Source organism: Salinactinospora qingdaonensis, assembly GCF_039539445.1.
GTDB classification, from domain to species: domain Bacteria; phylum Actinomycetota; class Actinomycetes; order Streptosporangiales; family Streptosporangiaceae; genus Salinactinospora; species Salinactinospora qingdaonensis.
This window is the reverse complement of sequence record NZ_BAABDD010000003.1, coordinates 286,478-338,281: the sequence shown is the minus strand read 5'-3', so window position 1 is coordinate 338,281 and position 51,804 is coordinate 286,478. Positions and strand designations below refer to the sequence as shown.

At 69.6% G+C, this 51,804-nt stretch carries 46 protein-coding genes and 3 pseudogenes; 28 read left to right on the top strand and 21 right to left on the bottom strand.

What is annotated here, in order from left to right; all coding sequences use genetic code 11:
• From ABD848_RS05450 to ABD848_RS05425, 6 genes are all read left to right on the top strand, one after another.
• A partial coding sequence (locus ABD848_RS05450; RefSeq protein ID WP_344967943.1) for a deaminase domain-containing protein occupies window positions 1–1,275 on the top strand: 1,275 nt, incomplete at its 5' end.
• A gap of 7 nt (window positions 1,276–1,282) precedes the next feature.
• Window positions 1,283–1,771, top strand: a complete 489-nt coding sequence (locus ABD848_RS05445) for an SMI1/KNR4 family protein (RefSeq protein ID WP_344967941.1) — start codon at window positions 1,283–1,285, stop codon at window positions 1,769–1,771.
• 220 nt (window positions 1,772–1,991) lie between these two features.
• Window positions 1,992–5,984, top strand: a complete 3,993-nt coding sequence (gene eccCa, locus ABD848_RS05440; protein ID WP_344967939.1) for a type VII secretion protein EccCa — start codon at window positions 1,992–1,994, stop codon at window positions 5,982–5,984.
• On the top strand, window positions 5,981–6,388 hold the full coding sequence (locus tag ABD848_RS05435; RefSeq protein WP_344967937.1) for a hypothetical protein: 408 nt from the start codon (window positions 5,981–5,983) through the stop codon (window positions 6,386–6,388). The genes eccCa and ABD848_RS05435 overlap by 4 nt, the downstream gene beginning before the upstream one ends.
• Window positions 6,385–7,404 (top strand): DUF6177 family protein, encoded by a 1,020-nt coding sequence (locus tag ABD848_RS05430; protein ID WP_344967935.1) that lies wholly within the window; start codon window positions 6,385–6,387, stop codon window positions 7,402–7,404. The genes ABD848_RS05435 and ABD848_RS05430 overlap by 4 nt, the downstream gene beginning before the upstream one ends.
• A gap of 602 nt (window positions 7,405–8,006) precedes the next feature.
• Window positions 8,007–9,494 (top strand): SulP family inorganic anion transporter, encoded by a 1,488-nt coding sequence (locus tag ABD848_RS05425; RefSeq protein WP_344967933.1) that lies wholly within the window; start codon window positions 8,007–8,009, stop codon window positions 9,492–9,494.
• A 110-nt stretch (window positions 9,495–9,604) separates the two neighbouring features.
• On the opposite strand, the pseudogene ABD848_RS05420 reads toward ABD848_RS05425, so the two are convergent.
• Window positions 9,605–9,910: pseudogene (locus ABD848_RS05420) on the bottom strand (dihydrofolate reductase family protein); the annotation flags it as partial.
• Window positions 9,911–10,123: 213 nt separating this feature from the next.
• On the opposite strand from ABD848_RS05420, the gene ABD848_RS05415 reads away from it, so the two are divergent.
• The gene (locus tag ABD848_RS05415) at window positions 10,124–11,776 is read left to right on the top strand and encodes an AMP-binding protein (protein ID WP_425567437.1); all 1,653 of its coding nucleotides are present in this window, start codon (window positions 10,124–10,126) and stop codon (window positions 11,774–11,776) included.
• Between the two features lie 654 nt (window positions 11,777–12,430).
• On the opposite strand, the gene ABD848_RS05410 is transcribed toward ABD848_RS05415, so the two are convergent.
• The gene (locus ABD848_RS05410; protein WP_344967931.1) at window positions 12,431–13,153 is read right to left on the bottom strand and encodes a spermidine synthase family protein; all 723 of its coding nucleotides are present in this window, start codon (window positions 13,151–13,153) and stop codon (window positions 12,431–12,433) included.
• A gap of 347 nt (window positions 13,154–13,500) precedes the next feature.
• Between ABD848_RS05410 and ABD848_RS05405 the strand changes: the two genes are divergently transcribed.
• A complete protein-coding gene (locus ABD848_RS05405) occupies window positions 13,501–15,108 on the top strand; it encodes a radical SAM protein (RefSeq protein ID WP_344967929.1) in 1,608 nt (535 codons plus the stop codon).
• A complete protein-coding gene (locus tag ABD848_RS05400; protein WP_344967927.1) occupies window positions 15,105–15,917 on the top strand; it encodes a class I SAM-dependent methyltransferase in 813 nt (270 codons plus the stop codon). Before ABD848_RS05405 ends, ABD848_RS05400 begins: the two co-directional genes overlap by 4 nt.
• Before the next feature lie 49 nt (window positions 15,918–15,966).
• On the opposite strand, the gene ABD848_RS05395 is transcribed toward ABD848_RS05400, so the two are convergent.
• The gene (locus ABD848_RS05395; protein WP_344967924.1) at window positions 15,967–17,367 is read right to left on the bottom strand and encodes a dihydrolipoyl dehydrogenase family protein; all 1,401 of its coding nucleotides are present in this window, start codon (window positions 17,365–17,367) and stop codon (window positions 15,967–15,969) included.
• Window positions 17,364–17,759 carry a hypothetical protein gene (locus ABD848_RS05390; RefSeq protein ID WP_344967922.1) on the bottom strand — a complete coding sequence of 132 codons (396 nt, stop codon included), beginning with the start codon at window positions 17,757–17,759 and terminating at the stop codon, window positions 17,364–17,366. The genes ABD848_RS05395 and ABD848_RS05390 overlap by 4 nt, the downstream gene beginning before the upstream one ends.
• A 413-nt stretch (window positions 17,760–18,172) precedes the next feature.
• Here ABD848_RS05390 and ABD848_RS05385 point away from each other — a divergent pair, with 413 nt between their 5' ends.
• Window positions 18,173–18,607, top strand: coding sequence for a hypothetical protein (locus tag ABD848_RS05385; protein WP_344967920.1), 435 nt, complete (start codon window positions 18,173–18,175; stop codon window positions 18,605–18,607).
• Between the two features lie 55 nt (window positions 18,608–18,662).
• Here ABD848_RS05385 and ABD848_RS05380 read toward each other — a convergent pair whose 3' ends face one another.
• The 3 genes from ABD848_RS05380 to ABD848_RS05370 all read right to left on the bottom strand — a co-directional run bounded on the left by ABD848_RS05380 (window position 18,663) and on the right by ABD848_RS05370 (window position 21,949).
• Entirely contained in the window at window positions 18,663–19,418 is a 756-nt protein-coding gene (locus ABD848_RS05380) for a class I SAM-dependent methyltransferase (protein ID WP_344967918.1), read from the bottom strand.
• 58 nt (window positions 19,419–19,476) lie between these two features.
• A complete protein-coding gene (locus ABD848_RS05375) occupies window positions 19,477–20,181 on the bottom strand; it encodes a Crp/Fnr family transcriptional regulator (RefSeq protein WP_344967916.1) in 705 nt (234 codons plus the stop codon).
• A gap of 778 nt (window positions 20,182–20,959) precedes the next feature.
• Window positions 20,960–21,949 (bottom strand): LacI family DNA-binding transcriptional regulator, encoded by a 990-nt coding sequence (locus ABD848_RS05370; RefSeq protein ID WP_344967914.1) that lies wholly within the window; start codon window positions 21,947–21,949, stop codon window positions 20,960–20,962.
• Between the two features lie 572 nt (window positions 21,950–22,521).
• Here ABD848_RS05370 and ABD848_RS05365 point away from each other — a divergent pair.
• From ABD848_RS05365 to ABD848_RS05350, 4 genes are all read left to right on the top strand, one after another.
• Window positions 22,522–23,580, top strand: a complete 1,059-nt coding sequence (locus ABD848_RS05365) for a class I mannose-6-phosphate isomerase (RefSeq protein WP_344967912.1) — start codon at window positions 22,522–22,524, stop codon at window positions 23,578–23,580.
• An 85-nt stretch (window positions 23,581–23,665) separates the two neighbouring features.
• Window positions 23,666–24,625 (top strand): ABC transporter substrate-binding protein, encoded by a 960-nt coding sequence (locus ABD848_RS05360; RefSeq protein ID WP_344967910.1) that lies wholly within the window; start codon window positions 23,666–23,668, stop codon window positions 24,623–24,625.
• Window position 24,626: 1 nt separating this feature from the next.
• A complete protein-coding gene (locus ABD848_RS05355; RefSeq protein ID WP_344967908.1) occupies window positions 24,627–26,201 on the top strand; it encodes a sugar ABC transporter ATP-binding protein in 1,575 nt (524 codons plus the stop codon).
• Window positions 26,198–27,226 (top strand): ABC transporter permease, encoded by a 1,029-nt coding sequence (locus tag ABD848_RS05350; RefSeq protein ID WP_344967906.1) that lies wholly within the window; start codon window positions 26,198–26,200, stop codon window positions 27,224–27,226. Before ABD848_RS05355 ends, ABD848_RS05350 begins: the two co-directional genes overlap by 4 nt.
• Window positions 27,227–27,330: 104 nt before the next feature.
• Here the strand turns inward: ABD848_RS05350 and ABD848_RS05345 are convergent, their stop codons facing one another.
• Window positions 27,331–27,978 carry a class I SAM-dependent methyltransferase gene (locus tag ABD848_RS05345; RefSeq protein WP_344967904.1) on the bottom strand — a complete coding sequence of 216 codons (648 nt, stop codon included), beginning with the start codon at window positions 27,976–27,978 and terminating at the stop codon, window positions 27,331–27,333.
• 104 nt (window positions 27,979–28,082) lie between these two features.
• Here ABD848_RS05345 and ABD848_RS05340 point away from each other — a divergent pair, with 104 nt between their 5' ends.
• Complete coding sequence (locus ABD848_RS05340; protein ID WP_344967902.1) at window positions 28,083–28,682, top strand: MarR family winged helix-turn-helix transcriptional regulator; 600 nt, start codon at window positions 28,083–28,085, stop codon at window positions 28,680–28,682.
• Between the two features lie 695 nt (window positions 28,683–29,377).
• On the opposite strand, the gene ABD848_RS05335 is transcribed toward ABD848_RS05340, so the two are convergent.
• From ABD848_RS05335 to ABD848_RS05315, 5 genes are all read right to left on the bottom strand, one after another.
• Window positions 29,378–30,451 (bottom strand): TRM11 family SAM-dependent methyltransferase, encoded by a 1,074-nt coding sequence (locus tag ABD848_RS05335; protein ID WP_344967900.1) that lies wholly within the window; start codon window positions 30,449–30,451, stop codon window positions 29,378–29,380.
• A 370-nt stretch (window positions 30,452–30,821) separates the two neighbouring features.
• Window positions 30,822–31,532 (bottom strand): 2-oxo acid dehydrogenase subunit E2, encoded by a 711-nt coding sequence (locus tag ABD848_RS05330; protein WP_344967898.1) that lies wholly within the window; start codon window positions 31,530–31,532, stop codon window positions 30,822–30,824.
• Entirely contained in the window at window positions 31,532–31,777 is a 246-nt protein-coding gene (locus ABD848_RS05325) for a biotin/lipoyl-containing protein (RefSeq protein WP_344967897.1), read from the bottom strand. Before ABD848_RS05325 ends, ABD848_RS05330 begins: the two co-directional genes overlap by 1 nt.
• 12 nt (window positions 31,778–31,789) lie before the next feature.
• Entirely contained in the window at window positions 31,790–32,809 is a 1,020-nt protein-coding gene (locus ABD848_RS05320; protein ID WP_344967895.1) for an alpha-ketoacid dehydrogenase subunit beta, read from the bottom strand.
• A complete protein-coding gene (locus ABD848_RS05315) occupies window positions 32,806–33,849 on the bottom strand; it encodes a thiamine pyrophosphate-dependent dehydrogenase E1 component subunit alpha (RefSeq protein ID WP_344967893.1) in 1,044 nt (347 codons plus the stop codon). Before ABD848_RS05315 ends, ABD848_RS05320 begins: the two co-directional genes overlap by 4 nt.
• Before the next feature lie 424 nt (window positions 33,850–34,273).
• On the opposite strand from ABD848_RS05315, the gene ABD848_RS05310 reads away from it, so the two are divergent.
• From ABD848_RS05310 to ABD848_RS05275, 8 genes are all read left to right on the top strand, one after another.
• A complete protein-coding gene (locus ABD848_RS05310; protein WP_344967891.1) occupies window positions 34,274–34,810 on the top strand; it encodes a flavin reductase family protein in 537 nt (178 codons plus the stop codon).
• Between the two features lie 18 nt (window positions 34,811–34,828).
• Window positions 34,829–35,896, top strand: coding sequence for an LLM class flavin-dependent oxidoreductase (locus ABD848_RS05305; protein ID WP_344967888.1), 1,068 nt, complete (start codon window positions 34,829–34,831; stop codon window positions 35,894–35,896).
• Window positions 35,893–36,795: an SMP-30/gluconolactonase/LRE family protein gene (locus tag ABD848_RS05300; protein ID WP_344967886.1), complete on the top strand. Its 903-nt coding sequence runs from the start codon at window positions 35,893–35,895 to the stop codon at window positions 36,793–36,795. The genes ABD848_RS05305 and ABD848_RS05300 overlap by 4 nt, the downstream gene beginning before the upstream one ends.
• Complete coding sequence (locus tag ABD848_RS05295) at window positions 36,795–37,880, top strand: LLM class flavin-dependent oxidoreductase (protein WP_344967884.1); 1,086 nt, start codon at window positions 36,795–36,797, stop codon at window positions 37,878–37,880. Before ABD848_RS05300 ends, ABD848_RS05295 begins: the two co-directional genes overlap by 1 nt.
• Before the next feature lie 43 nt (window positions 37,881–37,923).
• Complete coding sequence (locus ABD848_RS05290; RefSeq protein ID WP_344967882.1) at window positions 37,924–39,477, top strand: class I adenylate-forming enzyme family protein; 1,554 nt, start codon at window positions 37,924–37,926, stop codon at window positions 39,475–39,477.
• A gap of 149 nt (window positions 39,478–39,626) precedes the next feature.
• Window positions 39,627–40,325 (top strand): TetR/AcrR family transcriptional regulator, encoded by a 699-nt coding sequence (locus tag ABD848_RS05285; protein ID WP_344967880.1) that lies wholly within the window; start codon window positions 39,627–39,629, stop codon window positions 40,323–40,325.
• 111 nt (window positions 40,326–40,436) lie between these two features.
• Complete coding sequence (locus ABD848_RS05280) at window positions 40,437–41,252, top strand: SDR family NAD(P)-dependent oxidoreductase (RefSeq protein ID WP_344967878.1); 816 nt, start codon at window positions 40,437–40,439, stop codon at window positions 41,250–41,252.
• Window positions 41,249–42,193 carry an SDR family NAD(P)-dependent oxidoreductase gene (locus ABD848_RS05275; protein WP_344967876.1) on the top strand — a complete coding sequence of 315 codons (945 nt, stop codon included), beginning with the start codon at window positions 41,249–41,251 and terminating at the stop codon, window positions 42,191–42,193. Before ABD848_RS05280 ends, ABD848_RS05275 begins: the two co-directional genes overlap by 4 nt.
• A 98-nt stretch (window positions 42,194–42,291) precedes the next feature.
• On the opposite strand, the pseudogene ABD848_RS05270 reads toward ABD848_RS05275, so the two are convergent.
• The 4 genes and pseudogenes from ABD848_RS05270 to ABD848_RS05255 all read right to left on the bottom strand — a co-directional run.
• Window positions 42,292–42,627 (bottom strand): annotated as a pseudogene (locus ABD848_RS05270) (MBL fold metallo-hydrolase); the annotation flags it as partial.
• A 435-nt stretch (window positions 42,628–43,062) separates the two neighbouring features.
• Window positions 43,063–43,419, bottom strand: coding sequence for a hypothetical protein (locus ABD848_RS05265; protein ID WP_344967874.1), 357 nt, complete (start codon window positions 43,417–43,419; stop codon window positions 43,063–43,065).
• Window positions 43,416–43,706: a hypothetical protein gene (locus ABD848_RS05260; protein WP_344967873.1), complete on the bottom strand. Its 291-nt coding sequence runs from the start codon at window positions 43,704–43,706 to the stop codon at window positions 43,416–43,418. The genes ABD848_RS05265 and ABD848_RS05260 overlap by 4 nt, the downstream gene beginning before the upstream one ends.
• Entirely contained in the window at window positions 43,703–44,116 is a 414-nt protein-coding gene (locus ABD848_RS05255; RefSeq protein WP_344967872.1) for a hypothetical protein, read from the bottom strand. The genes ABD848_RS05260 and ABD848_RS05255 overlap by 4 nt, the downstream gene beginning before the upstream one ends.
• A 386-nt stretch (window positions 44,117–44,502) precedes the next feature.
• Between ABD848_RS05255 and ABD848_RS05250 the strand changes: the two genes are divergently transcribed.
• From ABD848_RS05250 to ABD848_RS05240, 3 genes are all read left to right on the top strand, one after another.
• Complete coding sequence (locus ABD848_RS05250) at window positions 44,503–45,354, top strand: helix-turn-helix domain-containing protein (protein WP_344967870.1); 852 nt, start codon at window positions 44,503–44,505, stop codon at window positions 45,352–45,354.
• 2 nt (window positions 45,355–45,356) lie between these two features.
• Window positions 45,357–45,539, top strand: a complete 183-nt coding sequence (locus ABD848_RS05245) for a DUF397 domain-containing protein (RefSeq protein ID WP_344967868.1) — start codon at window positions 45,357–45,359, stop codon at window positions 45,537–45,539.
• A gap of 303 nt (window positions 45,540–45,842) precedes the next feature.
• Window positions 45,843–46,655 carry a UTRA domain-containing protein gene (locus ABD848_RS05240; RefSeq protein WP_344967866.1) on the top strand — a complete coding sequence of 271 codons (813 nt, stop codon included), beginning with the start codon at window positions 45,843–45,845 and terminating at the stop codon, window positions 46,653–46,655.
• A 105-nt stretch (window positions 46,656–46,760) separates the two neighbouring features.
• Here ABD848_RS05240 and ABD848_RS05235 read toward each other — a convergent pair whose 3' ends face one another.
• The 4 genes from ABD848_RS05235 to ABD848_RS05220 all read right to left on the bottom strand — a co-directional run bounded on the left by ABD848_RS05235 (window position 46,761) and on the right by ABD848_RS05220 (window position 50,163).
• The gene (locus tag ABD848_RS05235; protein WP_344967864.1) at window positions 46,761–47,177 is read right to left on the bottom strand and encodes a TIGR03668 family PPOX class F420-dependent oxidoreductase; all 417 of its coding nucleotides are present in this window, start codon (window positions 47,175–47,177) and stop codon (window positions 46,761–46,763) included.
• A 201-nt stretch (window positions 47,178–47,378) separates the two neighbouring features.
• On the bottom strand, window positions 47,379–48,551 hold the full coding sequence (locus tag ABD848_RS05230) for a methyltransferase domain-containing protein (protein ID WP_344967862.1): 1,173 nt from the start codon (window positions 48,549–48,551) through the stop codon (window positions 47,379–47,381).
• Window positions 48,548–48,691, bottom strand: coding sequence for a hypothetical protein (locus ABD848_RS05225; RefSeq protein ID WP_344967860.1), 144 nt, complete (start codon window positions 48,689–48,691; stop codon window positions 48,548–48,550). The genes ABD848_RS05230 and ABD848_RS05225 overlap by 4 nt, the downstream gene beginning before the upstream one ends.
• Window positions 48,692–48,954: 263 nt before the next feature.
• Window positions 48,955–50,163 carry a CaiB/BaiF CoA transferase family protein gene (locus tag ABD848_RS05220; RefSeq protein WP_344967858.1) on the bottom strand — a complete coding sequence of 403 codons (1,209 nt, stop codon included), beginning with the start codon at window positions 50,161–50,163 and terminating at the stop codon, window positions 48,955–48,957.
• A gap of 79 nt (window positions 50,164–50,242) precedes the next feature.
• Here ABD848_RS05220 and ABD848_RS05215 point away from each other — a divergent pair, with 79 nt between their 5' ends.
• Window positions 50,243–51,175, top strand: a complete 933-nt coding sequence (locus ABD848_RS05215) for a hydroxymethylglutaryl-CoA lyase (protein ID WP_344967856.1) — start codon at window positions 50,243–50,245, stop codon at window positions 51,173–51,175.
• Window positions 51,172–51,804: pseudogene (locus ABD848_RS05210) on the top strand (hypothetical protein); the annotation flags it as partial. The gene ABD848_RS05215 and the pseudogene ABD848_RS05210, both read left to right, overlap by 4 nt.

Sequence of the window (51,804 nt, the reverse complement as noted above, 5' to 3'; positions counted from 1 at the left end):
ATCCGCTCCACCGAGATCGGTATGGCGGCCGCCCTCGACGAGGCCGCCGAGCTGGCCCACCGCCACCCCGCCACCATCGGCGCCCCCCACCACCCCGACATCACCGCCAACACCAACGACCCCGCCAACACCAGCAGTCCCGACGCCCCTGACACTTCTCCTTCGGCCTCCGCCCCCACCACCGGCCCGCCCAGCCCAGAGTCCAGCGCCCCCACGACCGGTAGTTCCCCGGCCATCCACGGGCCGGGCGGGCACAGCACGCACCCCAGCGGCCCGGCCACCGGCCCCGGTGGAGCCGGCGGCTCCCACACCCCCAGCGCCCCCAGCACCGGGGACGGCAAGACACCCGAAGCCCCCAGCGGACCCGCCCCTGAGTTCACAGACGGCAAGGGCGACGACAGTGTCCCCGCGCCGCCGGCCTCCACAGAGGACCGTCCCGGCCCCACTCCCAACGGGGAGACGGCATCTGCCGAGGCTCCTACCAGCCCCGCTCCGGACGGTGGCCAGGCCGAGCCACCTGCTCGGGAGACGCCATCCGGTGAAACCGGGCAGGATGAGGGCACGGCCCCGCCGCACTCAGCCGAGGCCACAACCCCAGAGACAGACCAGACGCCCGAAGCGCAGCAGGCCCCTGAAACGGTCGACTCCGCCGAGGCCGCGGGACAGGCCCGCATCGAGGAACTCGCGGCCGACATCCGCGAGGGCGCCGCACCGCCCCCCAACTCCCTGGGGGTCGAAGCCCTTCGAGAAGCATTGGACGCACCAGAGTTGAAAGGCACCAACAAGATCCCGGCCAAGAGCAACGCCGCGATCATGAGAGCCGACATCGAAGGAATGGAGGTACAAACCGAAGCGGCCAGCAGCGGAACAAAAGAAAAGAACAACGGGCTGGTCAAATTTAAAGAAAACCCGATTTTTGAAGCGGAGGGCGGAGTGAAAAGTCGTCGCTATGACTCGGAGGTGAAGCTCCTGGAAGAACTTGCTTCGCGACTCTCAGGGGATGCAAGGGGAGATATTGAAATATACACGGAACGTCCTCCCTGTCGCTCGTGCCGAGGAGTGATGGAGCAGTTCCGCGAAAGGTACCCCGATGTCCAACTCAAGGTGACGTGGGGTGAGAAAAACATAGTGGCTCTGGATACTAAACAAAGATATGAAGATCCCAACACATACAAGTATGACTCTTCGGACCCCCTTGACAAGGGATGGATCATTGAACGACTTCCCAAGAGTGCGCGTGAACATGACATGAAAATCTGGAAGAAGAACAGGTAGGAGAAAAATGAACAGCAAATATAGCGAGATCGATCAAATGATCGCTGAACTGGTAGACGCAGGTTTGGCTGACGCTGACGCAGTGTCAGGATGCACCGAGGAGCAAATATCCGAACTCCAGGCTATGCAGAGCAATGTTCAGCTTCCGGATGATTATCTTTACTTTCTCAGGGTTGCGGGCGCAAATCCACTCAAATACCTAAGCGTCGAAATAGACATTAGGTCGGCGATCTGCGCGTTCGATATTGCCGAAGAAATGCTTGAAGAGGCGCCTGATTTTGATCTTTCCGGGAAGATTTTCATTGGAAATTATCATTTTGATTATGTCTATTTTTTTAAAATGAATGACCCTGGAGTCTATGTTTTCGACGAAGTGGAAGAAAGGAGGGTGTGTGGATCGTTTGTTGAATTTCTTCGTTGGGAGGTGAATGCTTCAAGGAAAGATTGGGAGGCTGCTAAAAGGTTCTCTCAGAAAATCAGGGAAGGCAGGACTTGAGGCATGGCGAGGTGGCCTCCTCCTGATCTTGGCTTTCCCGGTCGGCTGCTTCCGGTTATCCACAGGGTTGAGGAAACGTTGTGCTTTGAGGCTCGATGGTGTGAAGGATGGTGGGCGTAGGAACGGCACCCGGCTGTGGGGTGGTCTGTGTACGCGGGAGGAACGGGCTGTAACGCACGGCCACTAGGATTCTGGTTCGTCCGTTGTGAGAGGAGCGTTGGTGACGACGCGAGTGGTCCATCGGCCGGCCAGAACGGTGTATCCACCGCAGCGGCAAGAACCCCACGAAGTCGAGGCGCCTCCCACGCTTCCCGAGGGAAACCCCCAGGGCAACCAGCTCATGAGCATCCTGCCCATGGTGGGCATGATGGCTTCGCTGACCATCATGATGGTGCTGCGCAACCCCGCGTTTATGGCGCTGGGCGCGGTCGTCCTCGTCGTCGCCCTCCTCGCGGGGCTGGGCATGCTCCTGTCGCGCCGTGGCCAGGTCGGTCGCCAACGCCGGCAACAACGGGAGCGCTACCTCGAATACCTGGAAGAGCTGCGCGAGCAGCTCAGCGCGTGGGAGCGCGAAGGGCGCTCGCACGCCCGCCTGCTCGACCCGCCTCCCGAAGCGCTCTACGACGTCGTCCGCGACCCCGCCCGGCTATGGGAGCGTCGCCGCAAAGACCATGACTTCCTGTGCGTGCGGGTCGGCACCGGGATGATGCCCGGCCATCCGCTGCGGCTGACCGACCGGGGCACCGCCCTGGCGCCCACCGACCCCTTCATGCTCTCCGAAGCCCAAGCCGCCGTGCGCCGGTTCGAGACCGTGCCGGAAATGCCGCTCACCCTCCCGCTCGACATGGCCGGCAACGTCAGCGTCATCGGGGAGCGCGCCGACGTGATGCGGCTGGTACGCGCCCTGCTCGCCCAACTGTCGGCCTTCCACGCGCCCGAGGACACCGGGCTGGCGGTGATGCACCCTCAGGAGCGCGGCGCCGAGTGGGAGTGGCTCAAGTGGCTCCCCCAAGTCCTCGACCAACAGCGCCGCGACGGCGGCGTGAACGCGCGGCTCATCGCGCCCACTCCCGCCCAACTGGGCGCCCTGCTCGCCGACGAGCTGCGTCACCGCACCGATTTCGCCGCCGAGGTGCGGCGCGGTATGGGCAGACGCGAGGCTTACCGCAAGATGCGGCGCATGGTGGTCATTCACGACACCCACGGCGAGGTCGCCACCGAGCTGGTGCGCCCCGACGAGGACGTCGACCCCGCCGCCCTGGGCGTCACTGTCCTGCATCTGGTGGCCGATCAGCTCGCCGAGCCCGGTGACGTGAGCGTGCGGATCACCGTCTCCGGCGACCAGGTGCAAGTGGTCGACCTGCGTGCCGACGAGCCGCGTGCTCTCACCGGAACCGTCGACGACGTTCCCGCGGCGACTCTGTCGGGCCTGGCCCGGATGCTGGCCCCGCTGCGGCTGTCCCCGGAGTCGATCGAGGAGACCGCCGCCGAGGGCGGTAGCGTCGACTTTCCCACCATGTTGGGGGTGCCCGACCCCGCCGACATGCGCTTTGAGCAACTGTGGAAGTCGCGCAGTGAACGCGCGTTCCTCCGGGTGCCGATCGGCGTCGACGATATGGGCCGGCCCGTCACCCTCGACCTCAAAGAATCGGCCCAGCTCGGCATGGGGCCGCACGGGTTGTGTGTGGGCGCCACCGGCTCCGGCAAAAGCGAGCTGCTGCGTACGCTGGTGCTCGCGCTGGCCGCCGGCCATCCGCCCGAGCAGGTCAGTATGGTGCTGGTCGACTACAAGGGCGGCGCCACGTTCGCGCCGTTCGAGGAGATGCCCCACGTGGCTGGGGTGATCACCAACCTGGAGGACGACGCCGCGCTGATCGAGCGCGCCTACGCCAGCCTCAACGGTGAGGTGCGGCGCCGCCAGCGAGTGCTGCGCGACGCCGGCAACCTCGCCAGCATCGGCGACTACGCCCACCGTCGCTCGCAGGACCCGAGTCTGCCCCCGCTGCCACACCTGCTGGTGATCATCGACGAGTTCGGGGAGCTGCTGACCGCCCGCCCCGACTTCATCGAACTGTTCCTGACCATCGGGCGGATCGGCCGCAGCATCGGCGTGCACCTGCTGTTGTCCAGCCAGCGCATCGAGGGCGGCAAGCTGCGCGGCCTGGAGACGTACCTGTCCTACCGGATCGGTCTGCGCACCTTCTCCGAGGAAGAGAGCCGCACGGTGCTCGACACCGCTGACGCCTTCCACCTGCCGGCCCTGCCCGGGTTCGGCTACCTCAAAGTCGACACCACCGTCTACCAGCGGTTCAAGGCCGGCTACGTCTCCGGCAGCTACCGCGGCCCCCTGCCAGAAGAGGAGCAGGAGAGCGGCCCCGCCCCGGTTTTGCCCTACCCCGCCTACAACACGGCCGGCTCCACCGAACCGGTCGGCGCCGCCAACGACGGTCCGGACCTGCCCGAGCGCGTCACCGGAGCGACTCTGCTCGAGGTGATGGTGAGTCAGGTGGCCCGCCACGGCACGCCCACCCGCAGCGTCTGGCTCCCACCGCTGCCGCAAGCCACCACGCTGGACAGGGTCACCGGTCCGGTCCAGCCCGCCGGCGAGGCGATACGGCTACCTGTCGACACCCCGCAACTGCACGTGCCCGTGGGGGTGCTCGACGACGCCAACAAGCAGTGGCAGGGGCTATGGAACCTCGACCTCACCGCCTCCGGCGGCCACCTCGCCATCATCGGCGGGCCACAGACCGGCAAGACGACGCTCCTGCGTACGCTGGTGCTGTCCATCGCGTTGACCCATACGCCCAGCCAGCTCGCGGTCTACGCGCTCGACCTGGTCGGCGGTGGTCTACAGGCGCTGGCCGACCTGCCCCACGTCGGCGGGGTCGCACCGCGCACCGACCCCGAACGCATCCGCCGCACCCTTGAGGAACTGCGGGGCATGCTGGAGCACCGCCAGCAGGTCTTCCGCGAGCGCGGCATCGACTCGTTGCAGCAGTTGCGGCGCAGGCACGCCAGGGGAGAGCTCCCCGAACTGCCGTGCGCCGAGGTGGTGCTGTGTGTTGACGGCTTCGGCGCGATCCGTAAGGACTTCGAGGAGATCGACGAGATGGTCTCCGACCTGTTGCAGCGCGGCGGCAACTACGGCATCCATCTGGTGGCGGCCATGCTGCGGTGGAACGACGTGCGCATGGCTATGCAGTCCACCTTCGGCCAGAAGGTGGAGCTGCGGTTGAACGACCCATCGGACTCGGCTGTCGACCGCAAGCTCGCCGAGACGATCAGCGCCGACACCCCTGGGCGTGCGCTGACCGACACCAAGCTCTTCGGCCAGGTCGCCCTACCCCGTATCGACGCGCTGCCTGAGGGAGACAACCTGGGCGAGGTCGTCGAGAAGACCTGCCGGGCGATCAGCGGCGCATGGCAGGGGCCGACCGCGCCGCCGGTGCGGGTGCTGCCGCACCAGTTGCCCGCCGCCGCTTTGCCCGGTCCTGACGAGGAAGCCGGGCGGGTGCCGATCGGGGTTGACGAACGTGCGCTCGCCCCCGTGCTGCTCGACCTGTTCGACCGCGACCAAAACCTGCTGGTGCTCGGCGACGGCGAATGCGGCAAGACCAACCTGCTGCGGCTGGTCGCCGAAGGGGTGATCGCCCGCCACTCCCCGGAAGAGGTGGTGTTCGCAGTCATGGACCCGCGCCGGACGCTGCGCGGTGTCATCCCCGAGCCCTACCTGGGTGGCTACGCCAGCAACGCGCGAGTGTGCGCCGGGCTGGCCGGCGGTGTCGCCAAAGAGCTGGAGGGGCGCATGCCCGACGACGCCGACCCCGACGCGCTCGCCTCCGGCGGGCCGCCCACGCCGCGCATCGTCGTGCTGGCCGACGACTACGATGTGCTCACCACGGCGGGGCAGAAGCCGCTCGCCCCGTTCGTTCCCTTCGTCCCCAACGGCCCCGACATCGGGCTGCACTTCGTGGTGGCGCGCCGCGTGGCCGGGGCCGGGCGCGGTCTGCACGACCCCCTGGTGCAGGCGATGCGCGAGATCGGTACCAGCGCCCTGCTGATGTCGGGCGATCGCAGCGAGGGGCAGCTCTTCCCGAAGGTCTACGCCACCGCCCAGCCGCCGGGGCGGGGCCGCTGGATTCGGCGGGGTGGCGCGCCGCGTCTCGTCCAGACAGGGCTGATCGACGAGCCGACTGAGGAGAACCGTTGACATACGACGTGGTCGCGCTGGTGCGGCAGGCCCCCGACATGCGGGTCCTGGCCGACGCGATGGTACGCGCGGGCCGCCGACTGCGGGTGCGTGGCGCGGGGGAGGGTGCCGTCATCCAGCTCTGTGACGACGACGGGCGAGCACTGCTCAGCATCGAGGCCGCGCAGCGCGTCGATGTCCCCAGCGAGGTGGAACGGCTGCTCGGCAGCGACACCGCGCGGCGCATGCCCCACCCCTGCTGGTGGGTGGAGGCCAGGGCGACTCATCCCCGCGACGGCGATGAGGACACCGCCGCGTTAGCCCACCGCTTCGCCACCGGACTGGTCGACCGGCTCGGCGGCACGGTGTGGCCGACGCGCCCCCGCGAGGACGGTCCCTCGGGACGGGAGGACCGACCGCGATGACGACCCACCCGGCCATCGACATCGCCACCGAACAGACCGCGGTGGCACAGCAGGAACGGCCCGTGATCCCGCTGTCGTCTTGGCTGGCCGACGCCGTGGCGATGGCGGGGCGCAACGGGCAGGGCCTCCAGGTGCTCTCCCCGCCGCAGTGCCGGATCACGCTGCCGCTGCGTCAGGTGCTGAGCGGCCCCAAAGCCCGGTGGGTGGTGGCCGACCCCGCCGGCGGCGGCCACTACGACGGCCTCTCCGGGGCGCGGCTGCTGTGGGACGAGAACTCGGGGTTCGGCCCCGCCGCCGGCGGGCAGCCCACGCCCGACCCCTCCCCGGATTTTTTGCGCCACTCCAGGAATCCGGGCACCCAGCTCCTGGTCGACCTACGGCTGTTCCACCCGGCCGCCGACGGGGTCAGGCTTGGCGGCGCCGCCGAAACACTCGCGCAGACCCTCGGCGCGGGTGCGCTCGCCGGTTGGGGCACCAGCGAGCCGGCCCTATCGGCATGGGACCGCGACGCGGTGACCGAACTGTGCCGGCGCCGGGCGCCCGCGCCGACCAGACTCGTGTTCTGCGGGCCCGGCGGCACCGCCCGGCCGATGGTCGGCCTCCAGCACGTGTCGCGGGTGACCTCGGGCGTGAAGGAAGTCGTCACCTTCGCTGTGGGCTACGAGCCGGGGGAGCAGCCGCCCCTGGAGCGTCTCGTGGAGGTGGCAGCGCAGTTCCAGCGGCACCAGACGCTGCGCACCATGACGGTGCAGCGCATGGCTGGGCGGGCTGATCTCACCTACGAGCCGCGCTGGGTGGGGCCGCCGATCCCGGTGGCCACGGCCCTCGGGGCGCGGGCCACCGCCGAGGTGGGGCTGGAGCGGGCGCTGGCCGCGCCCATCCGGGGGCGGGCCATCGGCTCCTCGCGCGCCCCGGCGGTGTGGTATTCGCTCGGTGACGGCACCGACCCCGAGGCGCTGGGGGCGTTCACCGCCCTCATGAGGTACCTGCGCCCCCACAGGGAGGCAGCCGACTAGGTTGTTGTTTTTCGAACGGCTGGGGTGCGGGATCGTGGGCGTGTTCTTCGTTCGCTCGTGCCTCGATCGCTGCGCGATCTCGGCAGCCTTCGGGGGCGCTCACGCACTTGCGCCCACCGCCGGCCTTCCCCGCCTTCGCCGAAAAACCTAGAGCGCCGCGCCCAGCGCGGTGGGCCGGGAGAGACAATCCCCACCCTGTGCTCCGCGCGCCCAGCGCTGGCTGTTCGTGGCGGAGCTTTTTGTCAGGTCAGCGCGCCCGCGTTCGCTATCAGTCCACGGAGTCCCCCGTGACCTGTGAGAACGCTCTCAAGGGCGATTCCGGGGGCCGCGCCCCCGCGCCGAAGTAAAGTTTTCCGTGTACTGAGGCAGCGCGGGACTCGATCCGGGAGTCCCGTCCCGGCCGGTGGCGCACTGTGGCGCGGCTGGCCATCGTGGCACCGCCGCCGTTCACGCCCCTCCTCGCCACACACCGGACCAGCCGTTTTCCCCGGTGGCCGGGACGTTGTGGCGCGCTGCGTGACCGCCGGTGCCCGCTCGCCCCCGCTTACGCCCCTGACCGCACCGCGGCCCGCTGCGGGCTGCCCTGGCACGAGATTGGATTCATGGTCTCCCTGACGGCACTCCCACGTCGCCGACCCACCCTCCCTTCCCTGAGCACCCTGCGCACCGAAACCCTGGCGGGATTGGTGGTCGCGCTGGCGCTGATCCCCGAAGCGATCTCCTTTTCCATCATCGCCGGCGTGGACCCGCAGGTAGGACTGTTCGCCTCGTTCACCATGGCCGTGGTGATCTCTGTGGTCGGCGGGCGCCCGGCCATGATCTCGGCCGCTACCGGTGCGATGGCGCTGGTGGTGGCGCCGCTGTCCATCGGGCACGGGTTGGGCTACCTCATCGCCGCCGTCATCCTCGGCGGGGTCTTCCAGATCGTCATGGGTGCCTTGGGGGTGGCCCGGCTGATGCGGTTCATCCCCCGCTCGGTCATGGTCGGTTTCGTCAACGCGCTGGCCATCCTGATTTTCATGGCCCAGGTTCCGGAGCTGCGCGACGTGCCCTGGCCGGTCTATCCGCTCGTGGCCGGTGCCCTAGCCATCATGGTGCTGTTCCCGCGGCTCACCCGAGTGATCCCGGCACCGCTGGTGTCCATCGTGGCGCTGACCGCGCTGACGATCGGCGCCGGCCTGGCGGTGCCCACGGTGGGCGACAAGGGAGCGTTGCCCTCGTCGCTGCCGACCCCCGGCCTTCCCGACGTCGCGTTCACGCTGGACACGCTGACGCTCATCGCCCCCTACTCCCTCGCGTTCGCGCTGGTGGGGCTGATGGAGTCGCTCATGACAGCCAAGCTCGTCGACGACATCACCGACACCCGCTCCAACAAGACCCGCGAGTCCATCGGGCAGGGCATCGCCAATATCGTCACTGGCTTCTTCGGCGGTATGGGCGGCTGCGCGATGATTGGCCAAACCATGATCAACGTCAAGACCTCGGGGGCGCGCACTCGGCTGTCGACGTTCCTCGCCGGCGCGTTTTTGATGGTGCTGTGCATCGTCTTCGGCCCGTGGGTCTCGCAGATCCCGATGGCCGCGCTGGTCGCCGTCATGATCATCGTCTCGGTCTCGACGTTCGACTGGCACTCGGTCGCACCGGCCACCCTCAAGCGGATGCCGCTGGGGGAGACCGTGGTCATGACCGTCACCGTCGCCATCGTGGTCGCCACCCACAATCTGGCCATCGGCGTCGTGGCCGGCTCGATTACCGCCATGGTGATCTTCGCCCGTCGGGTCGCCCACATGGTCCAAGTGTCCTCGGTGATCGACCCCGAGGGCGGCCACGTGGTCTACAGCGTCACCGGCGAGCTGTTCTTCGCCTCCAGCAACGACCTCGTCTACCAGTTCGACTACTCGGGTGACCCTGAGCACGTCGTCATCGACCTCTCCGACGCCCACATCTGGGACGCCTCCACGGTCGCCGCCCTCGACGCGGTCACCACCAAGTACGCCCAACGCGGCAAGAGCGTGGAAATCGTGGGTCTGAACCGCCCCAGCGCCCGGCTACACGACAGCCTGACCGGCGAACTCGCCGGCAGCCACTGACGTTTGCCCGAAGAGCCCGCCGTGGCAGGTGAAGACCTGCCACGGCACGCGGGGCTCAGGGCGGCGTGGGCTCCTCGTCGTGCCGGTGGTGCACCAGCGACCCCGTTGCCGAAGGTCCGGCTCTCGACGAGCTCCAGGGCGCGCCTGCTCCGCTCCTGCGGGAACAGCGGCTTGCCCGCTCCGATGAGGACCGGGTGGATGTAGATTCGGTACTCATCGATCAGGCCGTGACCCATGAAGGAGGCGGCGAGGTCGGCGCCTCCCACCACCAGGTCCCCGCCCGGCTGGGCCTTGAGTTTTCTGATCTCCTCGGCGCCGACGTCGCGCACGATGGTGGTGTTCCATTCGGCCCGCTCCAAGGTCCGGGAGAACACGATCTTGGGCATATCGCGCCAGATGCCGGCGAACTCCACCATGGGGCCGGTGCTGGCGGGGCCTGCGACGTCGGTGGGCCAGATCGGGCGCTCGCGCGTGGTTTTGCTGCCTCGCGTGACAAACGGCTGTCGAAGGCGCTCACCCCACGATGAAGAAAAAACACGGGACCGTGACCTAGGTTGGCTGCCCTCGGGAGGTGCGGGCAGCCTCGCACCCCCGGCGGCCAGTGTTTTTCGTTCTTGCGGAGGTGCACGTTGTCCGAGAGCAGCGGCGCCACACCGAGTGCCCCAGCGTCGGGCCACGAGCTGCTGCGCACCCTGCGTACCCTCGGCGTTCTCGTGCGCGCCGGGGTGGTGCGGCCCGGCCGGCCGGGCCGTGTCGTCGGCCAGCTTTTGGCGCTCCGGCGCTGGGGCGCTACAGCGGCGGGAGCCTACCGGGCCGCCGCGATGCGCGCCCCGAACACCGTCGCCTACATCGACGACGCGAGGACGGTCAGCTACGCCCAACTCCAGCAGCGCACAACCCGGCTGGCCAACGGTCTGGCCGGGCGCGGCGTGCGAGAGGGAACCCGGGTGGGGGTGCTGTGCCGCAACCATGGGCTGGTCATCGAGACTCTGGTGGCCTGCGGAAGCCTCGGTGCCGACACCGTCATGCTCAACACTGGGCTGGCCGGCCAACAGTTGGCCGAGGCCCTCGAGAACACCGGAATCACGACCGTCATCGCCGACGCCGAGTTCGCTGACCTGTGCGCATGGCTGCCCGAAAGGGTCGACCGGATCGTCGCGTGGGGCGGAGCCGTCGACGCCGCCGAATCCACCGTCGACGGGCTCGCCGAGCATGCTTCCGACGCTCCCCGCACCCCGCCCCACCAGGCCGGTCGCCTCATCATGCTCACCTCTGGCACGACCGGGCCGCCCAAAGGGGCCCGGCGCCCCACCCCGAAAGGGCCGCAGGACGCCGCGGCGGTGCTGTCCCGGATTCCGCTGCGTTCCCGCGAGCGGCTGCTCGTCACAGCGCCGCTCTTCCACACCTGGGGGCTGGCCGGGATGCAGCTTGCGATGGCGCTCCGGGCCACGCTGGTGCTGCAACGCCGCTTCGATCCCGAGGAGTTGCTGCGCACGGTCGCCCAGCAGCGCTGCACCGCCCTCTTCGCGGTCCCGGTGATGTTGCAACGCATCATGGAGCTGCCTGCCGCGGTGCGGGCGCGCTACGATACGTCCTCGCTGCGCATCGTGGCGTGCAGCGGCTCCGCGATGCCCCCCGAGCTGACGACCCGCTTCATGGACGCCTTCGGTGACATCGTCTACAACCTGTACGGTTCCACCGAAGTGTCCTGGGCGACGATCGCGACCCCCGCCGAGCTGCGCGCCTCACCCACCACCGCCGGCCGTCCGCCGCTGGGCACGCGGCTGGCGATCCTGGACAGCGAGGGCCGCGCAGTGCCCGCCGGTGCTCAAGGGCGCATCTTCGTCGGTAACGACATGCTCTTCGAGGGCTACACCACCGGCCAGGGCAAGCGGGTCGAGCACGGGTTGATGGAGACGGGCGACCTCGGCCACGTGGACAGCGACGGGCTGTTGCATGTCGCCGGCCGCGACGACGACATGATCGTCTCGGGCGGGGAGAACGTCTTCCCGCGTCCGGTGGAGGAGGCCATCGTTACGTTGCCGCAGGTGCGCGAGGTCGCGGTGGTGGGAGTGCCCGACGAGGAGTTCGGCCGGCGTTTCGCCGCCTACGTGGTCACCGAGGAGGGGGCCTCGCTTGGGGCCGAGGAGGTCCGTGCGCGGGTGCGCGAACGGTTAGCGCGCTTCTCGGTGCCCCGCGAGGTCCATTTCCTCGACGCGCTCCCGCGCAACGCCACCGGCAAGGTCCTCAAACGACAGTTGGCTCCGCCACGGCAGGACTGAGGCACCCCCATGGGAGCCTGCACGGGACGGCTCTAGGTTGTTGTTTTTCGAACGGCTGGGGCGTGGGGGGTGCTTCTATGGTTTTGTCAAGCCGGGGGGTGGGCTGTGCCTGGAGGGTTTGCCGTTCGCTCGTGCCTCGATCGCTTCGCGATCTCAGCAGCCCGGGGCGGGCTGTGCCTGAGGTGGCACGGGTACCACGACAGGGGCTGGGGCCGACGTGGAGCCACCACCCCGACAAGGCAGGTGGGAGGCCGGGGCCGACGCCGTAACCGGGCAGACGGGAACGAGACCACCACCACAACCGGGCAGACGGGAGCGGGGTCGACGCCGTGACGAGGCAACCAGGGGGCGAGCACCGTGACCGGGCAGACGGGGCGGCTCGGCGGGTTCCGGCGTGTTCTCAGCCACCACCCCACCGGCATACCCCCCCACCAGCAGCACCCGGCACAACAGCGGTGCGTCAAAGACACAGCGCCCTCGTCAAAGCTGCCGAGATCGCTTCGCGATCTCGGCAGCCTGTGTGGGTGTACAGGGGCGCGCTTGCTTGCGTTGTGGCCAGGGTGAGCGGGCTTTTGCCTTGTGTGGGTGTACAGGGGCGCGCTCGCCCGCGTGCGCCCACCGCCGGCCCGGCCGCCCTCCCCAAAAAACAACAACCTAGGCAGCGCTTGTCGTGGCGAGGTAGACGGTGTTGGCGGCCTCGTCGTCGCACAGCGGGTTGTGGAAGCTGACCGTCTCGGCTGTGGCCTGGTCGAAAACCTCGGTCAGCACCGTTGTGAAGTCGGCGTCGGGCGGATCGTTGGACCACAGGGCGAACGTGCCGCCGGGGGTGAGCTGATCGGCCAGCGCCCGCAGCCCTCCTGGCTGGTAGAAGTCGGCGTGACTGGGGTGCAGCAGGTGGCGCGGCGAGTGGTCGATGTCGACGATGATGGCGTCGAACCGCCGGTTCGGGGCATGCGGGTCCAGTCCGGGCGTGCTGGCGACCATCGAGAAAAAGTCGCCCTGGACGAACCGGCACCGCGGGTCGGCGGTCAGGGAGACGCCCGCGGGGATGAGGCCGCGCTCGTGCCACTCGATCACCTCGCCGAGCGCTTCCACCACGACCACCGAGTCGACGTTGGGCGACTCCAGCACCGTCTGGGCCGTGTAGCCCAGCCCGAGCCCGCCCACGGCCACGTTAAGGTTCTCCCCGTCCATCCCGGAGAGGGCGAGCCGTGCGATCTCGACCTCTGCCACCGTGAACAGGCTCGACATCAGGAATTCATCGTCGAGCTTGATCTCGTAGACGTCTTTGTCGACAAGCGGGTCCCGCCGTCGGCGCAGGCTGATGACCCCCATCGGCGTCTCGCGCCAATCAAGCTCCTGGAAGCGAATACTCACCCGCGTCTCCCGCTTCTTCGGTCACCGTCTATACCCAGAATCTAGCGGCTCTGCGGTAGCTGTGTCGGAGGGACCGCGCCTGACCGTCTTGTGCTGCGGGGTTGAGTTGGGGTGTGGCTGGGCAGGCGCCCCTCGAAGGCCATGAGTGTCACCGAGCCGACAGTCGCGGCCCCCACCGCCGCCTGGCCAGGTTCGGATGGGACACGCCCGGACGGGCGCAGGTACCCGACGGGCACGGCCGGCGGGCGGGCGGTTTCGCTGGGGAGGGGAACCGCCCGCCCGCCGCGGGGCCGCCGGTGCGGCTGCCGCAACGACGCGACCGACCAAGGGTGGGGAGAGGGGGGCGGGTGGCACCGCGACAACACGACCGCGACGAGGTGTTCGTCGAATACACCAAGAGCGTCTGCCCCGTGTGCAAGGTGGTGGTAGACGCGCAGGTCAACATCCGCGACAACAAGGTCTACTTGCGCAAACGCTGTCGAGAGCACGGCTGGTTCGAGGCGCTGGTCTACGGCGACGCGCAGACCTACACCGAGTCGGCGCGGTTCAACAAGCCGGGAACGCTGCCGCTGTCCTTCCAAACCGAGGTTAAGGACGGCTGCCCCTCGGACTGTGGATTGTGCCCCGAACACAAGCAGCATGCGTGCTTGGGCATTATCGAGGTCAACACCGGCTGTAACCTCGACTGTCCGATCTGTTTCGCCGACTCCGGGCACCAGCCGGACGGCTACAGCATCACCCACTCCCAGTGCGAACACATGCTGGACACGTTCGTCGAGGCTGAGGGCGAGCCGGAAGTGGTGATGTTCTCCGGTGGGGAGCCCACCATCCACAAGCACATCCTCGACTTCGTCGATCTCGCCCAGCAGCGCCCGATCAAGGTGGTCAACCTCAACACCAACGGCATCCGGTTGGCCAGCGATCGGAGGTTCGTACGGGCGTTGGGCGAACGCAACGGCCGCAACGGTACCTCGGTCAACGTCTACCTACAGTTCGACGGGTTCGACCGCGATACCCATCTGGAAATCCGCGGTAGGGACCTGCGCGACCACAAGCGGCGGGCGCTGGACAACTGCGCCGAGGAAGGAGTCACCGTCACCCTGGTGGCGGCGATCGAGTGCGGCCTCAACGAGCACGAGGTCGGCGACATCGTCCGTTTCGGGGTGGAGCATCCGGCGGTGCGCTCGGTTTCCTTCCAGCCGGTCACCCATTCCGGGCGGCATGTGGCCTTCGACCCGCTGACCCGATTGACCAACTCCGATGTGATCGAGTTGGTCAACGCGCAGTGCCCCGACTGGTTCCGCCCCGGCGACTTCGTCCCCGTCCCGTGCTGCTTCCCGACCTGTCGCTCCATCAGCTACCTGCTGGTGGACCGCAAACCGCACCGCACCGACGTGGTGCCGATCCCGCGCCTGGTCAACATCGACGACCATCTCGACTACGTGAGTAACCGCGTCATGCCCGACCCGGCGTTGCGCTCCGCGCTGGAGAAGCTATGGAGCGCCTCGGCGTTCATGGGAACCCCGGCCACGATGGAGAGTCTGGAGACGGCCGCCGCGGCGGCCGAGTGCGAGGCGTGCGGGATCGAGCTGCCCGAATCCGCCAAGGAGTTGGGGGAGCGGGCGTTCATGATCGTCGTACAGGATTTCCAGGACCCCTACACGCTCAACGTCAAACAGCTCATGAAGTGCTGCGTCGAGGAAATCACCCCCGATGGGCGGATCATCCCCTTCTGTGCCTACAACTCCGTGGGCTACCGCGAGCAGGTGCGCTCCCAGATGTCGGGGGTGTCGGTGGCCGATGTGGTCCCCAACGCCCACGAACTGGCCGACGACACCGTCGAGTCCCCGTACGGCTCCCGGGTCGTCGCTGACGCCGCCGAGGCCGGCGACGGTGGGCAGCGGCCGGTCGCCGCGGACACCACCAACGTGGGGCGCAAGGCGGTGCAGTGGTGAGCGCCGAGCCCGGTCCCGCGTGGGCCGATGACGTCAAGGCGTGCTGCGCCGCCGCCTACGGCACCGACGCGGTCGCGCTCCTGCTCGGGACCGCCTACCACCCGGGCGGTCTCGCCCTCACCCGCCGGCTCGCCGGGGCCCTGTCGCTGGCACCGGGGCAGCGGGTGCTCGACGTCGCCGCGGGCCCCGGGGCCACGGCTCGCCTGCTGGCGCTCGAACACGAGGTGCTCGTCGACGGCGTGGACCTGGGAGAGCACACGGTCCTCAGCGCGCGGGAGGCCACCGTCCGGGCCGGGTTGGCCGAGCGCGTCGCCTTCCGGGTGGGCGACGCCGAACAATTGCCCGTAACCGACGCCGGCTATGACGCGCTGGTCTGCGAGTGCGCCTTGTGCACCTTCCCCGACAAGACTGTGGCCGCCGCGGAGTTCGCCCGTGCGCTGCGTCCCGGCGGCCGGGTCGGCATCACCGACGTCACGGTGGCCCCGGAGGGCTTGCCCGCCGAGCTGGCCGGTATCACCGGCTGGGTCGCCTGCATCGCCGACGCCCGCCCTTCGGCCGACTACGAGCAACTGCTGGTCGACGCCGGGCTGCGCCCGCTGCGTCGCGAGCGCCACGACACCGCGATCGCGCGGATGGTCGACGAGATCGAGGCCCGGATCGGGATGTTCGAGATGACCGCCCCCGAGCGGTTGGCCGCCGCCGGAGTCGACGCCGAGGCGGTGCGGGGCTATCTCGTGGCGGCACGGCGCGCGGTCGAAGCGGGCACCATCGGCTACACCCTGCTGGTCGCGGAGAAACCGGCCGCGTGAGGCCAGGGCCACCGGCGAGGGCCCCTCGCCGACCCGATCCCACCGCGGCTCAGCCCGGGGAGGGGCCGCGGTCCTGGATCGGCCGCGCCCGGCGCCCGCCGTGCTCGGTGACGAACTGTGCCGCGGCCTGCTGCACGGCGAGCGCGTAGGTGGGGTAGGCGTGCGTGGTCTGTGCCAGGCGCCCGGTGAACATGCCGGTGCGCACCGCCAGCGCCAATTCGTGGATCACCTCGCCCGCGCGCTCGCCCACGACGGTCGCGCCCAGCACCCGTCCACCGCCGAGGTGGCCCGTCACGCGGCGCCGACCCGCCACGATCGTCACGAAGCCGTCGGTGCGCCCGGCCGTAACCGCGCGATCCACCTCAGACAGCGGCAGGTGCGCCACCCGCGCCCGCGGGTGGCGCCGCACGGCCCCCGCCTCGGTCAGCCCCACCTGGGCCACCTCTGGTGAGGTGAAGACCACGCGGGGTACGGCGGCGGCGGAGAAGCGCGCCTGTCGTCGGCGCCCCAGCGCGTTTTCGGCGGCGATGCGGCCCATGAGGTAGGCGGCGTGGGTCAGCGCGGGGCCACCGGTAACGTCGCCGGCCGCGTAGACGCCTCGCCTAGTCGTGGCCAAGTGCGCGTCAGTGCGGATCGCGCCGCGCTCGTCGGTGGCCACCCCGGCCGTGGCCAGCCCGAGTCCCGCGGTCACCGGTTCGCGTCCCGTCGCCACCAGCACCCGCTGCGCGGTCACCGCGTCGCCGTCGGCCAACTCCAACCGGGCGCCGCCGTCCACGGACCGTACGCTGCGCACTGTGGCCCCGGTGCGCACGCCGATCCCCTCGGCGGCGAACCGTTCGGTGACCACCCGCGACGCCTCGGTTGCCTCCCCCGGCAGCAGCCGCTTCGCCGCCTCGATCACGGTCACCTCGGCGCCGAAGCGCGCGAACGCTTGGGCGAGTTCACAGCCCACCGCGCCGCCGCCCAGCACCGCGACCTCGCGCGGCAGCGCGTCGAGTTCGAACACGGTTTCGTTGGTGAGGTAGTTCAGGTCGGCCAGGCCGGGGATGGGCGGGACGCGGGGGCGGCTTCCGGTGGCCACGACGACCCGCTTGGCGCTTATGGTGCGCACTGCCGCGCCGTCGGCGGCCGCGACCTCGATCCGGCCATGAGAGACGAAGGTGGCGCGGCCTCGCAGCACCTCGATCCCCGCGGCGGTCAACGCCCGCTCGTCCTCGGTCGCCGCGATCTGCGCCACCACCTCGCGTGCCCGCCGGATCGCCGCCGGGTAGGTGGCGCCGCGTTCGGCCGCTTCGATGAGGCTCTTCGAGGGCACGCACCCGGTGAAGGTGCAGTCGCCCCCGGGCGGCCCTTCGGTGACCAGCAACGGGCGCGCTTGGCGGGCGAGGGCGGCTCGGGCGGCGGCCAACCCGGCGGCGCCCCCGCCGAGCACGACGAGGTGGGGGGTCATGCCAGCGTTCCCAGCCAGGTTGTGAGGGCGTAGAGCACGAGGTAGGTCGCCACCGCTACCCCCAGTACCGCGGCGAGCCGCCAGCGGGTCCGGCGCACGCCGGCCACCGAGCATTGGCCCCGGCGGCGCAGCGACCACCACACCAGGACCGCCAGGACCGCCAGGCCGGCGATCCGGAACCACCAGGCGTAGCCCTCGTAGAGGTCGGTGGCCCATGCGAAGGCGGTGCCCGCGCTGACGATCCCGAGGAGGGCGAGCACGGTCGGGCCGACGCAGCACAGGATTCCCACGAGCCCACCGGTGACCCCGATGCGCAGCACCGGCAGTTGCCGTGAGGGGCCGCGTGCGGAGTCCGGGGCGAGGAACTGGCGGTTCGGTCGGGACAGGTTCACGTTATTTCCCCTGGTAGCAGGCTGTCGTTGGGTGGTGGTCGATGTTTCCGCCCCGCTGGTTGCACAAACCACGGTCCGGTCGCGCACCCGGGCGCCACCGCGCGGTAGGCGGCCCCGGCGCTCGACTGCGCCGTCGCTTCGGTGCGCAAGCTGCCCCTCGGCGCGGAGATCGGCCTGTCCGGCACGTTCGAGTCCACCTTCCTCCCGCTGTGCGCCGCACCGACAGTGTCAGCCGGCAGACAGAGCTCGGGCCGGGTGCGCATGCGCGGCACTATCCAGGCAGGAGCGGGCACAGTTCGTCGGCCCCGGCGGGGAGCGACGAGATCACGCGCGCCCGAGCGCCGGGGACGGCCCCGTGCGTTTCGGGGCGCCCGCACACAACCGATACGGCAGCATCAACGGAGGTTAGTGTCATGTCGACGTTCACTGTGTCCCGGTCCCACCTGGGAACGCACATATGGAAGGGCGCGGTCGCCGGCCTCGCCGGCGGGATCGTCTTCGGAATCCTCATGGCGGTAGCGGGGATGCTTCCGACGGTGGCCATGCTCGTGGGCAGTCAGAGCGCCGTGGTCGGTGTCCTTGTTCACCTGGTGATCTCCGTCGCCATCGGGGCGGGCTTTGGGGTCATCGCCGGGGCCTTCGCCGATCGGCTCTGGCCGGTGCTGGGCGCGGGCCTGGTCTACGGCCTGGTGTGGTGGGTGCTTGGTCCCCTCCTGCTGATGCCCGCGATCCTGGGCATGCCCGTGCTCCAGATCGGCCCGCCCGCGATCATGAGTCTCATCGGGCATCTCCTCTACGGTCTGGTGACCGCCGCTGCGCTGTACAGCCTGGTCCGCCGCACGGCGTAGCCGCCCCGCTCCCCGAGCGGTCCTTCTTGGGAGGGACGGCCGGCCGTTCGTGCGCTCAGCTACGGTGGGCGACCACGCGCCGCAACGGCAGAGCCAGCCCGCGGCCCGGGTGCGCCCACGGGGCGAGGGCGCGCTGGGCCGACCGTAGCCGCTCCTCGTCGACACCGGGCAGGTAGAGGCTGTCCACCAGTAGCGAGGTGTCGGCGGGGGTTTCCATGCGCAGCACGAAGACGTGGCGCCGGTTCGACGTGACGGTAAGGCCGTGGGCTTCCAGGACGCGCCCCACCGTGTCGCAGGCCCGCGGGTTGGGCCACGCCGGTCGGGGCAGGCCCGAGACGCGCAGCACCCGCGCCCAGGTGAGCATCCCGGTGAGGGAGGGCCACAGCCGGGCGGGGGTGAGGGCGGCGATCGTGCCGCCGGGGCGCAGTACCCGGGTGACTTCGGCGAGCACGGTGTCGAGCCGAGGCAGCACCTGCAACGACATCGCGGCGCACACGGCCCCCACCGCCCCTGTCGCGAAGGGCAGCGCGGTCGCGTCACCGAGGACGAGGGGGCCTCGTCCCCGCGCCGCCGCGCCGGCCAGTTCCGCCGGCGAGGAGTCCACCCCCACCCAGTCGGCGGCGGTCAGCTCGTCGCGGGTGGGGGCCGAGCCGCAGGCCAGATCCACCACCGGGCCGTCCACGCGGCGAAGCGGCTCGACCAACCATGCGTAGGGCGAGGTGTCGGCGCGGTCGAGTAGGCGTTCAGTGATCGCCGGCCGCGCTTCGTGGAATCGCGTCAGGAATCGCCGCCACTCCTCCTCGCTGGGCATTGCGGTCTTCTGCCCGGTATGGCCCGCCCCCACACTGGCCGAGACCGCGTTTTGGCCCTCATCCGGCGCGCCGGGTGAGCCCTTTCTCGTCGACGATGGCGATCGCGGAGTAGCCCAGCGTGATCAGTCTATCTTTCTCCAGTTCTTTGAGGACCTTGTTCAGCGAGGGGCGTCGTACCCCCAGCATGGCGGCCAGGGTCCGTTGCGGAACCGTGATGGCGCCGTCGGTGGCCTCGTCCAACAGCAGTTGTGCGGTCTGCTGCGTCAACGTGCGGCCGAGCAGCCCGAGGATACGCATGTGGCTGGTGTTGAGGCGTTCGGCCACGCTGGACAGCCAGCGTCGGGCGATCGGCAGGCTGGTGGCCAGCAGCCGCTCGAAATCCTCACGCTCCAGATGGAGCAGTTCCACGTCGTCGAGGGCGCGGGCCGTGTAGGGCATGGGCAGGTCCAGCAGTAGTTGGATGTCGCCGTCGACGTCCCCGCCGCGCAGGATCTGGACGACCGCGCGCCCCGATCCGGTCCCCGCCGACAGCTCCAGTTGCCCCGAGCGCACGATCCATACGCCGGGCCGATGGTGGTCACCGCCGTAGGCCACGGCGCCCCGGGGGACGGTGTGCCGGTTCAGCGTCGTGGCCAGGGCGGAGATATCTTCTGGTCGCAGCGGCGCCGAGGTCCCCCGTCCCACGCAGCGGGCCACCCAAGCGGCTCGCTGTAGTCGCGCGTCATCGGCTTTCCCGCCCAGCAGCCGCAAGGTCCGTTCCATCGCCGACACGTGTATTCACCCCGGTCCTGTCGCCGTGTTCTCCCTCATCTTTCCCCAGCTCTCCTAGGGGATGCCCCGACCTCCAGGTCGGGCGGGAATCCGGGGCGCGTCCCGAGGGCCTGGGCACCGCATGTCGGTGCCGCTGGTTCGGAGGGACAGTGACGGGAGGCAGGTGGCTGGGAGACGCGGGTGTCGATGCTGTGCGTTGGGAGGTGGGCGGCAGCGAGGGGTGGCGGGGCGGCTGGTGGGTTCTCGCTGGAGGGCGAAGGGGTGAGCTGTCCGGCAAGATCGCCGCGAGGTGTGTCCGTTCGGCGATCAAGGTGGCCTTGGGTGTGGCCACAGGCCGCCTTCGCCGTCTCAGGCCACCCGCCCCCGCTTCCAGTGCACGGCGCCGAGGTCCGGGGTCTGTCCAGGAAAAAGAGGGCTGATGTGGGGCGCGGTGTGTGTTTGTCTTGAGTAGACCGTGGGCGTTTTTCGTCGTTCGTACCTCGATCGCTGCGCGATCTCGGCAGCCCCGGAGGCTACACGGCCGAAGAGGTGTCTCAACCTGCGGCGATGTCCCGGAGTTGCGCCTGCTATGGCAGTCCGGCTATAGCTCCCCTTCTTCCAGGCCGGTGATGGCTTTCACCGCCGCACCCGCTTAGGGCTTCAGGAGCCTTGTCGAACTCGGCGAGGCCCCGCGCCCCGAAGGCTGCCGAGATCGCGCAGCGATCGAGGCACGAGCGAACGGAGAACACCCCCAACGGCCCACATCTCCAGCCGTTCGAAAGAACAGAACCTAGCCGTAGCGGCGTGCGGGGGGGATGCCCCGCTCGGCCAGGTAGGTGGGGAGCAGTTCGTGTTTCGGGGGGAGGGTTTCGCCGTGGATGCGTCGGAAGAGCAGCTCCGCGGCGAGCGTGCCCAGGGCGGGGGTGTCGTAGCCGACGACCGTCACGGGGTGCGGTAGGAGGCCGGCGAATTCGAAGTCGTCGAACCCGGCAACCCGGGTTTTTTCGCCGCGGCGCACCAGCTCTGCCACCGCGCCCATCAGAATCCTGTTGTTGCCGCAGAACACAGCGGTGGGCGGTGAGGGGGAGTCGAAGAGGTGAGCGACCACGCCCGCTGCGTCGGAGGGCTCGTGGGGCCACGCCTCGAAGATGTGATCCTCGGGCGGCACCTCGGCGGCGCACAGCGCCTCTTCGGCGCCGATGAGTCGTTCCCGCATGGTGTAGATGTGTAACGAGTCCACCATGACGGCAATTTTTCGGTGTCCCTCGCTGAGAAGTTGCTCCACGGCCGCGCGAGCGCCTTTGCGATTGTCGATGAGTACGCTGTCCACGTTAAGGCCGGCGGGGGGACGGTCGACGAAAACCACGGGGAGACCCATGTCGATTTCTGGTTGGAGATATGACTGATCGTTTCCGGTGGGAACGATGATCAGGCCGTCGACCCGGCGCTGACACAGGTCCAGGACGATCTCTTCTTCGAGACTCGTGGTTTCCTCGGAGCTAGCCGTGATCAGCTGGGTGTTGAAACGGTGGCTCACCTCGAAAACGGCTGCGGCGATCGTGGAGTAGAAGGTGTTCGATAGATCCTCGATGACCAGGCCGATCGTGGATGTGTTCCGTCCGGAGCGCAGGTTGGCGGCCACATCGTTACGGCGAAAACCGAGCTCGCGTATCGCTTCCAGAACGCGCTCGGTAAGGGCGGCGTCGACCGTTGGTGTGTGGTTGACGACCCGGGAGACCGTTTTGACGCTCACCCCCGCCAAATGCGCGACATCGATCATTGTTGGCCTACGTAGAACACCCGTTTCATCGCCTTTTTCTGCCAATTGGAATCAACTTTTCCGTAAAGACTGATATTTGTCTGGGGAAATCCGCAAGGCCTTTTTGGACTTTGGAGACAGCGGCGGATGTCCCGGGTCTGTTATGGGGCGCCCGGCGCTCGTGACGGATGGCGCGTGGAGCGCTGTCCCCGCTGGGGTGGGGGCAGGTGCTCTCGTGTGTGCCCGCCGTGCCGCGCGGCGGCGAGCGTCGGGCTGGCCCGAAGTGAGACAACGTTATCTCACGGCTCCCGCCGGGACGGCGCGGGAGCCGCGCGCTGGACGTCGTCCCCGCGCACCGCCCTTCAAAGGGGATACGAATTGGCCATTGACAGGGGAGAGTGATGTACAGCACGCTGTCCCGGACAACGTTGTCTGGAGGAGTCACGCACGTCAGGAGAGGTAAAGATGAGCTGCTTTCTTCGCGGCCCCGATCCGGTGGTCCCGTGGCAAAGCGCCACAGCCATCACCCGTTCGGCCCCGTGCACGTCGCGAGGCCCAGCTCGGAGTCGCGGCTAGGGGCAGTGGTGCGTCCCATGCGAATGCCAGTGGAGGCCTTCGAGCACTTCTATCGCGGGGGAGCCGCCATCTCCCGGCTGCGCGGCGGTCCCGCGCGGGGGGAGAGGTCCCCGGAGGAGTGGCTCGCGTCGGTGACGCCGCGCTCCGGCGCCGCTCCGCTTGGGCTCAGCGCACTGCCCGACGGTTCGCTGTTGCGTGACGCGGTGGCGGCGGACCCGGTGGCATGGCTCGGTCCCACCCACTACGCCCGTTTCGGTTCCGACACGGGCGTGTTGGTGAAGCTCCTCGACGCGGGTGAGCGGTTGCCCGTCCACGTCCATCCCTCTCGCGACTTCGCGCGCAGTCACTTGTCGTGTCCTTACGGCAAGACCGAGGCGTGGGTCGTCATCGAGGCGGAGCCGGGGGCCGTGGTTCACCTCGGGTTCCGCGACCCCGTGGGGCGCGCGGAACTCGCCGAGCTCGTCGAGCGCCAAGACAGCGATCGGCTGCTGGAACTGATGCACGAGGTTCCGGTGCGGGCCGGTGACACGGTGCTGGTGCCCGCCGGGCTGCCGCACGCCATCGGCGCCGGCGTGTTCCTGCTGGAAGTGCAAGAGCCCACCGACTTCTCGATCCTGCTGGAATGGGACGGATTCGCACTGGACGGCCACGCTGAGGGCCACCTCGGCCTGGGCTTCGATCGCGCTCTCGACGCGGTCGATCGCGGGCCGCTTCCCCACGATCAACTCAAGGCGCTGCACCGCGAGGCGGCGATGCGCGCCGAGGCCGCAGACCAGCCGCGGGAACTGCTTCCCGAGGCTGCGGCCCCCTACTTCCGCGCCGAGTTGGTCCGACCGGCCACTCGGGCGACCATCCCCTCCGGATTCGCCGTCCTCACGCTGCTGGAAGGTCAGGGGCGGCTTGGTACCAGCCATGGTGCCGAGTTGGCGGTGGCCGGGGGAGACGTGCTCGTTTTACCGCACGCGGCGGGTCCCCTCTGGCTGGACGGCGACGTCGTCGCCGTCGTGTGTCGGCCGGCGGAGCCCCAGCATGCGGAGAGGACGTCGACTGCGGTTTCAGCATCGCTTATGAGTTAACGCTCACATCCGCTGCATCACCCCGCTGCGGAGCCATCCGTTTGGCACCCCATGTCCGGCATGGGGAGAAAGTGAAAGTAACACTATGCACAATCGTCGATACACCACATTCGCTCTGTCTGTCATCGCGACCGGTAGCCTGCTGCTAACCGGGTGCAGCGACGGCCGTGAACTCGCTGCCGAAGAAGACGGCACAATCGACCGTATCGGTCTGATGGTCCAGGACCTCAGCAACCCGTTCTTCATCGCCATGCAGGAAGGGGTCGAGTCCGCCGCTGAGGAGATGGACGCCACGGTCACCACCGAGGACGGCCGCCAGGACCTCGGGGCGCAGAACGAGCAGATCGACGCGTTCATCCAGCAGGGCATCGACATCCTGCTCATCAACGCTGTGGACTCCGAAGGCATCGGTTCGGCCGTGCAGCGGGCGACCGAGGCCGGCATCACCGTGGTGGCCGTCGACGTGACGGCCAAGGGCGCGCAAGCCTTCGTCACCTCCGACAACGTGCAGGCCGGCACGCAGGCGTGCACACACCTCGCCGAACAGATCGGTGGAGAAGGGGAGATCCTCCTCGTCGACGGCACCCCGATCTCCTCGGTCCAGGACCGGGTCACCGGCTGCGAGGAGGTCCTTGCCGAGGAGTACCCCGACGTCGAGATCGTCGCCAAACAGTCGGGTGACAACGGCCGCAACCAGGCGTTGACCATCACCACCGACATGCTCACCGCCAACCCCGACGTGAAGGGGATCTTCGGCATCAACGACCCCACCGCCCTGGGGGCGACCCTCGCCGCCGAGCAGGCCGGCTACGACGACCTCGTCATCACCGGGGTCGACGGCTCTCCCCAGGCCGAGGAGGAGCTGCAAAAGGAAGACTCGATGTTCGTCGGGACCGCGGCCCAAGACCCCAAACTGCTCGGTGTCACCGGGCTGGAAATGGCCGAGAAGCTCTACAACGGCGAGGAGCTGGAAAACAGCGAGCGGCTCGTGGAGACGAAGCTGATCACCCGCGACAACCTCGACGAGTACGAGGGCTGGCAGTGACATGAACGCTCCGACGTCCCCACCGCCGCTGCTGCGGATGGCGCGGGTCAGCAAGAGCTTCCCCGGTGTCAAGGCGCTGACCGATGTCACGTTCGACCTGCGCCCCGGCGAGGTGCACGCCCTGATGGGGGAGAACGGGGCCGGTAAGTCCACGCTGATCAAGATGCTCGCCGGGATTCACACTCCCGACGAGGGCAGCATCGAGATCGACGGACGCCCGGTCACGATCGACTCCCCCAACCGGTCGGCCGAGCTGGGGATCGCAGTCATCCACCAGGAGCTCAACACCGCGCCGAATATGACGGTGGCGCAGAACCTCGCCCTGGGACAGGAGCCCCGCACCGCGTGGGGAACCCTCGACCGGGCGCGGATGCGGCGTGACGCCGAGGCCAAGTTGCGGCGGATCGGCGCCGACGTCTCGCCCGACACAGTCATCGGGCGGCTCAGCGTCGGCATGCAGCAGATGGTCGAGATCGCGCGCGCGGTGGCACAGCAGGCGCGCATCCTCGTCCTCGACGAGCCGACCGCCGCACTGTCCGAGGCAGAGGCACAGCGCCTCCTCGAACTGGTCGAAGAGTTGCGCGAGAGCGGGATGGGCCTCATCTACATCAGCCACCGCATGGAGGAGGTCTACCGGCTCGCCGATCGGGTGAGCGTCTTCCGCGACGGTCATTGGATCGACACTTCGGATCGCGCCGATACCACTCCGGAGAGCATCGTCACCCGGATGGTGGGGCGCCAACTCGACGACCTGTACGTCCACGAACCCCACGAGCCTGGCGACGTGGTGCTGGAGACGCGCGGGCTCGGCGACGGCGCCCAAGTGGGGCCGGTGGACGTGCGGCTGCGCGCCGGCGAGGTCGTGGGGGTGGCCGGGCTGATCGGCGCCGGACGCACCGAGTTCGCTCGGCTGCTGTTCGGCGCCGAGCGCGCCCGGGCCGGGGAGATCCGGATGGCCGGGGAGCCGGTGCGTATCCGCAACCCGCTCGACGCCGTCAAGCTGGGCATCGGGTTAGTGCCGGAGAGCCGCAAGGAACAGGCGCTCTTCTTGGACCTGGCCGTTCGCGAGAACATCACGGTTTCCGGGCTCGGTGCGCTCAGCGACCTCGGTGTCCTACGGTTTGGCCGGATCGCTGAGCTGGTGCGCCGCCAGGTCGAATCGCTCAATGTCCGGTGCTCGTCGCCGCAGCAGCATGTCCGCAACCTGTCCGGCGGTAACCAACAGAAGGTTGTGCTCGCCCGGTGGCTGGCCGTCCAGCCCCGCGTGCTGCTGCTCGACGAGCCCACGCGCGGCGTCGACATCGGCGCCAAGCACGAGATCTACAAGATCATCGACCGCTTGGCCAAGGAGGGGGTGGCTGTCCTCATGATCTCCTCCGACCTGCCGGAGGTGCTGGGGATCAGCGACCGGATTCTGGTCATGCGCAACGGTCGGCTCGCCGGAGAGTTCGACCATGACGAGGCCACAGAGGAAACGGTCATGCTCTACGCCACCGGCGTGGCCGGCGACGGCGAGACCGACGGCGTGCCGGACGGCCGGCGCGCAGCCGTCACCAAGCAGGGAGAGGCACAATGACGGAATCTGTCCGCAGCACGGAGGCGCCTGCCCCGGCGCCCGAGCCCGGCCGCGAGCCGGAGGGCGCCACCCCCAAGCGCTTCGACGGGGCCCGACTCGCACTGCTGTGGGACCGGTACGGCATTCTCGGCGTTCTCGTCCTCATGGTCGTGCTCATGGCCGTGATCGCGCCGAACTTCCTCACCCTCAGCAACGGGTTCAACATCGCTCGGGCCGCCTCCATCAACGCGATCCTGGCGGCCGGGATGACCCTGGTCATCCTCACCCGAGGGATTGACCTGTCCGTGGGCTCCAACCTCGCGGTGTGCGGGGTGGTGTCGGTGCTGCTGTGGACCAGCGGCGCGCCCGCCATTGTGTGCGTCCTCGGCGGCATCCTGGTCGGTGCGGTGTTCGGGATGGTCAACGGTACGCTCGTCGCTTACCTGGGGCTGCCGGCATTCATCGTCACCCTTGGCGCGTTGACCTACCTGCGCGGCACCGCCTACTCGTTGACCGACGGCCGGCCGCTGATCGCCGACGACTTGGGGTTTCGCCTGCTCGGCGACGGGCTCATCCTCGGGGTGCCCGTGCCCATCGTGGTGATGCTGCTGGTCTACGTGACGCTGTGGTTCCTGTTGGCGCGCACGCGGTTCGGCAACGAGGTCTACGCCATCGGCGGCAACCCCGAGGCCGCCCGTCTCTCCGGTATCAAGGTCAAGTGGACCCTGACGAAGGTCTACGTCATCGCCGGCGCGTGCGCGGGGCTGGCGGGCGTGCTCTTCTCGGCCCGGGTCGTCAGTGGCCAGCCCACCGCCGGTGAGAGCTACGAGCTGGACGCGATCGCGGCGGTCGTACTCGGCGGCACCAGCCTCATGGGCGGGGTGGGTCGCGTCCAGGGAACGCTGATCGGCGCGATGATCATGGGTGTGCTGAGCAACGGGCTGCTGCTCATGAATGTGCCGTTCTTCTACCAGCTCATCGTCAAGGGCGCCGTCATCGTCTTGGCGGTGGCGATCGACAGTCTGAAGCACTGGAAGCGCACCTGATGCGGTAAGGGGCGGGTCGAGCCGGCTCCTTTCCCCTTATGCCCTTCGGGAGATGGCCTCGACATTGGGCCCTCTCCCGAAGGGCCGCGTGCTGTCCGCGACGATCACGAACCGGTGCCGCCTCCGGGAGTAGTGGGCGCGGCCGACAAGACCTGGCGTACGCACCGTGGCAGCAGCGGGACGCCGGTGCGGATCTGGGTGCGTCGCGCCGGACGGCCGGTGAGCACCGATTGGGCGCGGGCGGTGTCGACGATGGTCTCGAACGGCGCGAATCGGAAGTCGTAGATGTAGAGGCGCCCGCCCGGCCGTAGCACCCGCGCCAGTTCCGGGACCGCCGCCTGCGGGTCCTCCCAGTGGTGCAGGCTGAACGAAGTGACGATCAGGTCGAAGGAGTCGTCGGGAAACGGCAGTTCGGTCACGTCGCCCACGTGGGCGTTGGCCCGGGACCCCCATATCTCCAGGTTGCGCTGGGCCGCGGCGATCATGTCCTCGGAGAGGTCGATCCCGGTCAGTCGCAGGTCGCGACGGCGGCGGGCGATCTCGTCGACGAGCACGCCGGGGCCGGTGCCGATGTCGAGCACGTCGCCTTCGTCTACCGCGGCGTCGGCGATGTCGTCGGCGATGCGGCCGTACAGGCCGCGCCCTAGCCAGCGTGCCACACGGTCGTAGAACCGGCTCCCTCGTCCTTGGAAGATCCGCTCCGGACCGTGGCCATGCCCGTGTCCGTGGCCGCTGTGCGGGTGAGCGCGCATCGTGAACCCCCTGAAAGTTGTAGTATGCAACTGTACTGAGAGTACGCCAGACAGTTGCAAGGCACAACTCTTGGGGGAGAGATCGCACCACGGGAGGTGAGCGCGTGACCGACAGCGCCCCGGAACGCATTCACGCGCTGCTCATGGATCTCATCCGCGCCGCCGGGCTGTTGCAGTTCGAACAGCAGGTCCCGGGGCTCGGCGTGTCGCTGTCACAGGGGCTCGCCCTGCACGAACTCGACACCGAGAGCCCGATCTCGCAGCGCGAGCTGGGACAACGGTTGGGGCTGGAGAAGAGCACCGTCAGCCGGATGGTGGCCGATATGGAACGCAAGGAGCTGCTGGTGCGCGAGCGTGCACCCGACAACCGGCGTCTCTACCAGCTCAGGTTGACCCAGCGTGGCAGGGAGCTGCACGAGCGCATAGCCCATCAGTTCCATGCTCATTACGTGCGGTGGACCGAGGCTATGAACCAGCGGGAGCGCGACGCCCTCCTCCTCGGACTACCCGCCCTCGTGCGCGCCATCCGCGCCGACGCCCCACCGTGGCACGCCGCCCCGTCCGAGCATGGCCACGGCCACCACCACCCTCATCTGGAGCAGCACAGCCACCGCCCTCCTCGCCGCGATGAGCCGCGCGGGCGCAGGGAGGCGACGGACAGCGCCGAGGACGGTCGGCGGCCAGGGGAGGCGGCAGGGCCGTGATGTCTGTTCGAGACGGTGGGCAAAGGACGGATGAGGGGCCTTCCGTCGCTCGCGCCTCGACCGCTTCGCGCTCTCGGCAGCCCTTCGGGGCGGTGGTCGCTGGAGAGCTTCAGCGACGAGGCGAACCGGTGGTAGTGGTGCTCGGGTGACGATGGGAAGTGAGTCGGGGCGCGCTGTGGTGTGCTTGCTCGCTTGGCAGCCCGTGGTGGGGTGTAGCCGTCGAGGAGTTGTTTGGACTTACCCCACCGTTTCGAGGCACCGCCGGTGGCCATACGCCCGGGTTAAGGCAGGGGGTGTCGCTCTTGAGGGGGTGTTCGGGCTCATCTCGTCGTTTCGAGGCACCGCCGGTGGTCATGCGTCTGGGTTAAGGCAGGGGGTGTCGCTCTTGAGGGGGTGTTCGGGCTCATCTCGTCGTTTCGAGGCACCGCCGGCGGCTACGCCCCCGAGTTGTGACAGCGACCGTCGCCCCGAGGAGCTGCCGAGATCGCGGAGCGATCGAGGTACGAGCGGTGGAAGAACATTCAGGTCACCCCGCCCCCGCGTTTCGGCGGGCGACGCCGGCGCGGTGGCTGCCCCGCCACCCTCTTGGCGTCGCCGTCTTCTGTTTGCCGCGGGTGGCTCCGGCGCACAGTATCCATGCTCGGTGCCGGCGGGTGTCGAAAGCGAGAACGGTGCTGCGTTGCGGTGCCATCGTCTCAACCGGTGAGGGTGACCACCGAGGGGTGGGTGCCGAACAGGCTCACCGGCACGGTGTGGTGTTCCCGCAGGCCGGCGGCTTTGGCGTGGGAGAGGTGCTCCTCGGCGTCGTGCAGGAGCAGCACCGCCCGCCCTTGCGGGGCCAGCACTCGCCGCAGTTCGCTGTAGAACAGGTGCGGCTGCTCGGCGAGGGTGCCGTGTGCGGTGACCTGGCGGCCCCACGGCGGGTTGCTCACCACCCGGTCCACGCCGCCGGTGGCCAGCGGCAGCCGGCCCGCGTCGGCGCGGGTCCAGGTGAGGGGGTTGGCGTCGGCGAGCCCCACGAGGTCGGCGTTGGACACGGCCGCCGTGAGCGTCGCGCCGTCGTGGTCGCCGCCCAGCAGTTGCGCTCCCGGCGCGAGCGCGCCGGCCTCGATGAGCAGCGTGCCCGTGCCGCAGCAGGGGTCCAGCACCCACTGTCCCGGTTCGCTATCTGCCAGCAGCGCCATAGCCGCGGCCAGCGGCGGGTGCAGCGTGCCCACTGTGGAGGACTGCTTGTAGTCCCTGCGGTGCAGCGGCCGTTGGGTGATGCGCAGTGCCAGCACCGCCTGCCGATCCTCCAAGGTCACCCGGAACGAGGCGTTGCCTTCGGGCGGTGCGACGTTGCCCCGCCGGGAGTGGTACGGCAGGTCGAGCAGTGCCGCGACCCGTTCGCCTACGGTGTCCTCGATGTCGTAGCGGCTGTAGGTGCGCCGGCCCAGAAACGACGCGGCGACGTCGACGCCGTGGGGAGTCTCCGGCCCGCCGCACTGGTGGCGCGAGCGCAGCGCCTCGCGCAGCGGCGCCTCGGCGGCCGGTTCGGCGAAGGCGGGCAGGTCGGCTTTGGTGTGACCGACGTCGTCGACGATTCCGACCACGAGGAACAGGTCGTCGACGGTGCGCAGCCCCAGCAGTTCGGGGGTGGGCTCAGCCGCGGCGAACCACACCTCGCGGTGGCGCAGGTGTTCGACCTCGCCCAGCCGGCGCTGCTCGATCTCGTGGGCGGCGACCTCCTCCAGGCCGCGCAGGGTCCGCGCCATCACGCGAACTGCCATCACCGGTTTCCTTACCTTTTGCTGGGTGGTTCGTTCCTGAGCGTCCATAGGGTCGGGAGGGCCGCGGGGAGCGTCGGGTAGGGCCGCCATCGACGTGCCACCTGGGTGGCTGGAGAGGATTGGCCGCGTGGGCTCCTCTCGCCCCGCCTGCCGTGCCCGACCTTGCGCGCAGAGGTTGCGAAGAGCCTCGTCGTCCGGCCTCTGAGCAGTCTGCGCGCGGCCCCGCAAAGCCTATCCAACACGCCCGAGGGGCGGGCCCCGCGAGCCCTGTCGGCGGGCAGGGGGCAGCCTCCCGTCGGCGGTCCCGTCCCTCAAGCGCAGCCGCCTCCCGCGCGCCCAGCGGCGGGAGGGGTGATGGCGGGCCGGGGCGCTAGCACGACTCCAGCAGTGTGCGTACGCGGTCGAGGAAGGCGGCGCAGTAGGCGCCGTCGAAGGTGCGGTGGTCGAAGGACGCGGTGAGCACACCGACCTGGCCGATGCCCACCTGCGGCCCGTCGGCGCCGTGCTCCACCACGGGCCGGGAGGTCACCGTGTCGCAGGAGAGGATGGCCGACTGGGGCTGGTTAATGACCGGGATGGTGAACAGGGTGCCGCTGCGGCCCAGGCTGGACACGGTGAAGGTGCCCCCTTCCAGGTCGGCGACGCCGAGCCGGCGCTCGCGCGCCCGGGAGGTGAGGTCGTCGATGCGTTCCTGGAGTTGGGTGGGGGTGAGTTCCTCGGCGTGGCGCACGACCGGCACGACCAGGCCCGCGTGGTCGAGGTCCACGGCCACGCCCAGCCCCACGTGGTCGAACACTCGGATACCGCCCTCCTCCCAACTGGCGTTGACCAGCGGGAACTCGGCGATCGCCCGGGCGCACGCCCACCCCACGAAGGCCACTACGCCGGGCGGGCGCTCACCGCCGTGGGCGGCTCGGGTCGCCAGCACCCGGTCGAAGCGGACCTCCACGGCGGTGGCGGCGTGCGGGCTGGTGGCCAGCGAGTCGACCATGTGGGCGCCGATGCGGCGGCGCAGCCCGCTGGGCCGGGTCAGGGTGCTGCTGCCGCGCGGGTCCTCGGCGGTGGCGGTCGGCTCGGCCATCACTCGTCCTCGCTGACGATCACACCGAGCAGCGCGCGGACCTCCACCACCTCGCCGGGGTGGGCCACGATCTGTTTGAGGGTTCCGGTGGCCGGCGCGGGCAGCACCTCGCGGGCCTTCTCCGCCTCGATCTCCAGTAGGTCGGCGCCTTCGACGACGGTGTCGCCCTCCTCAACGTACCACTCCAGGATCTCGGCCTCCGACATGCCCATCCCGTACTGCGGGAGCCGCACCTCGTTGTCCATGCTCACTTCTCCTTACGCCAGCGCGCGGCGCACCGCCGCCACGACCTTGTCCTTGGACGGGTAGATCTGCCGCTCCAGCGCGGGGCTGAACGGGACGTGCACGTCGTCGGTGGTCACGCGCACCACGGGTCCGCGCAGTGCGTCGAAGCACTCCTCGACGAGTTGGGCCGCGATCTCGCCGGCGGCGCCGCAGGTGCGGTTGGCGGGGTCGACCACGACGCAGCGGCCGGTGCGGCGCACCGACTCCAAGATGGTGGGCCAGTCCATGGGCACCAGGGTGCGCGGGTCGACGACCTCGGCGCTGATGCCCTCGGCCTCCAGTTCGGTCGCGGCCTCCAGGCTCTGCACGAGGCCGTGGCCGATGCCGACGATGGTCACGTCGGTGCCGCTGCGGCGGACGGCGGCGCTGCCGATGGGCACGAGGTGGTCCTCGGCCTCCGGCTCGGGGCCACCCCGGCCGCGCCGTCCCCACAGGTTGGCGTCCTCGAAGCACAGCACCGGGTTGTCGTCGCGGATCGCGGACTTGAGCAGCCCTTTGAGGTCGTAGCCGTTGCTCGGCAGGATGATCTTGAGGCCGGGCACGTTCATGAACATCGGGTAGGGCCGGTCGGCGTGGTGGGCGGCGGTGCCGCCGTGGTAGTACAGCGCCTGCCGGTAGACCACGGGCACCCGCGCCTGGCCGCCGTACATGTAGCGGCTTTTGGCGACCTGGCTGATGAACTGGTCCATCGCGCCGAACATGAAGCTGGCCACGGTCAGGTCCACGATGGGGCGCAGCCCGGCCATAGCGGCACCGGCCGCCATTCCCACACTGGCGGCCTCCGACAGCGGCAGGTCGCGGATGCGTTCCGGGCCGAACTCGTCGAGGAAGCCCTCGGCGGCGCCGAACACGTTGGCGCGCAGGTCCTGGCCCATGAGGATCACGGTGGGGTCGCGGTGCATCTCCTCGTACTGGGCTTGCCGGATGGCTTGCAGGAACCCCGGCGCGCGCCCGCCCTCGGCACGGGGGCGTTCGCGTTGCGGCGTGGTCATCGGGCGTCCTCCTCGGTGACGTAGAGGTCCCGGTATGCCTCGGCGGGGTCGGGGGCGGGGCTGGTGCGGGCGAACTCCACCGCGGCAGCGACCTCGGCGGCGGTCTCCTCGCGTACCTGCCTCCGGGCCGCGTCGTCGACCAGGTCCCAGTCCGCCAGCCGCCGCTCGAACAGCACGACGGGGTCGCGTTCATCGCTCCAGGCGGCGACCTCGGCGGCGTCGCGGTAGGCCGTCTTGACCCGCAGGCCGTAGGCGTGTTCGTGGAAGCGGTAGGTCTTGGCCTCGATGAGGGTGGGGCCGTCGCCGCGGCGGGCCCGGTCGACGGCGGTGCGGGCCGCCTGGTAGCCGGCCACCACGTCCTGGCCGTCGACGGCCACGCCGGGGATTCCGTAGGCGACGGCGCGGGTGGCGATGTCGGGTACCGAGGTCAGCGACTCGGCGGGGACGCTGACCGCGTAGCCGTTGTTCTCGCACACGTAGACCACCGGCAGGTTCCACACCGCGGCCAGGTTCAACGACTCGTGGAACACGCCTTCGTTGGCGGCGCCGTCGCCGAAGAAGCACACGCACACGCGCTGCTCGCCGAGCGTGCGGGCGGCCAGCCCGGCGCCCGTGGCCACGGGGATCGCCGAGCCGACGATGCCGGACTCGCCCAGGCTGCCCACGGAGAAGTCGGCCAGGTGCATGCTGCCGCCCTTGCCGTGGCAGATCCCGGTGGCCTTGCCGAGCAGTTCGGCCATGAGCCGGTCCATGCCCGCGCCTTTGGCGATGGGGTGGCCGTGGGAACGGTGGTTGCCGGTCATGTAGTCGCTGTCGCCTGTGGCCAGGCAGGCGCCGACGATCGCGGCCTCCTGGCCGATGCTCAGGTGCACCATCGCGGGCAGTTCGCCCGCGTGGAACAACTCGATCGTCGCCTCTTCGAACATTCGCACGCGCAGCATCCTGCGCAGCATCTCGATCGCGAGCTCGCGCCCGTGCTCTCCCTGAAGTTCTGGGGGAACCGTTGCCCACGGCGCGGCTTGGTTGTCCACGACGCTCATCGCTGCCTTTCCGGCGGGACCCGCCTATCTGGTCAACATCAGTGTTAACACAGGGTGTCGTGTGTGCGCCAGTGTCGATGCGGCTCTCGCGTGTGCCGCTTTCCCGTTTCCTTCGCTGGTTGTGGAGGTGTTCTCCGGCTGACTCACGCTTGTCAGCGTATCCGTTGACGGAAGGAAACCGTAGTGCTAGCTTCTTGTCAACGTAAGCGATGACGTTAGGGGGGTTCATGGAAACCCGGGAGCAGGCGGCCGCGGCATCCGGTGCGCGCCGGAACGCGACCCCCGCTTGGGCGGCCCCATGTGACCGGCTCGGGCATGACCGCGTCCTCCGAACCCGCCTGGGCGAGCGCGGTCACGGCCCCCAACACCGCGCGGCGAACCCGCGCCCGCCGTGGCCGGGAAGCGACCTTGGAGGTGACAACAGATGCTGAGTGAGATGCAGGTGCGACCACCCGACAACGACACCGTGTCGCCGGAACAGCTCCGCCAGGTGATGGGTTACGTCCCCACGAGCGTCGCCGTGGTGTCGGCGATGACCCGACGCGGCCCGGTCGGCCTGACCGTGGGGACCTTCGTCTCCGCCTCGCTCGATCCGCCGCTGATCGGCTTTTTGCCGGCGCGGACCTCCACCACTTGGCCGCTGATCGTGCCGGTCGGCTCCTTTTGCGTCAGCGTCCTGGGGGCAGACAACGAGCAGCTCAGTCGGCAGTTCGCCACCTCCGGTGGCAAGAAGTTCGAGGGAGTGCCCTGGTACACGAGCCCCCACGGTTCCCCCGTCATCGAGGGCTGCCTCGCCTCGTTCGACTGCGCCTTCGAACGCTGCTACCCCGCCGGCGACCACTGGTTCGTCCTCGGTCGCGTCCTCGATCTGGATGTACGCGAATCAGGCCATCCGCTGGTGTTTTGCCACGGCGGCTATGAGCGCCTGGCGTCCGCCCCCGCTATCCCGTCTGGAGGCTGAAACACGATGCGTGTTGGCATGAGCTGTATCTTCGAGGGCCACGAGGCCGCCAGCGACGAAGAGGTCTACCGCGACGAGCTGAAACTAGCCGACCTGGCCGAACCGCTGGGCTTCGACGCGCTGTGGGGCGTGGAGCACCACTTCACCTCCTACACCATGTGCCCCGATGTGCTGCAATTTCTCAGCTACATGGCCGGGCGCACCGAGCGCATCCAGCTGGGGTCGGGCGCGGTGATCCTGCCGTGGCACGACCCGGTGCGGGTCGCCGAGCAGGTCGCCGTCCTCGACATCATCTCCTCGGGGCGCTACATCTTCGGCATGGGCCGCGGGCTGGGCCGCATCGAGTTCGAGGGCATGCGCATCCCCATGGACGAGTCGCGGGAACGCTTCGTCGAAGCCTCCCAGATCATCTTGCAGGCCCTTGAAACCGGCATCATCGAATACGACGGCACGTACTACAAGATCCCCCGCCGCGAGCTGCGCCCCCGCCCCACCCGCGGCTTCGACGACCGGCTCTACGCCGCCGCGGTCTCGCCCGAGTCGGTGCGCATCATGGCCGACGTCGGCGCCGGCATCCTCATCAACCCGCAGAAGGACTGGATGGAGGTCGCCGACGACCTCGACCAGTACCGACAGACGTTCCGCGAGCTCAAGGGCGTCGAAGCGCCGGCGCCGATCGTGACGGGCTGGGTCTGCTGCGACGAGGACGAGATCAAGGCCCGCGACATGGCCCAGGAGTACATCGGCGGCTACTACGAGTACGTCCTCAACCACTACGAGCTGGCCGGCCGCCACTTCGACACCACGCAGGGCTACGAGTACTACCAGCGGCTGTCCAAGGCCATCCACAAGCACGGCTCCAGCAAGGTCGTCGACAACTTCATCGAGCTACAGATCTGGGGCACCCCCGAGCAGTGCTATGAGCGCGTCCTCGACATCCGCTCCAAGGTCGGCAACGACGGCTTCAACGGTGTCTTCTCCTTCGCCGGCATGCCCCCCGAGACCGCTGAGCGCAACATGCGCCTCTTCGCCGCCGAGGTCATGCCACGGCTTCAGCAACTCGACGACACCAAGGCGGCGTCGTGAGCGGCGGGTGGCCCCGACCGCGCGTGGTCGGCGAGGGGCTGGACTTTCCCGAAGGACCGGTCTATCTGGGCGGCGGCGCCGTCGCCGCCGTGGAGATGCGCGGCCAGCGCGTCACCCGGATCGACCCTGACGGGGCGACCACCACGCTGGGCCGCCTCGGCGGCGGCCCCAACGGGGCAGCGCTGGGCGCCGACGGGGCGATCTACGTCGCCAACAACGGCGGGCTCGCCGCCGCCGACGACGGCGGCTACTGGCACGCCCCCGAGCCCATGGACGGTTGTGTGCAGCGCGTGGCCGGCGGCGCGGTCTCGACGGTGGCCGCCGACCTGCCCGGCGACCCGCCGCACCGCCCCAACGATCTGTGTTTCGGCCCCGACGGGCGGCTCTACGTCACCGACTCCCACAACTGGGAGGACCTGCGCAATCTGCGGCCCGGCCGGATCGTGGCCATAGGCCCCGGGGGTGAGGTGGAGCAGGTCGCCGAGATGGCGGCGATGCCCAACGGGATCGGCTTCGCACCCGACGCCGAGCGCATGTTCGTCGCCCAGTCGCTGACCCGCAAGGTCTGGGCCTACCCCTGGTCACCCGCCGGCTTGGGCGAGCCCGAGGTCGTGTGCAAGCTGCCGTCGGGATCGCCCGACGGGTTCTGCTTCGACGCCGAGGGCAACCTCTACGTCTGCGGCAGCGTGGGCCACGTCATCCACGTCTTCGCCCCCAGCGGGAAGCTGCTGCGCAGCATCGACACCGAGCCGGGGGCGCAGCCGACGAACTGCTGCATCGGCGACGGGCAGCTGTTCGTCACCTACTCCATGCCGGGCCGAGTGGTCGCCTACGACATCGACGCGGCACCCCTGGAACTGTTCGCGTTCAACCTGGCCGGCGTGGGAGGCGGTAGCTGATGAAGTTCGCGTTGATGTACGAGATGCCGGTGCCGCGCCCGTGGTCCCACGACAGCGCCCACACCGCCTTCAACGATGTCCTCGACCAGATCGTGCTCGCCGACCGGCTGGGTTTCCACAGCGTCTGGACAGTCGAGCACCACTTCCTCGACGAATACTCCTTCTCCTCGGCGCCGGGCGTGTTCTACGGCGCGGTCGCGGCCAAGACGCACAACATCCGCATCGGCCACGGGGTGCGGCTGCTGCCGTTCCCTTACAACCATCCGGTCCGCGCGGCTGAGGCGGCGGCCACCGTCGACGTGCTCTCCGGCGGGCGCCTGGAGTTCGGCACCGGCCGCTCGGGCACCCGCGTCGAGTTGGAGGGCTTCGGCATCGACCCCAACGACACCCGCCCCATGTGGGAGGAGGCGCTGGACGTCATCATGGGCTGCTGGACCCAGGAAGAGTTCTCCTGGGACGGCGACTACTTCAAACTGCCCCCGCGCGGGGTCGTACCCAAGCCCATGCAGCAGCCCCACCCGCCGCTGTGGGGCGCCTCCTCCAGCTCCGACAGCCACGAGGTCGTCGGCGAGAAGGGGCTGGGGCTGCTCTCCTTCTCGGTCGCCGCGGCCCCCGAGACCCTGGTCAACCGCTTCGACCGGTACCGGCAGGGCTTGCGCCGCGCCAAACCCGTCGGGCAGATTGTCAACGAGCAGATCGCCACCTTCACCCAGGTGCACTGCGCCCCCTCCACCGAGGAGGCCCACGCCGCGGCACGGGAGTGCTTCGGCTGGTACGTACAGACCTCCCTGAAGGCGGTGGCGGAGCTGGGCGACTGGAAGGACGGCGCGCAGCTCGGCAGCTACGAGTACGCCAAGAAGCTGCTGGGCGGCATCGACATCGACTCGTTGGACTTCGACTACCTGGTCGGCAACGACGCGGTCATCGTCGGCAACCCCGACGAGTGTGTCGAGATGGCCAAGCGTTACGAGGCTGTGGGCACCGATCTGCTGCTGTGCCTGGTCCAGCCCTACAACATCCCGCACGAGAAGGTCATGCAGTCGATCGAGCTCCTCGGCCGGCACGTCCTTCCCGAGTTCGACTGACCGGACCACCCGCCGCCCGCGCGGCGGGGGAAAGGAACCGATCATGTCCCCGCGACCCACGGTTCGGGTATCGGACTGGGTGCGGCTGCACGCCCGCAACACTCCGAACAAGCCCTGCTTCGTCACCGACACCGAGTCCTTTACGTTTCGCCAGGTCAACAGCCGCGTCAACCGGGTGGCCAACGAGTTGGCCCGCATGGGGGTCGGCAAGGGCGACCGGGTGGCGCTGTTCGCCACCGACACCCACCGCTACATGGAGGCCCTGCTGGCCTGCATGAAGCTCGGCGCGGTCTACGTCCCGCTGAACTTCCGGCTCACCCGCCCCGAGCTGGAGCTGCTGCTGCGCACCGCCGAAGCCAAGGTGCTGTTCTTCAGCGAGCGCTACGCCCCGCTGGTGGAGTCGGTGGACGTGCCCACCCTGCGCTCCACCATCGGCTTCGAGAAGACCGCGGCCGCCGACCGCGACTTCGACGAGCTGATCACCCGAGGTGAGGACGTCGAGATCGACACGCCTTTCCTCGACGACGAGATCATGTGCCTGGCCTTCACCAGCGGCACCACCGCCCTGCCCAAGGGGGTGCTGCATTCTCAGCGCATGACCAAGCACCTGGTGATGCAGTGCATCCTGGAGCGGCGCCTGCCCGCCGAGAGCTTCCACTACTCGGCGGCGCCGCTGTTCCACGTGGCCGGCATGTGCTACGTGCTGGCCGGCGTGGCGCGAGGATATCCGTCGCTGATCCTGCCGGCCTTCGACCCGGACACGGTGCTCACGTGGCTACAGCGCGACGTGCTCAACGGGATCTTCCTCGTGCCGACCATGATCGACACCCTGTTGCAGCAGCCCGGAGTCGAGACGGTGGACTACTCGCGGCTGCTGTCGATCGCCTATGGGGCCGCGCCGATGTCGCCCACGCTGCTGCGCCGTGCGATGAGCGTCTTCGGCTGCGACTTCATGAACATGTTCGGCGCCGGTACCGAGGCCGGACTGCAAACCGTGCTCACCCCCGAGGACCACCACCGCGCTCTCAACGGTCACGAGCACCTGCTGGGCTCCATCGGCAAGCCCGGCATGGGGGTCGACCTGCGGCTGTGCGACGACGACCTACGCGAGGTCCCCGACGGCGAGGTCGGCGAGATCGTCACCCGCTCCGACGCGGTGATGAGCGGCTTTTTGAACATGCCCGAGGAGACCGATCGGGTGTTGATCGACGGCTGGTTCCGCGGCGGCGACATGGCCTGGCGCGACGACGAGGGCTACCTCTATCTCAGCGGGCGCAAGAAGGACATGATCATCCGCGGTGGGGAGAACATCTACCCCATCGAGATCGAGCAGGTCCTCAGCGAGCTGCCCGATGTGCGCGAGGTCGCCGTGGTCGGCGTGCCCGACAGCCACTGGGGTGAGGTGGTGCGCGCCCACGTGGTGCTCGCGCCGGGCGCCTCCTTCGACGAGGACGCCGTGCGCGCCTACTGCCGCGAACACCTGGCCAACTACAAGATCCCCGCCGCCTTCCAGGTGGAGGAGGACTTCCCGCGCAACGCCAGCGGCAAGATCCTCAAGCGCGTGCTGCGGGGGGAATCGCCGAAGGCCACCCCGTGACCGACCCGCCGGCGCGGCGGGCGAATGCGCCGCCGACACCCACCCGTGCGTTCGAAGGGACACTGTGTTGCTATCGTCTCAAGCGACAGTAATTTCAACGCTAGTGTTCACAATGCGGGCCGGCGGTCGGCCCGAAGGATGGAGCGGTGGTGAGCTCGACACGCAAACAGGGCGCGGCTGGGCAGAGCGACATCGCGCGCCGGCGCACCCAACGGCGCCTGGCCAGCGGGCGCAAGTCCGACGCCCGCTGGCAGGAGGTGCTGGAGGGCGCCGGCCGCGTCTTTCAGCGGGTGGGCTATCCCCAGGCCACGCTGGAGGACGTCGCCAACGAGGTCGGTATCAACCGCGCCACGCTCTACTACTACGTGGGTACCAAGGAGGAGCTCCTCGTCTCCCTGCTCTACCGGCCCATCGAACAGATGCGCGTCGACCTGGAGGAGATCGTCGCCAAGGAGATGCCGCCCGGCCAGAAACTGGCCACGGCGCTGCGCACCTACCTCGTGGCCCTCTCGGAGCGCCCCGAGTTGTTCATCTTCCTCGGCGAGAACATCGACAAGGTGATGACCGTCCACGAGGCCGAGGAGATCCAGCGCAACGCCGACCGCTACGGCCGGCTGCTGACCAGCGTCATCGCCGACGGCGCGGCCTCGGGCGAGTTCCGCGCCGACCTCGACCCGCAGGTGGCCACGATGGGCATCATCGGGATGGTCAACTGGATGTACCGCTGGTACGAGGAGTCGGGCTCCAAGAGCCTCGTCGAACTCGGCGAGACCTTCGTCGAGATGGCGCTGGCCAGCCTCTCGCCCGAAGCCGCCAACCGGGTCGGGGCGGCGGCCGACCCGAGCTGAGTGGCCAGCGGCCGGTCGCTACGCGCGATCGCGGAGCAGTCAGCCGAGCCTGCCGATCGGTCCCAGCTAGAGACCAGCCCGAGGTGAGCGGCGGCCGGCCGGGGCCGGACCGTGGTCGGCCGCTCCTGGCCGCTGCCGGCCAGGGCCGTGGCCTTCCGGTTGCAGCCGGCGGCGACCATGGGTGAGCTGACCGGCCGGGTCGCCCTCGTCACCGGGGCCGCCGCCGGCATCGGCGCGGCCACCGCGCGGGGGCTGGCCGCGGCCGGTGCCAGCGTGGTTCTCGCCGACCGCGACGCCGACCGGGCCGCCGAGGAAGCCTCCTCGATCGCCGCCGAGCATGGCCCGGCCATCGGCCGCGGCGTCGACGTGGCCGACCCCGACGCCGTCGACGGCCTCGTCGCCGAGGTCGTCGACCGTTTCGGCCGCCTCGACATCGCCCACAACAACGCCGGCGTTCCCGGCGTCACCGCCGACACCGCCGACTACCCGCGCCGCGTCTGGCAGCGGGTCCTCGACGTCGACCTCTCCGGTGTCTTCTACTGCATGCAGGCCGAGATCACCCGGATGCGCACCCAAGGCGGCGGCGCCATCGTCAACACCGCCTCCGGCGCGGCCCTGCGGGGCGTGCCCGGAGCCGCCGCCTACGCCGCGGCCAAGCACGGTGTCGCCGGGCTCACCAAGAGTGCCGCTCTGGAGTACGCGGCCGAGGGCATCCGCATCAACGCGGTATGCCCGGGGCTGGTGCGCACCGGCATGATCGATTTCGACACCGACGGTTTCGAGCGCGCCCACCCGATCGGGCGCGCCGCCCACCCGACGGAGATCAGTGCGATGGTGTGCTGGCTGGCCGGCGACGCGGCCTCCTACGTGACCGGTGCCGTGCTCCCGATCGACGGCGGCCTCACCGCCGGATTGGCCCGGCCATGACCGGCGGGCAAGGCGAGGGCGAGCGGCCGGACGCGGCCGACGCGCCGGGTGGCAGCGGCCCACCGGAGGCGGCCGAGCGGCCGGGGGCCACGGCCGGACCGGCCGAGAGCGGCCAACCGGACGCGGCCGAATCGACCGGAGACACGACCTGCCACGTGGTGCGGCCCGGCGCCCTGGCCGGGATGACGGCGCTGGTCACCGGCGCGGGAACCGGTATCGGCCGGGCGGTGGCGCTGCGGCTGGCCGCGCTGGGCGCGCTGGTCGTGGGGGTGGGGCGCACGGCGGCCACCCTGGAGAACACCGGCGAGCTGGCCGCGGCCACCGCCCCGGCCGGGCGGTTCCTGGCCAGACCGGTCAACGTGCGCGACCGCGCGCAGGCGGCCGAACTGGTCGCCTCGGTGGGCCGCGAGCACGGGCTCCAGCTCCTGGTCAACAACGCCGGCGGCCAGTTCGTGGCCCCGGCGCGGCAGCTGTCGCGCCGGGGCTGGAACAGCGTCATCGACCTGAACCTCACCGCGATCGCCACCCTCACCACGGCCGCACTGCCGTGGCTGGCTCAGCGCGGCGGCAGCGTGGCCACGATCTCGCTGTCGGCACCGGAGAACGGCATCCCCAACCTGTCGCACTCGGCCGCGGCCCGTTCGGCCACCCTGGGGATGACCCGGGAACTGGCCGGGCGGTGGTGGCCGGACGGCGTCCGCCTCAACTGCATCGCCCCGGGAACGGTGCTCACCGAGGGCGTGCGCCACGAGCTACCGCCGGATGTGCTGGCCGACGTCCTCGCCCGAACCCCGCTGGGCCGCGACACCCGGCCGGCCGAGGTGGCCGAGCTGGTCGCGTTCCTGGCCACCCCGGCAGGAGCGCAGCTCACCGGCCAACTGCTCACCCTCGACGGCGGCGCCACCCTCACCGGCGCCACCCGCGCCCTGTCCGGGGGATGAGGGCCTACGCGCTGTTTCCCGAAAGGGGCGGCGAGCGCGTCGACGGAGGGGCAGCGCACGGTGTCGCCGGTGTAGTCCAGAACGGCGCCCGCCGGATCGGCGATGCGATAGCCCAGCGCCGGGACCGCGTGCTCCATGGGAAGGGTGCGGATGGTGTAGCCGCCTTCAACGCATTCGCCGCCCTCGGCGGGGTCGAACTCGACGTAGCGGGGGTGGACTTTGCCCTTCATGTCGTCCCACACGCCCGGGTAGCTCAGTTCGAAGAGCTGGCTCACCCGGTCGGCGAAACCGGTGGGGCCGATCAGGACCGGTTCGCGCTCGCGGGGACCCTGTAGTGCCCGCTCCAGGAGCAGGAAGATGATGTCGAAGAAGTGGTCGGCGTGGAAGTGCGTGATGAGGCAGACGTCGATGGAGCACGGGTCGATCCCGTCCACCGGCAGGCTGTTGCGGTGCCGGTCGCGGATTTGTGGTCCGGGTGAGGATCGAGGCCGAGGGGCGGCAGTTGTTCAACCGGCAGCGTTTCGCCTGGTGAGGCGGTGACTGCGGGGTTCGTGTCCAGTGGCCCGTGATCACGGCGAGGGCCGGCGGTGGGCGCAGGCGGGTGAGCGCGCCCGCTGTCGCCCCGCGGGGCTGCCGAGATCGCGAAGCGATCGAGGCACGAGCGGACAACGACCACCCCTTGCACCCCACACCCCAGCCATCCGAAAAACAACAACCCAGCCCTGCCCGGCAGACGAGTGGGCGGTCTGGCCGTGCCCCCTCCGTGGTTCACGGCCAGACCGCCGGTTGGGGGCCGCCCGCCGTATCCGGCGCGCCGTGCTTCGGGGGGTGTGGCGACGGCGGTGGGCGGGCGGCCCGGTCGTGGGTTGCTAGTTGGCGTCGTCGGTGTCGGGTCGGGGCGGGCCGGTGTAGGTCCAGCGGCCCAGGATCGGGCGGTAGCAGCCGCGGGCGTGTTCGGTCGCGAAGACGATCCCGGCTGCCCCTGGCGGCAGCAGGGCGGCGAGGTCGGCCTCGACGGCGATCTGTGCGCCGTCGAGCGGGCCGCCGTGCAGCGTGATCGTGGGATTGGTGGTCATGTACATCACCGACATGTGGTCGCTGTGGGCGGCATAGACCTGACCTTCGGCGTTGTCGCAGGCGAGTTCGACGGGGGTGTCCATGGCGCGTGCCCAGCAGGCGAGTTCGTCGAGGGTGGCCACGGTGCGTACCTGGTGGGGTGCCCTCATCGGCCCGCCCCCGTGTGCGGGTGGGGCCGGTGGACGTGCCACCACACCAGCAGCCGCAGCCCTTCGAGGCTGGGGCGGATGTGCAGGCCGCGGGCATCCATGAGGTAGTAGCAGCCACTGGTTTCGCCGTACCACACGATCACCTGCGGACACTGGGCCTGTAACCGCGCTACGGCGGCGTGGGCGTGCAGGTGCTCGGGGGAGCGGCCCCAGCGCCGGGCCGGGCCGGTGTGAGTGTCCGGCCGGTGGGCCTGGCCCGGGGGTGGGGGTGTGCGTGTAGCACTCATCGGTGGCCCCCGTTCCTCGGGGCGGGTGCGCCGCCCGCGGGCTGGCTCGCGGTGAGGATGTCGCCGGCCACCGCGCCGGCGGCGGCGATGCGGGTGGCGGCCTCGGTGCCGCTCGTGCCCGCCAGGACGAGGCAGGCCGGTCCCAGGCGGAGCCGGACCTCGTGGGGCGCTTCGTCGACATAGCCGCCGGTGCTGACCCGCACCGCCCCGGGCGCGGCGAGCCGATCGCCGCTCACGACCACCGGTGGGGGCGTGCCGGGGTGGGCCTGGCCCTCATAGACCTCGACCAGGCGAGCCACCACCGCCGCGGCAGCCCCTAGCGAGCGGACATCGGCCGAACGGTAGCCGTACCGGTCGAGGACGTCGCGGATGGCGAGAACGAGGTCAGTGGAAACCGGGCGCGCGTTCACCGGGCCACCTCCCCCGACTCCACCACGGCCACGGGCGCGGGCGTGGCCACCGGCGTGAGCGCGTAGGGGCGCACCCGCGCGGCCCCACGCGGGCACTCACAGTAACGGCGCAGGAGATAACGCGCCTGCCGCGCCACCACACGGCGACGCCCCACAACAGACACCGGACCGCAAGCACGCGGCGCCGGCGGCACCAACGCACACGCCAGCAGCACGCAGAGCAAGATGAGACTACCGAGCGTCAATAATAGTCGCACGGGATGCCCCTCCTAACTGGATAAAGGTATGGGCAACTCAGGTAGCTACCATCATTAGGGGAGAGGAGCGCTTGGTGCAACCAAAAAACAGAGAATCCCTTATTTTTTTGTCGCACTAGACTGCATCCCATGGCACGCCCCTACAGCCCATCCGTGCGGCGTCGACGCCTTTCCAAGCAGCTCCGGCGCATGCGTGAGGACGCCGGGTACACGCTCCACGGCGCGAGCACTCGCTTGAAGTGGGCACGCGCCAAGCTCGGGCGGATGGAGAAAAGCGAGCTCAAGACGGTCAAACCAGCCGATCTTGACGCGCTTATGGAGCTGTACGGCGTCGACGATCCGGCCACGCGTGAGGCTCTGCATCAGCTCGCGCGAGAGGCGAAGCACAAAGGGTGGTGGTGGAAGTACAGGGACATCTTCGGGAGTGAACCGCTGCCGGATTTCGAGACCGAGGCGTCACTGATCAGGACCTATGAGGTGGCGACCGTACCCGGTCTGCTACAGACACCCGATTACGCCGAGGCGGTGTTCCGCGGCGGCCGGTATACGTCGCTTGACCACATCAAGCGTCAGGTGGAGGCGCGGGTCTCGCGGCGCGAGATTCTGAACCGGTTTGAGAAGCCGCCGCGGCTGTGGGCCGTCATCGACGAGGCAGCACTCCGGCGCCCGATTGGTGGCGTCGAGGTAATGCGTGGGCAACTCGACTACCTCTTGAGAGTAGGGCAGTCTGCGAACATAGACATCCAGGTTCTACCGTTTGCAGCAGGGGCGCATGCCGCGCTCGGTAGCCCGTTCACCATCCTGGACTTCCCCGAACCCCTGGATCTGCCGATCGTCTACACCGACAGTGTCGGAGCGGGACTCTTCGAGGAGACCGAAGAAGAAGTCGCAGACTGCGTCGCGATCTTCGGTGAAATCCAGGGCGCCGCGATGAGCACGGTGCAAAGCGCTGAACTCATCGAAGCCATAATGAAAGAGTAGTCATGGAAGCACCTGAGTTCCGCAAGAGCAGTTACAGCAATCGCAACCAGAACTGCGTAGAGGTTGCTGACCTTCCCGCCGGGGCAGCGGTGCGCGACTCTCAGAACCGCGAGCAGGGACACCTCTCGTTCGCAATCGAGGAGTGGCGCGCGTTCGTCGACGCCGTCAAGGGCGGTCGGCTCTAGGTCGACCGGACAGCAAACGGTCCCCTCACCCAACTGGGCGAGGGGACCGTTGCACCTGAGTTGCCGCTAGGGCATCGCCGCACAGCATACAGGACAGCAGGGGAGATTTCCGCTGGAAACGCGCCCCTCCCCGCTGGTGACTTCGCGGCGCGCGATACGACATCAACCTTTGCCATGGCCAGGGCCACCTTATAGGGGTTGAATTTCCGTGCGTGTCGTGGTCGTAGCCCCTTCCTCACGCTACGTGCAATAGGGGGGGGCTAAAGTGTGCGTGGGTTTTTCGAAAGCAGAGGACGACACGCCGTGGATGCGAGGACACTGCACGAGATCGCAGCCATCCCAGACCCACTCGACCGTGCCCGCGCGGCATCGAGTGCGATGGCGACGCTGCAAGGACAGTCCGTCGAACTGTCCCGGATTCGCCGCGCCGCCATCGTTGAGTCCCAGGCGGCGGGGATGCGCCAAGACGAGATCGCCCGCCATCTCGGCGTCACGCCCGGTCGTGTGAGCCAGATGAAGAAGGTGTCGGGAGAGGCCGAACATCAGGCGCCAACCGGCCCCGTAGAGCCCCGGCCGCGAGTACTGGTCGAGCGCGCGCTACCGACACCGCCGGCGGTGCGCGGCTCGAAGTCGCTCTACCTCAGCGAAGCCGAGCGCCAAGGACTCACCCCCGAACGCAAGATGCTGTTCATCGGCCGCGAGCCCGCCAGCGACCACGTGGCCGCCGGGCTGCACATCGAACCCGGCGACGACGTCATCGCCCGCCGGAAGATGTTCTGGGCCGACGAGGTGCCCGTGCGGATTTCGACCTCGTTCTTCCGCCTCGACATCGCCGAGGGGACCCGGCTCGACGGTGAAGGGTTCGTGCTGCCGACCCTCCAGGCCGCGATCGAGGATCTCGGCCACGTGTTCAGCCACGCCACCGAGACGCTGACCGCCCGGCCGCCCACACCCTACGAAGCCGACCTGCTCGACGTGCCCGGCGAATGGGTCATCCAGGTGCTGCGCGTGAGCACGAGCACGGACGACGTCCCGATCCACGCGCTGGAGACCATCTGCGCCGCCAGCCGCCACACGTTCCCCATCGGACAAGTAGCCGGTAGCGACCAGTTCTGACACACGAAAGCCCCTCGCCGAAGCGAGGGGCTACGCACATCCCTGGCGGATGTTCCCGCACGAATCGTAGCGCGCCATGGTGACGCCCACGAGAGTTGCGGTGCCTCACCGGAACGACCAGCCGGACCAGCGGTCGACGTCGACGAGGATCACGGGGCCGTCAGGGGGATCATCGCGGTACTGCGGGTAGCGCTCGTGTAGCCGGTCGAGCGCGTGGTCGCGTTCGGTGCCTTCGTGGATGATGCGGGCCGTGCCGTCGGCGCGGGCCCACCAGAGTTGTTCCCAGTCGTCGCTGTAGTGGTCGACGAGCAGGCACACCTTCGGGTTGGCCTCGATGTTGGCCAGCCGCTTCAGGTTCTTCGTGGACTTGGGCTTGTTGTCGACGGCGATGGCGATCGTGTCGCCGGCCACGGCGAAGGTGACCGGTACGAGGTGGGGCCGGCCGTCTGCGGCCACCGTGGCCAGGCGGGCGACGCGGCTCTCGGCGAAGGCCTCGCGCGTCTGCTCGGGAGTCCAACGCATGCCCGGTGCCTACCCGCCCCCTCGAACGCGGAAGCAGGCCCCGAAGGGCCTTCACCTCCCTGGAAACAAGCGGGATACGAGCGCCTCGATATCACCCGCACAGTGGGACCGCCGCGAGACCACAAGGGCCTTCCCGTCGGTGATCTCGCGCCGTGACGCCTGCCTGGAGACGGCCACTGGCGACCGGCGGTAGGGCGCGCGTCAATCGCCGGACAGCACCTGTTCGGGGGTGTCGACCCACAGGCTGTGCTGCCCGTCGGGAGTGATGGTAAGGCCGAGCCGGTCCCGTCCAGGACGACCGGCCGCCTCCCACGCTCGGCGGGCGGCGCCGATCTCGGCCCACAGGTCGCGCGGGCCGCACGTGACCGCCTCGTACACCTCCCCGGCGGGGGTGTACTCTCCCAGCGCCCACGAGCCCGTCTGGCGGCCGCGGTCGTAGACGTACACGCTGGCTTCGCCGGAGTCGTCCTTGGCCTCGTACGACACGAAGTCCACACCTTCGACGAGGTGGCCGACCGTGAGGCGCCAGCCGTCGTCGCGGTCGGCGATGCACCTGGGGTTCGTGGTGGTCTCCCCTGTCACGGCCCTCGGGTCGTGGTCGTCGACGTATTCGTGCCAGGGCCGGAACGTCGATCGCTGGTCACGCAGCATCATGAAGGGAGCGTCCCCCACGATCCGCCCGCGTGCGGCCCCGTGGTCCACCTCCAGCCGTAGCAGCACGCCGGAGGAGAACCACGTGGACCAGGGCGTGACGATCACCCCGCCAAGGCGGGTCTGGGTGATCCAGGCCGGTGGCACCGTGTGGGCGGCGACGGTGGCCAGCACACGGTCGAACGGCGCCTGCTCGGGGGCGCCGGCTGTGCCGTCGCTCACCAGGAGGGTGGGCTTGTAGCCGAGACTGTGCAGGTTGGCGCGGGCCTGCGCGGCCACGTCGGGGTCCACCTCGATCGAGACGACGTTCTCGTCCCCGAGGCGTTCGCACAACAGGGCGGTGTTGTAGCCGGTGCCGGTGCCGATCTCCAGCACCCGCATCCCCTCGGTGACATCGAGGGTTTGCAGCATCTCCACGACGAGTGACGGTTGGGAGATGCTGCTGGTCGGCAACCGTCCCCACTCCCCCTCTCCGCAGGGGTGGCCGTCGTCGATCTGGGTCATCAGTGCCCAGTCCTCATCCACCCAGCGTTGGTAGTCGGGGTCGTCGCTGGTGACGGGGCGGTACCAGCCGGGATGGTCGCGGGAGGACACCCACACCCGGTGTGGGATGAACAGTGTGCGGGGCACCGCCAGGACCGCGCGGTGCCAGGCGGGGTCCTGGATCGCACCTGTAGCGGTGAGGGCGCGGGCGAGCCGCGCCCCCGGGTGGTATTCGGTCACTTTCCGGGGGCCGTCCCGTCTCCGCTGGGGGTGGGGAAGTCTTCGCTGCCGTGCTTGTTGGGTTTGTCGCCGTCAGTGCCCGCGCTGCCGCCGCTGCCGCCGTCCTCGGGCGTGTCGGGGTTTTCGTGTTTGCCGCCCATCAGGGGCCTTCCTGGTCGGGGGACTCTCCCCAGGAAAGTAACCCTGTGTCATGAGCGTGTCACCGGTGATGGCCGTATTCGGCCATGCCACCCGGCCTGTCACGCCGAGCCGCGGCCCCTTCGGGCGGAGTGTGCCGCTGCCAGCATGGAGCTTCTCACTGTGCCGGTGGGTGATGCTAACGCCAGGCGCACCGGCGGCGAATCGGCTAGCCGAGGCTGTATCGACGTCTGGAGCCCTTACCACCGGCCCTCGCCGTCCAGCCTCAGATCGTGCCGGCGGTGCGCAGTGCGTCGTAGCGTTCCCGGCTCAGGCCCAGGAGGCCCTGGTAGACCTCGTCGTTGTGTTCGCCCAGGGCGGGTCCGACGTGGCGCACGGTGCCCGGTGTGGCGGCCAGGCGGGGGAAGACGTTCTGCATCGGCACGTCGCCCAGGTCGGGGTCGGGGCGGGAGATGATGCTCTCCCGCTCGGTGAAGTGCGGGTCGGCCAGCATCTCCGGGGCGCGGTAGATCTGGCCCACCGGGATGGAGTGGCGCAGCAGCGTATCGGTCAGCTCGCCCGCGCTGAGCGTGCGGGTCCAGTCGGCGATGAGCGCGTCCAGTTCGGCCTGGTGCTGTCCGCGCGCCGTGTGGCCGGCGTAGCGTTCGTCGGCGCCCAGCTCGGGGCGGCCCATCGCCTCGGCGAGGCGGCGGAACACGGTGTCCTGGTTGGCCGCGATCAGCACCATCGCCCCGTCCTTGGTGGGGTAGACGTTGGACGGCGCCACGTTGGGCAGGATCGGGCCGCTGCGCTCGCGCACGAAATCGGCCAGCGCATACTCGGGCACCAGCGACTCCATCAGCGCCAGCACCGCCTCGTAGATCGCCGCGTCCACCACCTGCCCGGTTCCGGTGCGCTCCCGCGAGCGCAGCGCGAGCAGCGTGCCCATCGTGGCGAAGGTCGCGGCCAGCGAGTCGCCGAGACTGATCCCCACCCGACTCGGCGGCGAGGCCGGGTCGCCGACCACGTAACGCAGCCCACCCATCGCCTCGGCGATCGCGCCATACCCCGGACGGGTGGCGTAGGGGCCGTTCTGCCCGAAGCCGGAAACGCGCACCATGATCAGCCCGGGGTTGAGCGCCGACAGCGCGTCGAAGCCCAGGCCCCACTTCTCCATCGTGCCCGGCCGGAAGTTCTCCAGCACCACGTCGGCGCCGCGCGCCAACTCCCGGGCCAGCTCCTGGCCCTCGGTGGTGCGCAGATTCAGGGTGACCGACTTCTTGTTGCGGGCGATGATCGGCCACCACAGGGCGCGGCCCCGCGCCTTCTCGCGGCCCCACTGGCGCATCGGGTCACCCACCTCGGGCGGCTCACACTTGATCACCTCCGCGCCGTAGTCGGCCAGGAGTTGCCCGCAGAACGGCCCGGCGATCAACGAGCCCATCTCGATGACGCGGATACCTTCCAGCGGTGGCGCTGACGTGCTCTCGACCATGCTTCGTCCTCCTATCCCCCCTGTTATACAATCTACGTAAACGTTGATGCAATAGAGTGTGGTGTAGCTGGAGGGGGCCATGTCCGTGACCACGGCAGAGATCGTCGAGGTGTCGCCGCGCGACGGGTTGCAAAACGAGACGACCGTGCTGTCCACCGCCGACAAACGCGCCCTCATCGGCCGCGCCGCCGACGCCGGCGCCCGCCGCATCGAGGCCACCGCCTTCGTCCGCCCCGACCGGGTGCCGCAAATGGCCGACGCCGACGACCTCGCCGCGCTGCTGCCGCTCGACGGCCCCGTGCGCCACACCGCCCTCGTCCTCAACGAGCGCGGCTACCAACGCGCCCACGACGCCGGCTTCCGCGAGGTCAACATGGTCGTCCTCGCCACCGAGACCTTCAGCCGCCGCAACCAGGGCGTCTCGGTGGCCGACGCGCTGCGCGCCACGGCGACCGTGCGCGGGCGGAGCAGGGACGACGGGGTGCGCCTGACCGTGACCGTGGGGGCCGCGTTCGGCTGCCCCTTCGAAGGCGAGGTCAGCCCGGCCCACCTGCGGGCAGTGCTGCGCGCCGTCGCCGAGCTGGCCCCCGACGAGTTGGCGCTGGCCGACACCATCGGCGTGGGCGCGCCCACCGACGTGGAGGAGCGCTTCGCCGCCGCCGCGTCGATCGCCCCCGGCGTGCCGCTGCGCGCCCACTTCCACGACACGCGCGGCACCGGCGTCGCCAACGCGGTCGCGGCGCTGCGCTCGGGCGTCACCGCACTCGACGCCAGCCTCGCCGGGGTCGGCGGCTGCCCCTTCGCCCCCGCGGCCTCGGGCAACGTCGCCACCGAAGACCTCGCCTACACGCTGGGCCGCATGGGCTACGACCTCGGCTTGGACCTGCCGCGGCTGCTCGTGGACGCGCGGTGGCTCGCCGACACCCTCGGCATCGAACCCCCGAGTTCGCTCAGCCGCGCCGGCCTGTTCCCGGCCCCCGCCGGTGACACGGCAGGGGAGGGGCGGCGATGAGCGCCCCGCCGGCCTCGCTGCGCCCCGAGACACCGCGCGCCGTGACGGTCGTCGTGGCCACTCCCACCCCCGGCCCCGGCGGCGGTGCGGCGTCGCCCGCCGACCTACCCGAGGCGCTGGCCACCACGGGTGCGCGCGTGCTGGAGCTGCGCCCCGATCCCGCGGCCAAGAGCGGCGAGCCGGCCACCACGGTCGACGGCGGGTGGCAGTTGACCACCACCTTCACCGGATCTTCGCTGCCCTGCGACCTCGCCGAGCCCGACACGGTCGCCGCCGCGCTGGCCACCACGCTGGGGGAGGCCGGAGCAGACCTGTGCCTGCTGGACCTGCGCCGCTGCCAGACGGTCCAGAAGTCGGCGGGCAATGGCCGAACCGGTCGGCCCGACCGGCCGGATTGGCCAGATTGGTCGGACTGGCCAGGCGACGTGGCCACCACGCTGGAGACGGCTTTCCTGCTGGCCCGCGGCTGCCACGCCGCGCTGGCCGCCGCCCCCGGCGCGCTCCTCGTCCTGGCCGAGGATGCTGCCGATACTGATGACGCTGACGCCGCCCGGCAGGCCACCATCAGTGCGCTGACCTCGCTGACCCGGTCGCTGGCCTTGGAATGGGCCGAGGCGGGTATTCGCGCC

Bases quoted from the DNA above. Each gene is read 5' to 3' on its own strand.
- ABD848_RS05445 (WP_344967941.1), top strand. From the start codon at position 1,283: ATGAACAGCAAATATAGCGAGATCGATCAAATGATCGCTGAACTGGTA.
- ABD848_RS05430 (WP_344967935.1), top strand. From the start codon at position 6,385: ATGACGACCCACCCGGCCATCGACATCGCCACCGAACAGACCGCGGTG.
- ABD848_RS05425 (WP_344967933.1), top strand. From the start codon at position 8,007: ATGGTCTCCCTGACGGCACTCCCACGTCGCCGACCCACCCTCCCTTCC.
- ABD848_RS05395 (WP_344967924.1), bottom strand. From the start codon at position 17,367: ATGACCCCCCACCTCGTCGTGCTCGGCGGGGGCGCCGCCGGGTTGGCC.
- ABD848_RS05385 (WP_344967920.1), top strand. From the start codon at position 18,173: ATGTCGACGTTCACTGTGTCCCGGTCCCACCTGGGAACGCACATATGG.
- ABD848_RS05380 (WP_344967918.1), bottom strand. From the start codon at position 19,418: ATGCCCAGCGAGGAGGAGTGGCGGCGATTCCTGACGCGATTCCACGAA.
- ABD848_RS05375 (WP_344967916.1), bottom strand. From the start codon at position 20,181: ATGGAACGGACCTTGCGGCTGCTGGGCGGGAAAGCCGATGACGCGCGA.
- ABD848_RS05370 (WP_344967914.1), bottom strand. From the start codon at position 21,949: ATGATCGATGTCGCGCATTTGGCGGGGGTGAGCGTCAAAACGGTCTCC.
- ABD848_RS05365 (WP_344967912.1), top strand. From the start codon at position 22,522: ATGCGAATGCCAGTGGAGGCCTTCGAGCACTTCTATCGCGGGGGAGCC.
- ABD848_RS05360 (WP_344967910.1), top strand. From the start codon at position 23,666: ATGCACAATCGTCGATACACCACATTCGCTCTGTCTGTCATCGCGACC.
- ABD848_RS05355 (WP_344967908.1), top strand. From the start codon at position 24,627: ATGAACGCTCCGACGTCCCCACCGCCGCTGCTGCGGATGGCGCGGGTC.
- ABD848_RS05350 (WP_344967906.1), top strand. From the start codon at position 26,198: ATGACGGAATCTGTCCGCAGCACGGAGGCGCCTGCCCCGGCGCCCGAG.
- ABD848_RS05345 (WP_344967904.1), bottom strand. From the start codon at position 27,978: ATGCGCGCTCACCCGCACAGCGGCCACGGACACGGGCATGGCCACGGT.
- ABD848_RS05335 (WP_344967900.1), bottom strand. From the start codon at position 30,451: ATGGCAGTTCGCGTGATGGCGCGGACCCTGCGCGGCCTGGAGGAGGTC.
- ABD848_RS05330 (WP_344967898.1), bottom strand. From the start codon at position 31,532: ATGGCCGAGCCGACCGCCACCGCCGAGGACCCGCGCGGCAGCAGCACC.
- ABD848_RS05325 (WP_344967897.1), bottom strand. From the start codon at position 31,777: ATGGACAACGAGGTGCGGCTCCCGCAGTACGGGATGGGCATGTCGGAG.
- ABD848_RS05320 (WP_344967895.1), bottom strand. From the start codon at position 32,809: ATGACCACGCCGCAACGCGAACGCCCCCGTGCCGAGGGCGGGCGCGCG.
- ABD848_RS05315 (WP_344967893.1), bottom strand. From the start codon at position 33,849: ATGAGCGTCGTGGACAACCAAGCCGCGCCGTGGGCAACGGTTCCCCCA.
- ABD848_RS05310 (WP_344967891.1), top strand. From the start codon at position 34,274: ATGCTGAGTGAGATGCAGGTGCGACCACCCGACAACGACACCGTGTCG.
- ABD848_RS05305 (WP_344967888.1), top strand. From the start codon at position 34,829: ATGAGCTGTATCTTCGAGGGCCACGAGGCCGCCAGCGACGAAGAGGTC.
- ABD848_RS05295 (WP_344967884.1), top strand. From the start codon at position 36,795: ATGAAGTTCGCGTTGATGTACGAGATGCCGGTGCCGCGCCCGTGGTCC.
- ABD848_RS05290 (WP_344967882.1), top strand. From the start codon at position 37,924: ATGTCCCCGCGACCCACGGTTCGGGTATCGGACTGGGTGCGGCTGCAC.
- ABD848_RS05275 (WP_344967876.1), top strand. From the start codon at position 41,249: ATGACCGGCGGGCAAGGCGAGGGCGAGCGGCCGGACGCGGCCGACGCG.
- ABD848_RS05265 (WP_344967874.1), bottom strand. From the start codon at position 43,419: ATGAGGGCACCCCACCAGGTACGCACCGTGGCCACCCTCGACGAACTC.
- ABD848_RS05260 (WP_344967873.1), bottom strand. From the start codon at position 43,706: ATGAGTGCTACACGCACACCCCCACCCCCGGGCCAGGCCCACCGGCCG.
- ABD848_RS05250 (WP_344967870.1), top strand. From the start codon at position 44,503: ATGGCACGCCCCTACAGCCCATCCGTGCGGCGTCGACGCCTTTCCAAG.
- ABD848_RS05245 (WP_344967868.1), top strand. From the start codon at position 45,357: ATGGAAGCACCTGAGTTCCGCAAGAGCAGTTACAGCAATCGCAACCAG.
- ABD848_RS05235 (WP_344967864.1), bottom strand. From the start codon at position 47,177: ATGCGTTGGACTCCCGAGCAGACGCGCGAGGCCTTCGCCGAGAGCCGC.
- ABD848_RS05225 (WP_344967860.1), bottom strand. From the start codon at position 48,691: ATGGGCGGCAAACACGAAAACCCCGACACGCCCGAGGACGGCGGCAGC.
- ABD848_RS05220 (WP_344967858.1), bottom strand. From the start codon at position 50,163: ATGGTCGAGAGCACGTCAGCGCCACCGCTGGAAGGTATCCGCGTCATC.
- ABD848_RS05215 (WP_344967856.1), top strand. From the start codon at position 50,243: ATGTCCGTGACCACGGCAGAGATCGTCGAGGTGTCGCCGCGCGACGGG.